Here is a 57671-nt window from a genome sequence, read left to right on the forward strand (position 1 = left end):
ACCTAAAAGCAAAGGAACTACGCTCAAACTCGGCGTTCGCCTCAAACACGTTCGCTTCGTTCCTTTAACGGTGCTTCTGACTCTCTAATTGTTTCTAACGGCATTCCACATTCACAATAATCCTTATCTATTGTGTCCTTCAAGTCGTGACTGACTGCGGATGTTAATAAATGAAATGCCCGGAAGTGTAACCCGGTGTAGGCCACTACGGTTACGCATTTGTCATTTCATTTGTAAGGCATTTGACACACACGCCCTTTTTGTATACCTGTAGATTCTATCTATTACTGAATTAACTCTTCCGCATGTTTAAGCGCGGCTGATATATTTGGACAGAAATTCTCACGTCCAACCAAATCTACGAATCCGGATTTTTTCATAACATTCAGAGGCTGTTTATTTACATGCGAGAATACCAGCGTAATTCCTTTATTTTCACATACCTTTGTAAGATTGAATAATGCGTTCATAGCAGTACTGTCAATTGCAGGAACACTTCGCATACGAAGAACCAGACAGCGTGTAAAGTCTTTGACAACAATGTGTTCGATTGCATCTGCAGCGCCGAAGAATAATGGTCCGGTGATTTCGTAGACACGGATCTGCAATGGCAGTTCCTTCAGTTGTTCATCAACATCCGGGGTGTCATCATCTACATAGACCCAGCTGTCTACATGAGTTTCTTCGCTCATACGTTTGATGAAGAGGAGACATGCAAGTACCATACCGATCTCAATCGCAACCACCAGATCAAACAGGATGGTCAGAAGGAATGTGGTGAACAATACAATGATGTCGCTCTTCGGAGCGGTGCGCACCAGATGGGTGAATGTACGCCACTGGCACATATTATAGGCAACGATGAACAGGATCGCTGCAATAGTCGGCATCGGGATCATTCCGGCAAATGGCATCAGGACAACAAGTACGATGACCAGTGTGACGGAGTGGACTATTCCGGCAACGGGTGTACGTCCGCCGTTTTTGATATTGGCAGCAGTTCTTGCAATTGCACCTGTGGCAGGGATTCCTCCAAATAAAGCAGAAGCAATATTACCTGCACCCTGTGCAACCAGTTCCATGTCGGAACGGTGCTTCCCGTTGATCATTCCGTCTGCAACAACGCAGGAAAGAAGTGATTCGATGGCAGCAAGTACAGCAATGGTAAATGCATTTGGAATCGCATTCTGGACAATCTGTACATTAACCTCCGGCAGATGGAATGAAGGAAGGGAATTGCTGATCGTGTAAAGATTCCCAATCGTGGAGACCTTAAGCGGCAGGAATTGTACCATCAGGCTTCCGGCAATAACGGCGATCAGCGATCCCGGAATTCTCTTTAAGAGCATCGGTGAGATGATCAGGATCGCGAGACTTACGATTCCGACGATTAAGGCATCTGTATTTATCGTAGAGATATTTTCTGCAAATGCTTTGAATTTTTCGGTCGTTTCGATTGGTTTTACTCCGTCGGGATAAGTTATGCCGAAGAAATCTTTCAATTGCCCAATCACGATCGTAACTGCAATTCCTGAAGTGAAGCCCGTTGTGATCGTATATGGAATGAATTTGATCAGGCTTCCAAAATGGCAGAATCCCATCAGGATCAGAAAGATACCTGCAAGGATGGTTGAAATCACAAGTCCGTCTAACCCGTCTTTTGCAACGATACCTGCAACGATAGTTGCAAATGCAGCAGTAGGTCCGGCAATCTGGACACTGCTTCCGCCAAGTGCAGAGATGACAAATCCTGCAACAATCGCAGTGAAGATTCCGGCTTCCGGTCCGACACCAGATGCAAGTGCAAGTGCTATGGACAGCGGAAGTGCAATGATTGCGACAATGATTCCTGAGGTCACATCTTTTACAAACTGGGAACGGTCGTAAGATTTCAGTGAAGTCAGTAACATTGGTTTTAATGAGTTCATATGTTGATTTTACCCTCTCTCTCTTTTTTATTCCTCTAATCTATAAAAACAACAATTCAGTATAACATAGGAAGCAATTTGCAAAAACCGGGAACTGAGATGTTTATATTTATGTACAATTCCGGAAAAGTAAAATCTCCGGAAACATTATGTTAGATTAAGGAAAAGTATCGGGGAAAAGCTTGAAATTCATATTCTGAGCGTTTATAATATGTTGCGGGCAGTTATATGCCGCACAAAATAGTTAGAAAATAAATAATAAAATTCAAAGAAAAAGGCAGGTGAACAGAATGGACGGTTGCGATAGTCATGGGCGAAGTAGCAGCATAGGATGGGAACAAAAAAGTTTATTAAGCAACAGTCGGTTCTGTTGGATGTAAGTATCGTTGCGATATACATTATAGATTTCTTTTATTTCTTATCCTATTTCCCAATGAGTATGACAAGTGAATAGTAGCAGTCGTTGATGGAGGATATGATCGTTACATATCCTGCAGTGTATTTGTGGTGAAGAAAACCGGGCAATCTGTGCCACGGTTATATTTCACGTGAGGAAAAAAGGGTAGGAGGTAAAGGTATGGAAAATAAAGATTACACAGTTGAAATACTGGAAATCATCAGAAGCAATATATCACCGGGGATTATGAGAAGCAGACTGGAAGATTATCATGCGAATGACCTTGCTGAAGTATTTCCGCAGCTGAAGATCTCCGAAAGAAGAAAAATCTGTAGAATTCTGGATCTGGACATGCTTTCAGACATCTTTGAGCATATTGATGAACAGGCAGCAGCCGAATATCTGGATGAGATGGATATCAAGAAAGCAGCAGCAATCCTGTCTGCGATGGAGACAGATGCTGTAGTAGATGTTCTGCAGATGATGCCAAAGGAGAAGAAGAATCTTCTGATAGAATTAATGGATGACGATGCCAGAAAGGATATGGCAATTATCGCTTCCTTTGATGAGGAGGAGATCGGAAGCAGAATGACAACAAACTGCATCATGATCCGTGAGAATCTGACGGTGAAGCAGGCAATGAGCAGTCTGGTTGATCAGGCGGCAAAGAATGATAACATTTCTACGTTATTTATGGTAACAGAAGATAATACATTTTACGGAGCAATGGATCTGAAAGATCTGATCATTGCGAGAAGAGAATCCCCGCTGGAGGATCTGATCGCAACATCGTATCCATATGTATATGGTAATGAGCTGATCGATGACTGTATTGAGAGACTGAAAGATTATTCCGAGGATTCGATTCCGGTACTGGATAATGACAACAAGCTCCTAGGAGTCATCACATCCCAGAGCATGGTAGATCTGGTCGATGACGAGATGGGTGAAGACTATGCGAAGTTCGCCGGTCTGACCGCAGAGGAAGATCTGAAGGAGCCGTTAAAGGAGAGTATCAAGAAGAGACTTCCATGGCTGCTGGTATTATTAGGTCTTGGAATGATCGTTTCATCTGTAGTCGGTCTATTTGAAGAAGTGGTAAGCCAGCTTACGATTATCATGTGCTTCCAGTCACTGATCCTGGATATGGCAGGTAACGTAGGTACCCAGTCACTGGCTGTAACAATCCGCGTACTGATGGATGAATCGCTGACCGGAAAGCAGAAGGCAGAGCTGGTATTTAAGGAAATGAAGATTGCATTCTCGAACGGTTCGATCCTGGGAATTCTGTCGTTTGCACTGATCGGACTTTACATTGCATTATTCAAAGGAAAGACGTTTGTATTCGCATATGCGGTATCTGGATGTATCGGAGTCTCACTGCTGTTGGCAATGGTAATCTCGGGAGCGGTCGGAACATTGATCCCGCTGTTCTTCAAGAAGATCCATGTAGATCCGGCGGTAGCGTCCGGACCACTTATCACAACGGTCAATGACCTTGTAGCGGTTATATCATATTATGGACTGAGCTGGATCTTCCTGATCAATATGATGCATCTGGTCGGATAAATATGGAATAAATATGGAAGAAGTCATATATCAGATTATAATGGCATGAATCTGATATATGACTTTTTGTATATGTATTTATGGATATAGAGAGACATGATAAGTAATGTGATATATATAAAATATCATTTTAACAAATAAGTTATATCTATATATAATAAAAACAGAAGTTTTTTGAAAATATTCAATAAAAGGAAAACAGGAGGAATTACTTATGAACATCGGAGTAACAGAAATCAGCCCAAGAGCGGTGCAGAGAGCAGCAGAGAAGAATTTTAAAAGCGGGTATTACTGTTGTGAGGCATTGATGTGCACCATCCGTGATGAATTTAAACTGGATGTACCAAAAGAAGTCATTGCAATGTCATCCGGTATGGCTGTCGGAGCAGGCAAATCGGGATGTGTCTGTGGCGCATTCAACGGAGGTCTGCTTGCACTTGGAATGTTCTTCGGAAGAACAGAGCAGGACGGGCCAACCAATCCAAAGAGCGTAAAATGTATGGAACTGGTTCACGAACTGCATGACTGGTTCAAGAAAGCTAATGGGAAGAATGCAATCTGCTGCAGAGTTCTGACAAAAGAATTCAACATGGGACAGGGTGAGCACAAAGAACAATGTATCTTTTTCACAGGACTGTGTGCATGGAAAGTAGCACAGATTGTCTGTCGTGAACTGGGAATCAAGAATCTGGACGAAATTGATGAACCGGCAGAACGTCGTGCAATTGCAGATATCTAGAATACATAGATACAGACTAGAAAGGAAGACAAGATATTATGAAAGATGTAATCAAAAAAATACCGATTCCAATCTGCGGAGTCATGCTTGGAGCGGCAGCTTTAGGTAACCTGCTTCAGAGCTATTCAGAAGGAATCCGTTATGTGTGTGGAGTGTTCGCAGCATTTCTGCTGATCCTGGCACTTCTGAAGCTAATTATGTTTCCGGGAGCTGTGAAGGAAGATATGAAGAATCCGATCATGGCAAGCGTATCAGGAACATTTCCGATGGCACTTATGATCTTAAGTACCTATGTAAAACCATTCATCGGACAGGCGGCTTATTATATCTGGCTGTTTGCGATCGCATTACATATCGTGCTGATTATTTATTTTACGGTGAAATTTGTATTTAAATTGCAGATGCCAAAGGTATTCGCAAGTTATTATATCGTATATGTTGGAATTGTCGTTGCATCAGTCACGGCACCTGCTTATGAGAAACTTGCAATCGGAAGTGCAGCATTCTGGTTTGGATTTGTGACACTGATCCTGTTACTGATCCTGATTACATACCGCTATGTGACGGTGAGAGAAGTACCGGATCCGGCAAAACCACTGATCTGTATCTATGCGGCACCGACAAGCCTCTGTATCGCAGGATATGTACAGTCTGTCATGCCGAAATCTTACGGATTCCTGATGGGAATGTTTGTAGTTGCAACGGTGATCTGCATTTTTGCACTTGTAAAAGCAATCGGCTATCTGAAGATGCCATTCTTCCCAAGCTATGCGGCATTCACCTTCCCATTTGTCATCAGTGCGATCGCTTCAAAACAGACGATGGCATGTGCAATGAATATGGGACATCCGATGCCGTTCCTGAAATATGTGGTATTGATCGAGACGATTATTGCGGTTGTTCTGGTTGTGTATACTTATATCCGATTTATGGGATTTATCTTTGGTGGAAAGAAATAAATAAAATAATAAAAAATAATAAAGAGTGGCTGCTTGTTGTAGGGCAGCCGCTCTTTGTGTTCTTGCATAGCCTTGAAAAAAAGGTTATACTTTATGATATGTTTTTTTATTTGACATGACAGTTAATAATAAGATGTATATGGAAGCATCGCTAAACCGGAATTAGGGAATTGCAATTTGCAGGAAAGAAAATATTCGAGGTAGCAGGGTGAAATGGTAAAGATAGATCTGATCACAGGATTCTTAGGATCCGGAAAGACAACATTTATAAAAAAATATGCAAAATATCTGATCGACAGTGGGGCAAATATCGGAATACTGGAAAATGATTACGGTGCAGTCAACGTAGATATGATGCTGTTAAAAGATCTGGAAGGCGAGAACTGTGAACTGGAGATGATTGCCGGAGGATGTGATGCGGAATGCCACAGAAGACGTTTCCGTACAAAACTGATTGCAATGGGAATGTGCGGCTATGACCGTGTGATCGTAGAGCCGTCGGGTATCTATGATGTGGATGAATTTTTCGATGTATTACGGGATGATCCGATCGACAGATGGTATGAGATTGGGAATGTGATCACGGTCGTTGACGCAAAACTGGAGGAGAAACTGTCGGATGAAGCAGACTATCTGCTGGCATCCGAGGCTGCGAATGCAGGATGCATCGTACTCAGTAGAAGCCAGGAAGCGTCGGAGAAAGAGATTGAAAATACAGTCTCACACCTGAATGCTGCAATGGAGAAAGTACAGTGCAAAAGAAGATTTAAGGATGAGATTGTGGTAAAAGACTGGACGGCATTTGATGAGGCAGATTATGAGACATTTTTATCCTGTGGATATGTACCGGAGAATTACCGGAAGATGCATATCGAAGAGGGAGAGGCATTTAAATCCCTGTATTTTATGAATCTGGATAAGACGACAGACGAGATCATAGAAGCAGCAAAGAACATTCTGGAGGATAAAGAATGTGGACGAGTATTCCGTGTCAAAGGATTCTTGAAAGATGAAGCTGGCGAGTGGCTGGAATTAAATGCCACACATCAGGAGATGAGAATTTGTCCAATTCCGGAAGGACAGGAAGTTGTGATCGTGATCGGAGAAGAACTGAATGAGGAGAGGATACAGCAGTATTTTTGATCTCCGACAGACTTCCATTGGGTGAGATCAATGAAGTATTCAAAATCCGTGGCAAAAATGGTAAAATGATGATATTCCCAAACGAATAAAATATGACAATCAAAAGGAGGAAGAACAACATGAAAAATTACGCAACAGGAATCCAGCACATCGGAATTCCAACAAAGGACATGGAAGCAACAAAAGCATTTTTTGCAAAACTTGGTTTTGAACCGGCATTTGAGACGGTGAATGAGGGTGCAAAAGTAGCATTCTTAAAATTAGAAAACCTGGTGATCGAGACATATGAATCAGATGAGGCAACGATGAAAGCCGGAGCCATTGATCATGTCGCAATTGATGTAAAAGATATCGAAGAGACATATAAAGAAGTCTGTGCAATGGATCTGAATACGACAAATGACGAGATTCATTTCCTGCCATTCTGGGACAATGGAGTAAAATTTTTTACGATTAAAGGACCTAATGAAGAGAAGGTAGAGTTTAGTCAGTTTCTGTAATTCTTTGTGAAATATAGAGTTTATTAGAAATGCATCAGGCATGTTAATGAAATAACTAAAAATATTTGTTGAAAAGGCAAAAAAAATTGATGCATTTCAACAAAAGGAACTGGAAAGAGAATTGTATATAATAGATGAAAAACAAAAAAATGACAAATGTCATTGAGAAAAATTGTGCACTGTGATATAGTAAACGCAGTTGAACAAAAGAGTTGAGATAGGAGAGCGGATACAAGTAATCAAACGATTGCTTTTAGTCGCGCTCCTTTTTTTGAAAAATAATACAAAATGTAATAGAATAAATTGAAAATATAAAAGTTTGACAAAAGGATGAGAGATGGAAAAATGGATCAGATATTTTATGATGCAGTCGGGAGTAATCCGATCATTGCGGCTGTGAAAAGTATGGAAGATATAGAAAAATGTTGTGCAATAGAAGAGATACAGGTGATTTTTATATTATTTGGAGATGTCTGTTCGATAGACAGGATTGTAAAACGGGTGAAAGATGCCGGAAAGGTTGCGATGGTACATGTAGATCTGATCAGCGGACTCAGCCCGAAAGAAATTTCGGTAGAATATCTGCAAGAACATACAGAAGCAGATGGAATCATATCAACAAAGCCGTCACTGATCAAGAAAGCGAAAGAACTTGGAATGTATACGGTTCTCAGATATTTTCTGTTGGACTCCATGGCATTTGAAAATATCAGACAGCAACAACATATGGTGAGACCGGATTTTATAGAAGTACTTCCGGGTGTGATGCCAAGAGTGATCAAACGGATCTGTGCTTCAGTGAGGACACCGATCATAGCAGGAGGATTGATCACAGATAAGGAAGATGTGATGGCTGCATTATCAGCCGGAGCAATTGCAGTATCATCAACCAATCATCAGGTATGGAAGATGTAATAACTGTATAAGAGAAAACAGAGTATTTAATTGCTTGAGGGAGCAATTTAAATAGAACGCATGCGAAAAAGTAACAAGCAAAATGAAACGAAAAATCAGGAGGAAATGAATATGGCAAAATATGTAATGGCATTGGATGCAGGAACTACCAGTAACAGATGTATTCTGTTTAATGAGAAAGGTGAGATGTGCAGTGTGGCACAGAGAGAATTCACACAGTATTTCCCAAAACCGGGCTGGGTAGAGCATGATGCAGATGAGATCTGGGCAAGTATGCTTGGTGTTGCGGTAGAAGCAATGAATATGATCAATGCAGAGGCAGAAGATATTGCAGCGATCGGTATCACAAATCAGCGTGAAACAACAATCGTCTGGGATAAAGAAACAGGAGAACCGGTACATCATGCGATCGTATGGCAGTGCCGCAGAACATCAGAATATTGTGATTCCTTAAAAGAAAAAGGATTAACAGATAAATTCCGTGAAAAAACCGGACTGGTCATCGATGCATATTTCTCTGGAACAAAGGTAAAATGGATCCTTGATAATGTGCCGGGAGCAAGAGAAAGAGCAGAAAGAGGAGAATTATTATTTGGAACCGTTGAGACATGGCTGATCTGGAAACTGACGAAAGGTGCAGCACATGTGACAGACTATTCGAATGCATCACGTACGATGTTATTTAACATTAATACACTGGAGTGGGATGACGAGATTCTGGAAGAACTGGATATTCCAAAATGTATGTTACCGGAACCAAAACCATCAAGCTGCATCTACGGAGAGGCAGATCCATCTTATCTCGGAGGTCCGATCCCAATCGCAGGAGCAGCAGGAGATCAGCAGTCAGCTTTATTCGGCCAGACATGTTTCAATGCCGGAGAAGCAAAGAATACATACGGAACAGGATGTTTCCTTCTGATGAATACAGGAGAAAAGCCGGTATTTTCTAAAAATGGTCTGGTTACGACCGTTGCATGGGGATTAGACGGCAAAGTAAATTATGCGCTGGAAGGTTCGATCTTTGTAGCAGGAGCAGCGATCCAGTGGTTGAGAGATGAACTTCGTATTATTGATTCTGCACCGGATTCTGAATATATGGCAAAGAAAGTTAAAGATACGAATGGATGTTATGTAGTACCTGCATTTACAGGACTTGGAGCACCACACTGGGATCAGTATGCAAGAGGAACCATTGTAGGAATTACACGTGGAGTGAACAAATATCACATTATCCGCGCAACACTGGAATCACTGGCATATCAGGTAAATGATGTTCTTGTTGCAATGAAAGCAGATTCCGGAATCGATCTTGCTGCACTGAAGGTTGACGGCGGCGCAAGTGCCAACGATTTCCTGATGCAGACACAGGCGAATATCATTAACGCACCGGTAAACCGTCCGCAGTGTGTAGAGACAACGGCAATGGGAGCTGCTTATCTTGCAGGTCTTGCAGTCGGATACTGGGAAAGCAAAGAAGATGTGATCAAGAACTGGGCAATTGATCAGACATTCGAGCCTAAGATTGATGACGAGCAGAGAAGCAAGATGATCAAAGGCTGGAACAAAGCTGTAAAATATGCTTACGGCTGGGCAAAAGAAGATTAAAAACTGAATAAAGACAGGTAATAGGAGCTGTTGCAGCGGTATTGCTTTTTGGTGCTATTCCGTGGTAAAATGACAAAGAAAATAGAACAAGAGGCGTGAGAGAAGAGAGCCTGACAGGATAACCGCATATTCGTGATGCGTTTACTTGTCAGGCTTTTTTTAAAAAAATCATACAGGTATTAGATAAGGAGAGATAAAAATATGTATGATGTGATAATAATTGGAAGCGGAGTCTCAGGCTCGGCAGCAGCAAGGGAGTTGTCCCGTTATAAAGCAAAGGTATGTGTATTAGAAAAAGAAGAAGATGTCTGCTGTGGAACGTCAAAAGCCAACAGTGGAATTGTACATGCAGGATATGATGCAAAAGAAGGATCATTGATGGCAAAGTTAAATGTCCGCGGAAATGCAATGATGGAACAGTTGTCGAAAGAACTGGATTTCCCATTTCAGAGAGTTGGTTCGCTGGTAATTTGTCTGAGAGAAGAAGATATGGATAAATTGCAGGCATTATACGACAGAGGAGTGGCAAATGGCGTGCCGGGACTTCAGATCCTGAACAGAGAAGAAGTGCTCGAAATGGAGCCGAATATTGTAGATAATGTATATGCAGCACTTTATGCACCATCAGCCGGAATCGTATGTCCATTTGGATTGAATATTGCGATGGCAGAAAATGCCTGTGAAAATGGTGTGGAATTCAAATTTGATACAAAAGTACAGAGATTGGAAAAAAAGGATGATATCTGGGAAATTCACACGAATCAGGGTGTATTCAAGACGAAATATGTGGTGAATGCGGCCGGTGTTTATGCAGACAAATTCCACAATATGGTCAGTGAAAAGAAGATACACATCACACCAAGAAGAGGTGATTATTGTCTGTTGGATAAAACAGCAGGCGCACATGTGAGCAAGACAATATTTACTCTGCCAAATGAATTCGGAAAAGGAATTCTGGTTACACCGACTGCACACGGCAATCTCCTTCTTGGACCGACAGCGATCGATATAGAAGAAAAAGAAGGAACGAATACGACAAGAGAAGGACTGGATCAGGTACTTACAAAAGCAGGACAGAATGTAAAAGATATACCGATGCGTCAGGTAATTACTTCATTTGCAGGACTTCGTGCACATGAAGAAGGACATGAATTTATCATAGAAGAAGTAGAAAATGCGAAAGGATTTATTGACTGTGCAGGAATTGAATCTCCGGGACTTACCAGTAGTCCGGCAATCGGTGAGATGGTTGCGGGGATTTTGAAAGAAAAGCTTCATTTGGAAGAAAAAGAAAATTTCATTGCAACAAGAAAAGGAATCCTGGATCCAAATACTCTGACTAAAGAAGAAAGAGTGACATTGATCAAAGAGAAACCGGCATACGGTAATATTATCTGCCGATGTGAGATGATCACAGAAGGTGAGATTATCGATGCAATCCATAGACCACTTGGAGCAAAGTCATTAGACGGCGTAAAGCGCAGAACCAGAGCAGGTATGGGGCGGTGCCAGGCCGGTTTCTGTTCCCCTAGAACGATGGAGATACTGGCAAGAGAACTGAATATTCCGATGTCAGAGATCACGAAATCCGGCGGAAAATCCCAAATTATCACAGGAACGAATAAGGATCAGCTGTAATAGAAAAAGGAAGATAGATTATGAAAACATACGATATAGTAATTATTGGCGGAGGCCCGGCAGGACTTGCGGCGGCCGTATCAGCAAGAGAAAATGGGATTCAGGATATTCTGATCCTGGAAAGAGATAAAGAACTGGGTGGAATTCTGAATCAGTGTATTCATAATGGTTTCGGTCTTCATACATTTAAAGAGGAACTGACAGGACCGGAATATGCCGGAAGATTCATCAAACAGGTAACGGATCTTGGAATCGAATACAAATTACATACGATGGTTATGGACATCAGCCCAGATAAAATTGTAACAGCGATGAACCGGGAAGAAGGATTATTTGAAATACAGGCAGGTGCAGTCATCCTGGCTATGGGATGCCGTGAGCGTTCCAGAGGTGCATTGAACATTCCAGGATATCGTCCAGCAGGCATTTATTCAGCAGGAACAGCGCAGCGGCTGGTCAATATGGAAGGATATATGCCGGGAAGAGAAGTTGTAATCTTAGGCTCTGGCGATATCGGGCTGATCATGGCAAGACGTATGACACTGGAAGGTGCAAAGGTCAAAGTTGTAGCAGAACTGATGCCGTATTCCGGTGGTTTAAAGCGTAATATTGTACAGTGTCTGAATGACTATGATATTCCTTTGAAATTAAGCCACACGGTTGTAGATATCAAAGGAAAAGAAAGAGTTGAAGGAATCACACTGGCAGAAGTGGACGGTAAAGGAAAGCCGATTCCGGGAACAGAAGAAGAATACACTTGTGATACGTTATTACTTTCCTGCGGACTGATTCCGGAAAATGAGATATCCAGAGGTATGGGCGTAGATATGAATCCTGTGACATCCGGACCGAAAGTCAATGAAAGCCTGGAGACTAATATCGAAGGTGTATTTGCATGTGGAAATGTACTGCATGTACATGACTTGGTGGATTTTGTGTCGGAAGAAGCGAAGACTGCGGGAAGAAATGCAGCGGAATATGTGAAGAACTTACAGGCAGATACCGACGATAGAGATAAGCATAGCAGGGAAGAGGCAGCGGAGATTGTATTGAATCCGGTAGAAGGCGTGCGTTATACAGTTCCAAGTACCATTAATCCGGTTCATATGGATGAGAATCTTACGGTGCGCTTCCGTGTGGGCGGTGTATACAAGAACTGTTATGTAAGTGTATATTTTGATGAAGAACGTGTGATACATAAGAAACGTCCGGTTGTTGCACCGGGAGAGATGGAGCAGATTAAACTTACGAAAGAACAGCTTATGAAGTATCCGGGTCTGAAGACAATTACAGTAAAGATAGAGGAGGCGTAGAGGATGGGAACAGTAACAACGAGAGAACTGACATGTATCGGCTGTCCGATGGGCTGCCCTCTGATCGTGACAATGGAAGCCGGTGAAGTGATCAGTGTAACAGGAAATACCTGCAAACGAGGAGACGTATATGCAAGAAAAGAAGTGACTAATCCAACCAGAATCGTAACTTCTACGGTAAGAGTATCCGGCGGTGATGCGGATATGGTATCGGTGAAGACAAAGGAAGATATTCCGAAAGGAAAAATCTTTGAATGTGTGAAAGCACTGAAGAGTGTGGAAGTTCCGGCACCGGTACATATCGGAGATGTACTGGTGAAGGATGTGGCCGGTACCGGTGTGGATATTGTGGCGACGAAAAATGTAGAATCTATATAAAATTTACAACCGCTACAAAATACATAATGGATATGAAATATACAAAATATGTGAAAATTTGCTATAATGGGTTCAGATTTAAAAAGATAAAAATGGAGAGATGATCGTGGAACCATATTATTATAGCAAGATGAACAAAGTACAGCAGGCAGCCTATCATGCAATTCGGCAGGGACTGCTTGAAATCTCAGATTCAATACAGATTCCAGGAATGGAGGCGGAGGAACTTTATAATGTATTCTTCCGCCTGCGTCTGGATCATCCGGAAATTTTCTGGGCAACCGGGTATAAGTACAAGTATTATCCGGATTCGCCCAATTTCATTTTTATCCCGGAATATTTATTTGATAAAAACAAAATAAAGGAACATCAGAAAGCACTGAAGTCCAGAGTAGAAAAGCTCGTAAGACCGGTAAAAGATAAATCCGAATGGGAAAAGGAAAAATATGTACATGATTTCATCTGTGCAAATGTACACTATGATAAATTAAAAAAGTCATATTCCCATGAGATCATCGGACCGCTCGGACAGGGTGTCGGGGTCTGTGAAGGGATTGCAAAATCAGTGAAAGTGCTGTGCGACGCACTCGGGATCTGGTGTATGATCGCAGTCTGCGGTAACAATCCGGAGAAAGGGATCAAATACCGTCATACTTGGAACATTGTGAGAATTGGTGGAAATTATTATCATCTGGATGCGACATTTGACAATACACTCGGAAATGACAAAAAAGAAATCCGCTACGACTATTTCAACCTGGATGATAAAAGCATTTTCAGAGATCATGAGCCGCTGATCGCTCCGGCACCAAAGTGCGAAGAAGGGGACCATTTCTATTATAAAGAGAAGAAACTGTCGTTTACAAAGACAGAAGATGTATATAGAAGAGCATTACAGACCGCAAAAAAAGGAAGAGTATTTACGTTTCACTGGCGGGGCGGTTATCTGACGAAAGCTGTTTTGGAAGAACTTCTGGAGCTGATTCAGAAAGCCGGAAAAGAAAAGCAGAAGAATGCAAGGATCAGTTTGAACTGGCCGCAGGCGGTATTGCGATTTGATTATGTAGAGGATCATGGGGAAGTGGAACCGGAAGTTGTGGTTGAAGAGGCAAATGAAGGAGAGAAAGAATAGTGGATGCATTTGTAATGTTGCAAGAGCTTCTGGAACAGGAACAGTTTGAGCTGATTTTTCCGGAGCGATCAATTTCAGGGCAACCGGATATCCGGCTGGTATATCTGATGAATGATGCGGTGGAAAGCTTTCTTGTATTTCACAATGCCAGAATGACAGGGGAATACAGACCGGACTATGAAGGAGAGATATCGGCATCGATGAGTTTTGAAGATAAGGAGTACATTCTTGTGGTCCATCAGGGAGATTCAGTCGTCACGATATTTTTCGAAGATCTGCTGACAGATGTCCATCTGTATAATTATGGGGAAATCGGACATTTCTGGATGAAGGATTATGAATATCTGCGGCAGCTGGAATACCGTCTGGCAATCATGAGAGACAAGTATGATTATCTGGGAGAGGAATACTGTACACCAGAGGAACGAAAGCTTGCGATGCTGGTGGATTTTCCGCCGCTTAATTACTGCTGTTATCCTGCAGTGCCGGAACAATACATCGTCCCAAGAGTAGAGCCATGGGTGCCGACAGAAGAAGCAATTGCAGTGATGGAGAAACTGGCCGCAGAGGCGGATGATAAAGGATTGCTGAAGATATTAAAGAACTACCGGAAACATCCAAAGCCATATATTGCAAAGAAAATTGCAGCAATGCTTCACCGGAATGCGCATGCAAAAGTGGTCGATCTGTTGGATGAAAAGTTGAGAAAAACAGTTTCAGGCTACAAGAAACGTTCATTTGGAGAAGAGATGGATGTAAGATGTCAGCAACTGATGCACAAGGTGGAAGAAAGAAGACAGCAATTGCAAAAGGAAGGAAAAGATTCTGTTATTTTAAGAGAAGAACCATTCGAGATTGCAAAAGACAGTATCGGTTATCAGATTCATCTGATGATCTGGGAGAAGGGAATCTTAAACAGGAAAGTGAAAATAGAGAGTTATTCGCTGGAAAAGAAAAAAGAATAGCAGATGCTTGTCCGCATGCCAGTATTAAAAATGGGCATCCACACCGGATGCCCAAAAGGAAAAAAGTTATGAAAAAGAAAAATGATATATATAAACTCGGTTGTTAGCTTTTATTAAATAACCGAAGGATTTTTTAGGCGAAGCCAGATCAGATAAAAGTTGCTTCATATTTCTGATACCTGAGTGACTTCTTTGTTGTTGATGATTATATAATACATGGCAAATGTTTCTAATTTGTGTTATAGAGCTAAAGAAAATATGAAAAATCTTAAGATAATCTGTAGGAAATCTAAAGTGAGTAATAAGACTTCCGATAGAAGAGGTTGAGAAAGTGTTAGCACAGTAAAAGCCCAAAAATTATCCCTGTGTAACTGCTGCTCTGCTGAGTTTATTCAGCTTTCTGATAGATCAGGCGGCTATCACCGCTTTTCAATGTAGTATGCCCACAGCATGTGAAGCCTAATTTGGCGAGCAGATGCTGCATCGGGATATTATCATCGTGTGTATCAATCTTAATATTCGGAAACTGTTCATAAGCCCAGTTCAGGCAGAAGGTGGCAATGCCTTTCGTGTCCGGTGCTGTGGCAACTCTGTGAACAACGGCATAAGGGCAGGAATTCAACCAGGAACCGTCAATGTTCAGATAATCGGGATCTTCTTCCGGATGAAAATAGAATACACCGCCAATCCGTTCCCGGTCATTTGCCCGGATGATACAGACATGTAAGCAGCCGGAACGGATGTCCTGTGTAGTCAGTTCTAACGGAGGATAGTTGTCCTTCCACTGGTCAGGGTTTCCATGTTCTTTCATATATTCCCGGGCATAGGCATAGATTGCAAGGATATCCGGGAGGTCATTCATTGTCGCTTTTCTGATCTGCATAAAAATCTCCTTTATATATAAAGCGTTCGTTTATTTTCGTAATTGTGGGAATATCTCGATACTCCGTTCCAGAATTCCCTTCATGTATGCAATCGCAGTGCCATAATTTGTGATCGGGATATCTGCATCATCGGCACATTTCAGGCGGTATTTCATCTCACGCTCGTTCAGCATACATCCACCACAATGGATGATCATCTTATATCGGGTCAGATCCAGAGGAAATTCGGTTCCGCTGGTAAATTCAAAGGATACGTCTTTTCCGGTATATTCGCATACCCAGCGAGGCAGTTTGACAGTACCGATATCGTCACACTGACGATGGTGGGTGCAGCCTTCGCTGATCAGAATGGTATCTCCGTCTTCCAGTGTGTCTAATGCACGTGCGCCTCTGACAACGGTTTCCAGATTCCCCTTGTATCTTGCAAAAAGGATAGAAAATGAAGTTAAAAGGATATCAGAAGGTGTATCTTTGTCAACTTCTTTAAATGCCTGACTGTCGGTGATCACAAGCGCAGGTTTTTTGCCCAGTGAGTCCAGAGTGCTCTTAAGTTCCGTCTCTTTTACCACAATGGCAGTTGTACCGGCATCGAGAAGATCACGGATCGTCTGCTGTTGCGGAAGAATCAGTCTTCCCTTTGGTGCCGCCGAGTCGATCGGAACCACCAGCACGACAAAATCCCCGGGTTTTACAAGATCACGCACAATGAATCTGGAAGAATCCTCAGAAGGAACCAGAGATCCGAGCCGTTCCTTCAGTTCATGAATATGAAGATGTTCGGTGGTATTGGTCCACAGAATATTTTCCAGAGGAATCTTATATTTCAGGTGTGTGGATACGATCATTTCCTGGTGTACATGTTCGGATACCAGATCAGCTTTATTGAGGACGAGCAGGAGAGGAATTTTTTTATCCTGTATACGTGTAAGAATTGCATTGTCCTGTGGGGTGATTCCGGTGGTTCCATCAACTACAAGTACAGCAATATCTGTCTTGTTCAAGACCTGATAGGCTTTCTGGATACGAAGTTTTCCGAGTTCTCCTGTGTCATCGAGACCTGGAGTGTCAATCATGACAACCGGACCAAGCGGAAGTAGTTCCATGGCTTTGAACACCGGATCGGTCGTGGTTCCGCGTACATCGGATACGATTGCCAGATTCTGTCCGGTAAGTGCATTGATCAGGCTTGATTTTCCGGCATTACGCCTGCCAAAGATTCCGATATGTGTACGTTCTGAAGAGGGTGTGCTGTTTAAACTCATGATGTATTCCTCGCTTTCTGACAGCTATGTGTAAAGCTGACCATATAAAAATGTTAAAACTGTATGAATCTGCGGTATTGTTCAATGATTAAATATTCAGGGAATCTCCACGGTCTGTTACAACCTGATATCCAACGGATTTCATCCGCATTTCCAGACAATGTCTGCACTGGGCGGATTCATCTCCGGTACAGATCTTATTATCATATAGAAGATAATCTTTCCGGACTTCCGTCGGTGAGAGATTTGGCATTACAACATTGGCTCCGGCAAGGATTCCGAGTTCACGTCCTTTCGGATGGATGGTTCCAAGTGCAGTTGTGGCCGGAAGCAGAACCTTTGGAATCATCAGACGAATCAGACCAAGCATATATAAGGTAAGCTCCAGTGTTCCCGCAGCTTCTCCGGCAAATGGGGTATCATGGTGTGGGATGAACGGACCGATTCCAATCATGTGTGGATTCAGTTCTTTCATGAAAAGCATATCTTCTGCCAGATATTCCGGTGTCTGATAAGGCGATCCCACCATGAATCCGCAGCCGACCTGATAACCGATGTCCTTTAAGTTACGCAGACACTGCTGTCTGTGTCTGGGACTAAGATTTGATGGATGAAGCTGTCTGTAATGTTCGTGATTATAAGTTTCATGACGCAGAAGATAACGGTCGGCGCCTGCATCGAAGTAAGCCTGGTAACTTTCTTTTGATTTTTCACCGATGGAGAGGGTGATGGCGCAGTCGGGATATTGCTCTTTGATCATTCGGATCAGATGGATGATGCGTTCATCTGTATAATAGCCGTCTTCTCCACCTTGCAAGACAAAGGTACGGAAGCCAAGGTCATATCCTTCTTTACAACAATTCAGGATGTCTTCTTCTGACAGACGATACCGGTGTGCGTTTCCATTGCTTTTCCGTATGCCGCAGTAGAGACAGTCATTTTTACAATAGTTGGTAAATTCGATCAGTCCGCGCACGTAGACGTCGTGTCCGTAATAGCGGTGGCGCTCTTTGCGTGCCAGGGAAAAGAGATATTCGGAAAGTTCCGGAGTGCGTCCCTCGATCAGTGTGATCCATTCTTCTTTGGTAAGTGTATGTTCCTTGTGTAATTTATCAATGAAACTTTTTTGATTTTGGTTATCTGTATTCATTTATAGTTGTCCTTTAATTGCTGGTTGTTGATAATCATCTCCATATAGTATATCATACTAATTAATAAGAGTAGACAATAAATTCATTGGAAACTTTGGAATGTAGTGTGGCAGCATAAATAAAAAGGAAAGGAAACAAATTATGGGAATCGGCAAAAGAATATTAAATGTACTGATCGGACTGTTGTTTATCATAAGTGTAACGGTATTGGGATCAAGTTTTCTGGCGAAAAAGGTATTGGTGGATGCAATCAGTCAGGCAGGAGTCGATACTGCAATTTCACACCGGATGATGGATGCTGTATTCGGTTATGCAGGAGCGGATGATACGGAATGGATCGCAAAGATACAGAACAAGATCGAGAAAAACGGAGAAGTACAGGCAATTACACAAAAGGTCATGAACGAGATAACAGAGGATCTTTCCAGCGGAAAAGCGTACAAAGACGTAGATGTAACAAAAGAACTGAATCGGATTCTGGATGACAGTATGCAGGAAATTAAGGATACGAATCCGGAATTAAATGACGATATGCTGGCAATGATGAAACAGCAGTTGAAAGAAGAACTGGTTGATGTGCAGGATGTGCTGAACAGCTATGCTTCAAACCTGTATGATAATATGAACGATACCAGTACGGTGCAGGGAAAAGTTGCAAAGCTTTATACCATATTATTGTCTATGCCGTGCCGTGTGGCAGCGGGAGCAGCAATCCTGATTCTTGCGGTTCTGACGATTCTACTGGGCTATCCAAGATACAGAGGTCTCTTTTCACTTGGTGTAGAAGGTCTGATCTGCGGTGCTATCTTTGCGCCGGGAATCGGACTTATGGGAAATAAGGTACTCAGCTTACTGACGGACAGAATACTTGGACGTACGATTGATGTGAATTTGAAGGCATTCCTTTGGATGGGATGTATCTCTGCCGGAGCAGGAGTGGTATTCCTGCTTGCAGGGCTGATCGTGAGCTGGAAAGATGACAGATAAAAATCCAAAATTTTGAAATATGGAATTGCATGTTATAAAAAGACATGTAAAGCTGCATTAAAGATTGAAGAATAGGAGCTGATTCAAACATGGAAACACAACATATCATCCACAATTTCGAACCAATCTACAATGAACATTCCAAAATCCTGATGCTCGGAACCATGCCGTCTCCGAAATCCCGTGAAGTCGGCTTCTACTACGGCCATCCAAGAAACAGATTCTGGAAAGTTGTATCGGATGTCTGTGGAGAAGCGTATCCGGAGACAAGAGAAGATAAGATTACATTTGCATTAAGAAATGGTATTGCAGTATGGGATGTGTTGGCGGGATGTGATATCAAAGGAGCAGATGACAGCAGTATCCGCAATCCACAGCCGAATGATATGAGCAGGATACTTGAATGTGCTGATATCAAAGCAATCTTTACGACGGGAACGAAAGCGTTCCAATTATATAAGAAGTTCTGTTATCCGAAGACTGGGATTATGGCAATCGGGTTACCATCCACCAGTCCGGCAAACTGCAGAACATCGTATGAGCAGCTCTATGAAGCGTATTTTGAAATCAGAAAATATCTGGAATAAGGAGTCAGATATTTTCTGATATCAAAGCAAGAGAGGATATAGTATAATGGATAATCTGGTGTTTAGTTTAAATGCAACAGTTCCCATTTTCTTAATGATGGTATTGGGACTGTTTTTCAATAAGATCGGGTGGATGGACGAAGAGTTTGCCAATAAGATGAACAAATTCGTCTTCCGGATACCACTGCCGGTATTATTATTCGGCGATCTGGCGGTCGTAGATATCAAGGAAGCGTGGGATACGAAATTCGTAATTTTCTGTTTTATTATTACATTGATCAGTATCACGATCGCAATTGGAATCTCCTGCCTGTTGAAAGACAGAAGCATCCAGGGAGAATTTATCCAGGCGGCTTACCGGAGCAGTGCGGCGCTTCTGGGAATCGCATTTATCCAGAATATCTATGGTAATTCCGGACAGGCACCATTGATGATCATAGGAAGTGTACCGCTTTATAATATTATGGCGGTGGTTGTGCTGTCATTTTTCAAGCCGGGACAAAAAAGCATGGACAAAGCACTGGTTAAGAAGACACTGATCGGTATCATTACGAATCCAATCATCATCGGTATTGCAGCAGGTCTGTTATGGTCGGCGCTGAAACTTCCGCTGCCGGTGATCTTACATAAAGCGGTCAGCAGTATCGGCGGCGTAGCAACACCGATGGGACTGATGGCAATGGGAGCAACCTTTGATATTAAGAAAGCGTTTGGCAAGATCAAACCGACCGTGATCGCCGCATTTATCAAATTAGTGGGATTTGTAGCAGTGTTCATGCCGCTTGCAGTAGTAATCGGATTCCGAAGAGAGAAACTGATCGCAATCTTAGTCATGCTTGGTTCAGCAACCACGGTCAGCAGTTATGTCATGGCTAAGAATATGGGACATGAAGGTGTCGTGTCATCAAGTGTAGTTATGCTGACGACGATGTGCAGTGCATTTACGTTAACGGGATGGCTTTTCATCATGAAATGTTTCGGTCTGGTGTAACTCCTTAAGAGTTTCTGAAAAATCCCTAAAATCCTTGACAAATGGGGATTCGATGGCTATCATATTCAGTAGTTTATACGTAAAGGCATTGATGAAGAGGAGTACACGTAAGTTCGTCCATACCAGAGAGAGTGATCCATCGGCTGAGAGACACTTAAGGAATACGAGACGTAGGAAGGTAGCTTCGGAGCCGGATGAGTGAACCTGAGACATATGATAAGACGGTAGTAGTTCATCCCGGAGTCGTTCCCGTTAAAGAATAAGATGAGATATATGGGGAAGAGTTTTCCTGTATAATGAAGGTGGTACCGCGACTACAATCGCCCTTTACGTAATGTAAAGGGTTTTTTCATGTAATAAAAAAATGTGAAAAAAGTGTGAAATGAGGAGGAAACTATGAGCGAAAACCTGGAAAAGACTTACAATCCCAAAGCGATTGAAGCAAAGTTATATGAAAAATGGTGTGATAACAAATATTTCCACGCCGAAGTTGACAGAAGTAAGAAACCATTTACCACAGTAATGCCGCCACCGAACATTACAGGTAAGCTTCACATGGGACATGCCCTTGATAATACACTGCAGGATATTCTGATCCGTTATAAGAGAATGCAGGGATACAATGCACTCTGGATTCCGGGAACAGACCATGCAGCTATCTCGACAGAAGTTAAGGTTACAAACCAGTTAAAAGAAGAAGGAATTGACAAGAAAGAATTAGGAAGAGAGAAATTCCTGGAAAGAACATGGCAGTGGAAAGAAGAATATGCCGGAACGATCGAGGGACAGCTTAAAAAATTAGGTGTATCCTGCGACTGGGACAGAGAGCGTTTTACAATGGACGAAGGATGTTCCAAGGCGGTAGAAGAAGTATTCATCAAATTATATAACGAAGGATATATTTACAAAGGTTCCAGAATCATCAACTGGTGTCCGGTATGTAAGACTTCTCTTTCTGATGCAGAGGTTGAACATGAGGAGCAGGACGGATTCTTCTGGCATATCAAGTATCCAATCGTTGGAACAGACGACTATTTGGAGATCGCAACGACACGTCCGGAGACATTACTTGGAGATACTGCGATCGCAGTTCATCCGGATGATGAAAGATACAAAGACATCGTAGGAAAGATGTGTAAACTGCCTCTGACAGACAGAGAAATCCCAATCGTTGCCGATTACTATGTAGACAAAGAGTTCGGAACAGGTGCGGTTAAGATCACACCGGCACATGATCCGAACGACTTCGAAGTTGGAAAACGCCACAACCTGCCAGAGATTAACATCATGAACGATGATGCAACGATCAACGAGCAGTACGGTGGAAAATACGCCGGAATGGACCGCTACGAAGCAAGAAAAGCGATGGTAGCTGATCTGGAAGAGCAGGGATATCTGGTAAAAGTGGTTCCACATTCTCATAATGTAGGAACACATGACCGCTGTCACACAACCGTAGAGCCAATGATCAAGCAGCAGTGGTTCGTTAAGATGGAAGACCTTGCAAAACCAGCGATTGAAGCGATCAAGAACGGCGACTTAAGATTCGTTCCGGAACGTTTCAATAAGATCTATCTGCACTGGCTTGAGAATATCCGTGACTGGTGTATTTCCCGTCAGATCTGGTGGGGACACAGAATTCCGGCTTATTACTGCGACGAGTGTGGTGAAGTAGTAGTTGGACACGGCGCACCGGAGAAATGCCCGAAATGCGGATGCACACATTTTACACAGGATGAAGATACACTGGATACATGGTTCAGTTCAGCACTGTGGCCATTCTCAACACTCGGATGGCCGGATAAGACAGAGGATCTGGATTACTTCTATCCGACAGATGTTCTGGTAACAGGCTATGATATTATCTTCTTCTGGGTAATCCGTATGGTATTCTCAGGATATGCACATACTGGAAAAGCACCGTTCCATACAGTATTTATCCATGGTCTGGTCCGTGACTCACAGGGACGCAAGATGAGTAAATCCCTTGGAAATGGTATCGATCCGCTGGAGATCATCGATCAGTATGGTGCAGATGCACTTCGTATGACATTAATGACAGGTAATGCACCTGGTAATGATATGCGTTTCTACAATGAACGTGTAGAAGCAAGCCGTAACTTTGCAAATAAAGTATGGAATGCTTCCAGATTTATCATGATGAATCTGGGCGATAAAGAACTGAAAAAACCGGCTGATTTTACTGTACGTCCGGCTGACAGATGGATCATGTCCAAGTGCAACAATCTTGTAAAAGATGTAACAGAAAATATGGACAAGTTTGAACTTGGTATCGCACTTTCCAAGATATACGACTTCTTATGGGATGAATTCTGTGACTGGTATATTGAGATTGCAAAATACCGTATCTACCATGCAGAGGAAGATCCACAGGGAGCAAACGATGCATTATGGACACTGAAAGAAGTACTGAAGAAATCTCTGAAACTGCTTCATCCATATATGCCGTTCGTTACAGAAGAGATCTACAGCAAGTTAGTACCGGAAGAAGAGTCACTGATGATGTCTGACTGGCCGGTATATGAAAAAGACTGGAACTTCCCGATCGCAGAGAACATTGTAGAGCACTACAAAGAGATCATCCGTGGTATCCGTAACGTACGTGCAGAGATGAATGTTCCAAATTCAAGAAAAGCAACTGCTTATGTTGTATGTGAAGATGAACAGCTCGGATCAGGTCTTGCAATGTTAAGTAATGCAGCTCAGAATATGGCAGCACTTAATAAACTGGTACTTCAGAAGACGACAGAAGGCATTGCGGAAGACGCAGTATCTATTGTAGTTCCGGATGCAACGGTATATCTTCCACTGGAAGAGCTGATCGACTTTGAACAGGAGATCGAACGTCTGACAAAAGAAGAGGAAAGACTGACAAAAGAGATCGCACGTTCAAACGGAATGCTGAACAACGAAAAATTTGTAAGTAAAGCACCGGCTGCAAAGGTTCAGGAAGAAAGAGAAAAACTGGAAACTTATCAGCAGATGATGGCTCAGGTAAAAGAAAGGCTGGAAGGATTAAAAGCAAAACAGTCTTAAGAGAAGAAAGTTATAAATATTAAAACCTATAGACAACCATATATTTCCGCAGTTATCAGTAACAGGATAGCTGCGGATTAGATATCAAAGGGGATTATATGAAAAAATTTCAGTTAAAGAAACCGGATATCAAGGGAAAAATCCGCAAAATAAGAAATTTGAAGAAAGAGGATGTCATTGCATACTGGAAAGGCAGACATGAACGACGCGAGAGAATACTGGAAGCAAGACGTAACAGTGCATTTGCAAAGAAGATGCAGCCGGTCTATGCATTCATGAACCGATTCTCTTTGATATTTCATGCACTGCTTGCGTGCATCATTAACTTTGCAATAGAAGCAATTTCCAGACATTCGCTCGCTGCTGCCTGGAACTATATGACAGGAACACCGTTGGTATTTTTGTACAATGCGTTTATGATCTTCGTAACCTTCTCTATTGTATATCTGTTCAAGCGGAGGATCTTCGTCCGTATCATCATCAGTGCGTTGTGGATTATCCTCGGAATTGCCAATGGATATATCCTGCTAAAGAGGGTTACACCGTTTAATGCACAGGATCTTAAAATCGCAGGAGACGGAATCGCACTGATCAATAACTATTGTAATGGCTTTGAAGTCGTTGTGATCGCTATCGGAGCAGCTGCGCTTGTGGTCTGGCTGGTCTCGATGTGGAGACGCGGCGGACAGTATACAGGAAAGCTACACCACGTAGCATCGCTGCTGGGAATTGTTGTGTGCTGCATACTTTACACATTTGTCACGAATGCAGCAATAGACAAAAGAGTAGTATCTACGTATTTTGGAAATATTGCATTTGCCTATGAAGATTACGGTCTTCCATATTGTTTTTCGGCGAGTCTGTTCAATACCGGAATCAGTGAGCCAAACGGGTACACAAAGAAAAAAATGGCAAAGATCAATAAAAACGGAGAGCTGAATAAGAGCACAACAAGCCGTTCTTCCGATGAACTTCCGAATATTATTGTAGTACAGCTGGAGTCATATTTTGATGTGGCAAATGCAGAGTTCTTTACCACATCTGAAGATGCGTGTCCAAACCTGCATAATTTATACCAGAATTATTCATCCGGATATTTCAAGGTACCGTCGGTGGGAGCCGGTACGGCAAATACAGAGTTTGAAGTACTGACAGGAATGAATCTCCGTTACTTCGGACCGGGAGAATATCCATATAAGACATACTCGAAGAAACATCCGACAGAGAGTGCTGCAACCGCACTTGCCGCACTTGGATACGGGACACATGCATTGCATGATAATACAGGTAACTTCTATAGCCGTGCCAATGTCTTTAACAATATGGGATTTGATACATTTACCAGTAAGGAGTTCATGAATGTCCTTCAGACGACAGAGAACGGCTGGGCGAAGGATGAGATCCTGACACAGCATATCATGGAAGCCATGGATACATCAGATCAAGAAGACTTTGTATTCACTGTCAGTGTTCAGGGACATGGAAACTATCCGGAGACGCAGTTGATCGAAAATCCAAAGATCAAGGTTGAAGGAATTGAAGATGAAGCACTAAAAAATAAATGGGAATATTATGTGAATCAGGTCTATGAGATGGATCAGTTTGTTGGTGATCTGATCAAGGCAGTGGAAGCAAGAAAGGAACCGTCTGTAGTTGTATTTTATGGGGATCATCTTCCAACCATGGGACTGAAAGCAGAAGACTTAAAGAGCCGTTATTTATATAATACAAATTATGTGATCTGGGATAATGTCGGACTTCAGAAACAGGACAAGAATATTCCTGCTTACCAGCTGATGTCAGAGATCCTGAACAGACTGGATATTCATTCCGGTACAGTGTTCAATTACCATCAGCAGAGAAAAGGAACGAAGAATTATCTTTCAGACCTGGAACTTCTGCAGTATGATATCCTGTATGGAAAGCAGTATGTTTATAACAATCATCCTCCGATCACGGAAGGGCATATGGTAATGGGAATCCGTGATGTGTCATTGAGCAGTATTGTTCCGCAGCTCAGCAGCGGATATAGTCTGTACGGCGAGAACTTTACAAAATACAGCCGCGTATATGTGAATGGAGAAAAGCAGAAGAGCAGTTTCCTGAATAATACACGTATTAATCTATCAGAGACAGAATTGCAAGACGGAGATGTAATACAGGTCGGACAGGTTGGCTCCAGTGATACAATCTTCCGGATGTCCGATAAATATATTTATCAGAACGGACAGCTTGTAAAACAGGAAGGTACAGCAACCGATAAGAACAAATCTTGGGTGGATCAGGAATATGATGTTAAATAAAAAAGAACCAGAAGTGTTCACATATGAAGAGGCAGCCGCATATATCGAAGAAATTCCGAAATTTACAAAAAAACATACGCTGGAGCACACAAAATTATTTTTAAAAAGATTAGGAAATCCGGCAGTGGACAGGAAAATCGTCCACGTTGCCGGAACCAATGGAAAAGGGTCTGTATGTGCATACTTACAGGCCATACTTATGGCAGAGGGGAAGAGAACCGGGTTCTTTACATCCCCTCATCTTGTATCTGTAAATGAAAGGATACGGATGGATAATGTACAGATAGATAATAAGACATTTCTTGAAGTATTCCGCAAGGTTTTAAAAACAGTCCGCCGGATGGTGGAAGATGGAATCGAACATCCGTCTTATTTTGAATTTTTATTCGGAATGGGGATGACTGCATTTGCAGAAACAGATGTAGAATATATTATCCTGGAGACCGGACTGGGAGGAAGACTGGATGCAACAAATGCGGTTGAGAAGCCGGCACTGTCCATCATTACGTCTATCAGTCTGGATCATACGGCGATTCTTGGTGATACGATCAGGAAGATCGCAGTTGAAAAAGCCGGAATCATTAAACCAAAAGTTCCGGTATTCTTTGACGGAAGTAATAAAGAAGCGGCAGAAGTAATCCGGACAAAGGGAGAAGAACTGGGCGTATATTGTAGAGAAGTCACGAATCATGCGTATGAAATCCGGGAAGTTCACCGGAAATATATTGCATTTTCCAGACGGAGTGCGTATGATAAAGATGTTATCTTTCAGGTGCCGATGTGCGGATGCTATCAGGCGATGAATGCAGAACTTGCACTGGAAGCGTCGGAATATCTGCTTGCGGGAGAAGAGATACATATGGACCGGTGGAAACAGGTACTTGCACAGCTTCACTGGGAAGGACGTATGGAACGGATCGGAGCACATATCACGGTAGACGGTGCGCATAATCCGGGTGCAATGCAGGCGTTTGTAGAAAGCGTAAAGGCACTGGATGAGTCTGAACGCGGTGAGATGATATTATTATTTTCCGCAGTATCGGATAAGAAGTACGATGAGATGATAGAATACCTGTGCGGGAATCTGGATGTGAAAGCATATATCGTCACACAGATCGAAGACGAGAGAGGTGTTCCGGTTGAGGAACTTGCAGATATCTTCCGCCGGTATACAGACAGACCGGTGTATTGTAAAGAACGATTGGAAGATGCCGTCAGAACGGCACTGGATAAACGGGGGGAGTCAGGAGAGATATACTGTCTTGGCTCATTATACCTTGTAGGGATGATAAAAAAGTTACTGGCAGGAGGTGCCATAGATGCTTGATTTTGAAGAAGAATTAAAGAAATTCCAGCCTAGTCTGGAAGTAGAGGAACTGGGAGATGCGATTTACCAGGATGATCTGACAGATATGACAGATCTTTTAAGAGAAGTGATCGAACAGACGAAGCAGGACGATCCACAGTAAACTGCGGCAAAGAAAAGCGGTTACAGTTCACAGGGAAGAATTCCGGAATGGAAAGTCTCAGCGCTGTATGAACAGTAACGGAAATATAGAGGGAAGTATATGGATTATACAACAAAATTGGCGTATCAGTCGAACTACTGGTATAATGACGGGCTTAAAAGAGCGAACATCCGGGATCTGACCGGAGCAATCACATCGCTGAAAAAGAGTTTACAATATAACAGAGATAACATCGCATCGAGAAATCTTCTGGGACTTGTCTATTACGGAAGAGGTGATGTGGTAGAAGCACTGACGGAATGGGTGTTAAGCAAGAATCTCCAGCCGAAAGAGAACATTGCCAATTATTATATTATAAAGATAAAAGAGAAAAAAGACGAGTTGGATCAGATCAATCAGGCGATCAAAAGATACAATCAGGCACTGGATTACTGTTACCAGCGTTGTGAGGATTTGGCTGTACTCCAGCTTAAGAAAGCAATTGAGATGCATCCGACATATGTGAAAGCATATCAGCTTCTGGCACTGCTTTACATTATGGATGAACAGTATTCCGAGGCGAGAAAGAATATCCGGATCGCACACAAGCTGGACAAGACAGATGATATCACCATGCGTTACATGCATGAACTGAATCAGGTGCGGAAGTCAAGGAATGTGCGCCTGGTCGATGATAAAGATACGGGAACGAAGAAAAAAAGAAGACAGACGGTAACTTATAATATCGGAAATGAAACGATCATCCAGCCTGTCGCATCCGGTCTTAAGGATAATGTCGGATTGCACACAATGATAAATATTGCAATTGGTGTAGCTGTCGGAGTTGCGGTTATGGCTTTCCTGGTCATGCCGGCAGTATCTGCATCCAGACAGAGCAAGGTGAACAAGCAGACGGTGAAGTTCAGTGATCAGATTGCGACGCAGAAGTCACAGATCAGTGCACTGAAAAAAGAACTGGAAACATACCGTACAGATACCAAAGCTGCAGAGGAACAGAAACAGACTGCGGAGGTGACAAAGTCAAGTTATGAGTCACTGATGACGATTGTATCGCATTATTCAACCGGAGATATGAGTAATTCTGCGCTGGCAGAAGAACTGCTGAAGATTAATGCAGATACACTTGGCACATCCGGAAAAGAAGAATATGACAGTCTGACAGAGAAGATTTATCCAAGAGTCTGTGAAAGCCTGTATGCAACATCCCAGAAGAATTATCAAGTGGCAAATTATGACACGGCGGTAACAAATCTGGAGCAGGTGGTACAGATGGATGAGGGATACCAGAACGGAGAGGCCATGCTTTTGCTTGCGCAGTCTTATGAAAAACAGGGTGAGCAGGATAAGGCGAATGCGTATTATCAGAAGATTATAGAAGAGCATGAGGGAACACAGGCTGCGACCGATGCACAGGAAGCACTTGATACGCAGAATGCACAGAAGAGTAAGAAGAATAATAACTAGGATATGCGTTGTCCTGGTATAGAAATGGCAGAAATACAAAAAGAGAAGGATATACACGTAAGAGGTGTATGTCCTTTTTTGTTTATGCACTATGCAAAATAATAGAAAGATGTAAATGGGGAGTTATAACATGAAGTATCAGGTACAGGAGAATTATCTGACTATATTTTTACCGGGGGAACTGGATCATCACAATGCGGAAGAGATAAGAAAGGAATCCGATCATCTGATTGAACATAATCATATCCGGTATGTGATCTTTGATTTTGCAGATACGAAATTCTGTGACAGTTCGGGAATCGGAGTGATCATGGGACGTTACCGTAAAATCTATATGCTGGGCGGCGAAGTCTGTGCGGTACATACCAGCGAACGGATCCGTAAGATCCTGACTATGTCAGGGGTAACAAAAATCATGCAGATATATGAGGAGGAGAAATAAAATGGAAAATACCAATGAAATGCAGATTATTTTTGACAGTTATTCCTCGAATGAATCATTTGCCAGAGTTGCCGTTGCAGCATTTATGACATCACTGAATCCGACAGTTGAGGAAGTTGCAGATGTAAAAACGGCTGTGTCGGAGGCTGTGACGAATGCGGTGATTCATGGCTATGAATGCCGGGTGGAGAAGATATTCCTCCGATGTGCAACCTGTGAAGACACATTGGAGATAGAAGTGGAAGATCATGGAAAAGGAATCGAAGATGTGACAAAAGCGATGGAGCCGTTATTTACCACCAGGCCGGAACTTGACCGGTCAGGAATGGGATTTTCTTTTATGACAGCATTCATGGATCAGGTTGAAGTGAGTTCCGAACCGGGAAAAGGAACCATTGTGAAAATGAAAAAGACAATCGGAAAAGGACGAAAGATATGGACCACACAATCGCTTTAATTCAGAAATCTCACGAAGGGGATGACGAAGCAAGAGCACAGATTGTGGAGGAAAATACGGGACTGGTCTGGTGTATCGTAAGACGCTTTGCAGGGCGCGGAACAGAAATGGAAGACCTGTTCCAGATCGGAACGATCGGACTGCTGAAAGCAATTGACAAGTTCGATCTGAGTTTTGAAGTGAAATTCTCAACTTATGCAGTCCCGCTGATCAGCGGTGAAATTAAGCGGTTCCTGAGAGATGACGGAATGATCAAGGTCAGTCGTTCACTGAAAGAACTGTCATACAAAGCGTATCAGACGCAGGAAAGGCTCGGAAAAGAGTTGGGAAGAGAGCCGTCGGTTGCAGAGATTGCAGAAGATTTAAAGGTCGCACCGGAAGAACTGACGATGGCAATGGATGCATGTACGGATGTGGAATCACTGCACAGACCTGTCTGTAAAAAAGAAGGACAGGAAATGTCATTGATGGAGAAAGTCGGTCAGGCTGATGCGGCAGAAGAAAGAGTTGTAGATCATCTGCTATTGAAAGAACTGCTGAAAAATCTGGATAAGGACGAGAGAAAGCTGATCTATCTACGATATTTTTCGGAAAAGACACAGACACAGGTGGGAAAAGAACTTGGAATTTCACAGGTTCAGGTATCCAGAATGGAAAAGAAGATATTAAAAAATTTAAGAGAGAAGTTATAACAGGCACGTCAGGGATCGATTCTATGTATGGAATCCATGCATAGAATTGTCAGAATCCGGCATACTAACTCATGAGATCCGGTAAAAGAAAGCATGGGAAGAAAGGGTGAGAATGTTGGAAGAAGGCAGAAAGAAGATCAGGATGTGCCTGATCTTTGTTATTACAGCAGCAGTGATCATAGGATTTATTTATTATTTTCATGATGTAAAAGGCAGTCACGGAGTAAATGAAGGAACGTTGGTAAAGAAGACGGTATACTATCAGGATGAAAAAACGGAGGTGAAGAAAGATGGCAGGGAAGGCAGGCACTGTATATATAAAGGCAGACCGGAATGTTGAGGTGGCAAAGACATCCGTGATGATCGGTGATGTGCTGAAGATAGAGTGTACAGACCCGGCAATGCTTGCCAGGATCCGGAGCATTCATCTGCTGACCTTTCATCATCCGGATGATAAGAGACAGCGTAGAACAGTGGTATCACTTCTGAAAGTGATACAGAAGATTCATGAGATCTATCCGGATGCAGCAGTAGAAAATATCGGAGAAACGGATTTTATCGTGACGTATGAGGAACAGGATGGAAAAGGCGGGATCATCCATGTCGTTAAGATTGTGGCTGTAGTACTGATCAGTTTCTTTGGCGCAGCATTTTCAACAATGGCATTCAATAATGATGTAGGTGTGACCAGAATGTTTGGACAGGTATATGAACTTTTAACCGGTACAAAGTCAGATGGATTTACAATCCTGGAGTTCACATACTGTATTGGTATTGTGATAGGAATTCTGACATTCTTCAATCATTTCGGAAAAAAACGATTGTCGGTAGATCCGACACCGATGGAGGTGGAGATGCGTCTTTACGAGAATGATATACAGACAACGCTGGTAGAGACATATTCCAGAAAGGAGAAAGAACTGGATGTTGGCGAAAAACATATGTCTGGCACTACTGGGATTTAGTGCAGGGATTACGGCGGCAGGCGGACTTTTTTCTTTTATCATAGGCCTGGGTGTGATATCGGACTTTGCCGACCGGACACATACAGGAGAACAGGTTATGTTATATGAAGATGCGGTTGCAGCCGGAGGAAGTCTGGGCGCCGTTATTTCTGTGTATCATCCGGCGGTTCCGTTCGCAGGCTGTCTGCTTCCGGTTATGGGACTGTTCGGAGGAATCTTTGTGGGCTGCTGGGCAATGGCTTTGACGGAAATGCTGGATCTGTTTCCGATCTTTATCAGGAGAATCCGTATGGTAAGAGGGATTGCAGCGGTGATGATTGGAATCGCATTTGGAAAAGGTCTGGGCGCATTATTGTTTTTCTGGAAGAGGTGGTGATGATATGGAGAAGAAAAAACAACAACAGTCATATGAAAATTATGTCAGGCAGAAAACACCGGTGCATAATCTGCCGGTAAATATGGCGAAAGCATTCGTTACAGGCGGTGTCATCTGTGTGATCGGGCAAGGCATTCTGAATATCTGCGAGAAAGCGGGACTGGGCAGGGATATGAGTGGAAGCTGGTGTTCGATGCTTCTGGTGCTTCTGAGTGCAGTGCTTACCGGATGCAATCTGTATCCACAGATCGCAAAGTGGGGCGGTGCAGGAGCGCTGGTACCGATTACGGGATTTGCCAATTCAGTGGCAGCACCGGCGATTGAATACAAGAAAGAAGGACAGGTTATAGGAATCGGGTGCAAGATATTTACCATTGCCGGACCGGTGATCCTGTATGGGATATTTACAAGCTGGCTGCTTGGACTGTTCTATTGGCTGCTAAAAGCGGCAGGAGTTGCGGGATAATCTGTATGGAAATATAGCAGGAGGATATAAGAATATGATAAAAGGAAAGCAGAGTATAGCATTTAAGGCATCTCCGTATATTGAGGAAAGTGCATCTGTCGTCGGTAAGAAAGAAGGGGAAGGACCACTTGGCAGCAGGTTTGATATGGTGGGTCAGGATGATATGTTCGGGGAGGACACCTGGGAAAAAGCGGAAAGCAGTATGCAGAAAGAAGCCTGTCAGCTGGCACTTGGTAAAGCACATCTGACGGCAGGAGCCATCCGGTATCTGTTCGGAGGCGATCTGCTAAGGCAGGGAGTAGCAACATCACTTGGAGTTGAACAGCTGCAGATACCGATGTTTGGTCTGTACGGTGCATGTTCAACGTCAGGGGAAGCACTCGCCCTGGCATCGATGTGTGTGGCGGCAGGATACGGAGAGCGGATGCTCGTAGTGACATCCAGCCATTTCGGAAGTGCAGAAAAGGAATTCCGTTTTCCGCTCAGTTATGCGAATCAGAGACCGCTGTCTGCACAATGGACGGTGACCGGAAGTGGAGCATTTATTGTTGGAAAGAACAGGAGTCATGTGAGGATCACCGGAGTGACGGTCGGTAAGATTGTGGATTATGGCTTGAAGGATTCGCAGAATATGGGCGCATGTATGGCTCCGGCAGCCTGCGATACGATCATCCGGAATCTGGAAGATTTTGAAAGAAAAGAAGAAGATTATGACCGGATCATTACCGGAGATCTCGGATATGTGGGACAGAGTATATTATTTGATCTTATGCGGGAAAAAGAATACGATATCAAAGAAAGACATATGGATTGTGGGATGACAATATTTGATCAGAGCAGGCAGGATACCCATGCGGGAGGAAGTGGCTGCGGATGTGCTGCAGCAACGTTATCGGCGTATATCCTGCCTGCCATTGCAAGCGGTGAGTGGAAGAGGGTACTGTTCGTTCCGACAGGAGCACTGATGTCGACGGTCAGTTACAATGAGGGAGCAAGTGTTCCGGGAATTGCACATGGAATCGTGCTGGAACACTGTTAGACAAAAACATACAGGGAGGAAACATAATATGGATTATATCAATGCATTCTGGGTGGGAGGTCTGATCTGTGCACTGACACAGATATTGCTGGACCGGACAAAGCTGATGCCGGGAAGAATTATGGTGCTTTTGGTGTGCAGCGGCTCTGTATTAGGAGCACTGAAGATATATCCGGTGATTCAGGAATATGCAGGAGCCGGTGCCAGTGTACCATTATTGGGATTCGGTAATCTTTTGTGGAAAGGTGTCAAAGAAGCTGTAGATAAAGAAGGATTCATCGGGATATTTATGGGCGGATTTAAGGCAAGTGCCGTTGGAATATCTGCAGCACTTATCTTTGGCTATCTGGCATCGCTTGTCTTTGAGCCGAAGATGAAGAAATAATGTTCAAAGGTAGTTCATGTATTATAATAAAACTCCCGCAGAAGCTGTCAGAGTGGCAGTCCCGGCGGGAGTATTTATACTAAAATATGCAAGAGAAACTGCCGGTGGCAGATCCTCTGCATTGCTACCTGATCAGATGATCGAGAAAACGGCAAGGAGTTCATTATCTCTGAATACAGGGGAATTAAGCAAGTTCTTCACCTGTGATCATCTTGTAGCACTGAAGATATTTGTCAATTGTTTTCTGGACAATATCATCCGGAAGGTTCCAGTCATTATCCGGGTGAGAAGTCAGCCAGTCACGTGCAAACTGTTTGTCGAACGACGGCTGTCCGTGTCCCGGTTCATAACCTTCTACAGGCCAGAAACGAGAGCTGTCCGGTGTCAGCATCTCATCACCGATAACCATATTACCATTTTCATCAAGACCAAATTCGAATTTGGTATCTGCGATAATGATACCACGGCTTAATGCATAGTCTGCACATTTTTTATAGAGAGCGATCGTACAGTCACGAAGCTTGGCTGCATATTCTTCGCCTTTACCAGGGAAATATTTCTCAAGGTGGGCAATGCTCTGCTCGTAAGAAATATTTTCATCATGATCTCCGATCTCAGCTTTTGTGGATGGTGTATAGATTGGCTCTGGAAGCTTATCTGATTCTTTTAATCCTTCCGGAAGCTTGATGCCGCATACAGTACCATTCTCCTGATAACTCTTCCATCCGCTTCCTGTGATGTAACCACGTACGATACATTCGATTGGAAGCATCTCAAGCTTTTTGCACATCATGCTGTTACCGTCATATTCTGGTTTCTGGAAGAATTCAGGCATATCTTTCACATCAGTAGAGATCATGTGGTTTGGAAGAATGTCTTTTGTCAGGTCGAACCAGAATTTAGACATCTGCGTCAGAACAGTTCCTTTCTTGGAAACAATATTCTTAAGAATTACGTCAAAACAACTGATACGATCAGTGGCAACCATAATCAGGCTGTCTCCGTTATCATAAATTTCACGGACTTTACCTTCTTTTATTGGTTTCATAACAATACCTCGCTTATTTATTATTTTTTTTAATATGTCCTCACTAATAGTCAAACAGATTTTTCAGGAAAAAACAATAGTAAATTGCAAAATTATGAAAAAAAGTACAAAATATAAATTATGATGTATAATAAGAATATCGTAAAAAAGAATACTGATAAGTAATGGTAATAGTGACTGATAACGACAGATAATAAGGGAAGAAATTATGAAACATATTACAATTGGAATCCTGGCTCACGTAGATGCCGGGAAAACAACATTATCGGAATGCATGCTTTACTTAAGTGGGCAGATCAGAAAACTTGGACGGGTAGATCATAAAGATGCATTTTTAGATACATACGAGCTGGAACGGGAAAGAGGAATCACGATCTTTTCCAAGCAGGCAGAATTAAAGATGGGAAATCTGGGGATAACGCTCCTGGATACACCGGGGCATGTGGATTTTTCTGCAGAAATGGAACGTACCTTACAGGTACTGGATTATGCGATCCTGGTGATCAATGGTGCCGATGGGGTTCAGGGACACACGCGTACGCTTTGGAGACTGCTCAAAAGATATCAGATACCGACGTTCATATTCATCAATAAGATGGATCAGATGGGAACGGATAAGGCAAAGGTACTGGCAGATCTGCAGAACAGACTGGATGAAGGATGTATCGATTTTTCGGAGATAACGGAAGAAACGTATGACAGTCTTGCCATGTGTGATGAGAAAGCGATGGAAGAGTATCTGGAGTCGGAGAAAATAGAAGAGGATACAATTGCTGAGATAATCGGTAACAGGAAAGTATATCCGTGTTATTTTGGTTCGGCGCTGAAGATGGAAGGCGTACAGGAATTCATGGATGGGATGACTGCTTATGTTGAAAAGAATGAACAGATAAATAGCACAGATACTAATACAAGTAATTTTGGCGCGAAAGTTTTCAAGATATCCAGAGATCCAGTTGGCAGCCGGTTGACGTATCTGAAAGTGACATCCGGAACTTTGAAGGTAAAAGATACATTGACCGGAATAGCAGGAAAGCAGCAGAGTAAGAAGGAATCCGACCTTGCACAAGATAGATCGGAGACAGTTATGAACAGCTGGGAAGAAAAGGTCAATCAGATCCGCATTTATTCCGGTGAAAAATATGAGATGGTACAGGAAGCGAAAAGCGGTATGGTATGTGCAGTAACTGGATTGAATTATACTTATCCAGGTGAAGGCCTTGGCATAGAATGCGATTCCGAAGCACCGGCACTGGAGCCTGTCTTAAGCTACAAGATCGAACTCCCGGAGGGGTGTGACGTCCACAAAATGCTCGGAAATTTACGTATACTCGAAGAAGAGGACCCAATGCTTAAGATCGTATGGAATGAAGAACTGGGAGAGATTCATGCAAAACTTATGGGAGCAGTCCAGATCGAGATATTAAAAAGTCTGATCAAAGACAGGTTTGGTGTAGATGTGGAATTCGATACGGGAAATATCGTATATAAAGAGACCATCCAGAATACAGTGGAAGGTGTGGGGCATTTCGAACCGCTCCGGCATTATGCGGAAGTACATCTGAAGATGGAACCGGGAGAAAGAGGCAGCGGTATTGTGATCGGAACGGATTGTAGTGAGGATATGTTAGACAAGAACTGGCAGCGTCTGATCCTTACCCATCTTCTGGAAAAAGAACACAGGGGTGTGCTGACAGGTTCTGTGATCACGGATATGAAGATCACACTGACGGCAGGACGGGCACATCTGAAACATACCGAAGGCGGGGATTTCCGGCAGGCGACCTACCGTGCGGTGCGCCAAGGACTGATGCAGGCCGAAAGTATGCTGCTGGAACCGTATTATGATTTTCAGCTGGAAATTCCATCGGGAATGATCGGACGGGCACTTACAGATATTCAGCGGATGAATGGGGAGACCGGTACACCGCAGACAGAAGGAGAGATGACGACGATCGAGGGATATGCACCGGTTACAGGTATGCGGGATTATCAGATGGAAGTGAATTCCTATACAAGAGGACAGGGACATCTGACCTGTACGTTCCGCGGCTATGAACCTTGCCGGAACGCAGAGGCAGTGATCGAAGAGATTGGTTATGATCCGGAGCGCGATATCGAGAATCCGACAGGATCCGTCTTCTGTTCCCATGGTGCAGGATTTAACGTTCCATGGAATCAAGTGCCAGAGTACATGCATTTGGAGAATCAGCTTGAAAAAGAACAGGCATTAGAAGAAGCAAAGAGGCAGTCCGAGCAGGCAGCAAGACAGGTACCGAGAGCGGCCAGAACACCGGGAGTCTATTCTAAAGCAGCAGAAAAAGAACTGGAAGAAATCTTTATCCGCACATATGGAAAAGTAGAAAGAAAAGGTGGACTGACACCAAAAACTTACGAAAGTGAGTATGCGAAAAAGCAGCGCAAAAAAGAAAAGGCTATGCAGGAATACCTGCTGGTTGACGGATACAATGTTATTTTCGCATGGGAAGAGCTGAAAGAACTGGCAAAAGTCAGCATCGAGGCTGCCAGAGACAAACTGATGGATATCCTGTGTAATTATCAGGGGTATAAGAAATGTGTCCTGATTCTGGTATTTGATGCATACAAGGTAGAAGGCTATGCACTGGAGATCCAGAAGTATCATAATATCCATGTCGTATATACCAAAGAAGCCGAAACTGCCGATCAGTACATTGAAAAGGTCGTTCATCATATCGGAAGAAAGTATCATGTGACGGTCGTGACTTCCGATGGGGTAGAGCAGGTAATCACGATGGGGCAGGGTGGAACCCGTATTTCGTCGAGAGATTTTCTGGAGGAGATTGAGTATACGAAGAAATTGATTGAAGAAGATAATGAAAAACAACGGGTCAGTGACAGGAACTATCTGTTTGATCATGCGGATGATGAATTTGTGAAGAAAATGGAAAAAATCAGGCTTGGAAGAGAAAGTGAATAAGGATAAGTAAAAAATAAGCACATAGAAAAATCTTAAAGATCCGATTTTTCTGTGTGCTTTGTATTGTTATCCGGTAAAAGCGGGGATTTGATGAAAGTATACATATATAGAAATAATATATAAATGATGAAAACATATCAATAAACACAATTAGACAGATAGATTATTTATTGGTAAAATAATATTTAATGATAGCATGCAAGTCATGAATGAAGGGGGAATATATGAAAAAGAAAAATGATTGGATAAAAAAGGGAACCCTGATTATAGTTTTACTGGTATGTATTGCCTCATATTTATGGGTACCGGAGATACATAAGACAATGAACCAGATATTTAAGATGTTTGCAAGCGGAGACTTTACAGTTGTAAGAGATTTTGTTGCGTCATATGGGGTATATGCGGCACTGATGTCTTTCTTGTTGATGATTTTTCAGTCAATCGCAGCACCGCTTCCGGCATTTTTAATTACATTTGCCAATGCCAGCCTGTTTGGATGGTGGAAAGGTGCGATCCTTTCATGGAGCAGTGCAATGGCGGGAGCAGCAGTATGCTTTTATATTGCAAAAATATTAGGACGTGACGTGGCGGAAAAATTAACAAGTAAAACAGGTCTTGAACAAATTGATACATTTTTTGAACGTTATGGAAAGAATACGATTTTAATCTGTCGTCTTCTTCCGTTTGTATCATTTGACATTGTTAGTTATGCGGCAGGCCTTACTTCGATGTCATTTGTTTCATTCTTTGTTGCTACGGGAATCGGACAGTTACCGGCAACCATCGTCTATTCTTATGTGGGCGGTATGCTGACTGGCGGAGCGAAACTTCTTGTAACAGCACTATTGATTTTGTTTTCTCTTTCGGCATTAATTTTTATGCTGAGAAAGATATATATGGACAGACAGTCCGGAAAATAAAAAAAAGGGAGGAAAAAGAATATGGAAACATATTACAATCCGGAGGATCTTGCAAAGTTTGGGACAATCGGGGAAAAAGCATCAGAGTTGGCAGAAAAATTCTTTGCTTATTACAATGCGGTATTCGAAGAGGGTGCGCTGACTGCAAGAGAGAAATCATTGATCGCACTTGCAGTGGCACATACCGTACAGTGCCCATATTGTATTGATGCTTACACGAACGACTGCCTGGATAAAGGTGTCAGCGAAGAACAGATGACAGAGGCGGTACATGTAGCAGCGGCGATCCGCGGCGGAGCAAGTCTTGTACACGGGGTACAGATGAAAAATATTGTAAAGAAACTTGAGTTTTAATTAAAAAAGAAGAAAAGAGGAAAAATAAGATGAAAAAGAAAATTGTGACATTATTACTGGTAGCTGCAATGACAGGAACAATGGTTGTTGGATGTGGATCCAAGGCTGATAATAAGACATCCGATACGAAGACAGAACAGACGGATGATAAAAAGGATACAGAGGAAAAGAAAGAGCTGGCAGATGATGAATACCAGTATGTATCCGCAGCAGATACAGTAATTGCAGACGGAGTTCACGTGTTAGATGTAAGAGAATGGGAAAATTATTCCAAAGGAAGAGTTGCAAATTCAGAGTGGTGCCCAATCTTCCCATTGGAGGACGATTCCCTGGTAGATGAGATGACAACTTATGCCAAAGATCATCTGAATGACGGAAAAGATATCTATGTTATCTGCAACAGTGGAAAACGTGGAGCTGAAAAAGCAACAGCTGTATTAAGAGATGCAGGAATTGAACCAACATCCATCTATACAGTAGAAGGTGGAGCAGAAGCACTTGGTAAAGAAAATGGGGCATTGACCACAGACCGTACAGAAGAAAATATCGATTGGAAATATGTATCAGGAAAGGATGCCGTTGACAAGGTAGGAGATAAAGATGTACAATTTTTAGATGTTCGTGATGATGATACCTATAAAGCAGGTCATCTGAAAGGAACACTTCAGTGCAGCCTGAAGGAATTTGATACACCGGAAGCACAGACAGAGATGTACAATCTTGCAAAAGACAAGATGGACAAGGATGAGCCTGTATATATTCTCTGCTACAGTGGTAATAAATGTGCAAAAACAGCAATTTCAGTAATGAAAGATGCAGGATTTGATACAGATAATTTGTTTATCATTGAGAATGGAGCAAAAGACGGTGATGTATCCGCAGCTTTTGTAACAGAGTAAAGATAGGTGTTCGAAAGAATCTGTTATGGTTTACAAATGATGATGGAACAGTAAAGAACCTGGACGGATTCAAAGAAGTATGGAAAGACTGTGATTTCACATTAGACAATCATCTTGCATTCTACTGTGGAACAGGCTGGAGAGCAACAGTACCATTCCTTGTACTTTATGAAAATGGATATGATAACATTTCTGTGTATGATGGTGGATGGTATGAATGGCTAATGCATGATGACTATCCGGTACAGGTTGGTGATCCGGCAAGTGATGATTGTGTTCACACAACAGTTGGAGAACTTCCTACAGGAAAAGCTGCAAAATAAAACATAGCAGAAAGTGTAGAGAATTTCTGCGAAAATATAATACAAAGGTTATGGGCGCTGTCACTGGATATCGGTGACAGCGTTTGGTAGTATTAAGGAGAAAAATGAAAAAAATTATTTATATATGTTTAGATTTATTAACCATAGCGTTTTTGATCGGAGGATATGCGTTCCAATATTTTACAAGAAAAAAACTGGGGATGCTCCGGTGGGTGAATTATCAGAATATGCAGATCCAGAAGAACCCGGTTTATGATATACTAAAATATATTACAGTTGCTGCTGCTATTGTACTTATCGTATTAATTATTGTGGGATATAGGAAGAAAAAAGAATTGTTGGGAAAGATAGATTTTGTAATGATTGTGATCATGCAGATATTAGGAATTAGTTATTTGGGAATTACAGTGTTGAAATCTATAGAATCGTTTCCGGCATATTACTTTTTAATGCCGTTTCTTGGGGCAGCGACACTGATGCAGATTATCAGAAATGGAATTGCAGTGGGGACAAAAAAGAATGAAAAATAAAAAATTGTGGATATTTATCGGAATTATTGTTCTGATTTTGATATTAAATCACATATTTGGCTGGTCTTCTTATCTGGGAAATACAGAGAATCTGAAATTCCTGGAAAACATGGTACAGGAAAATTTAGTGTTGGCGATTGGCATCTATACCATACTTACCATCATAAGCTGTGTGGTACTTGCACTTCCGGGGGTGACATTTGCAATCGTTGCAGGTCTGGTATTTGGACCGGTACTTGGAACCATCTGTTGTTCCGTAGCGACTACACTTGGGGCTATGGTAGCATTTGTTGCAGGAAGATTTTTCTTACAGGACATTATTAAGCCGATGGCGATGAAGAACAAATATTTAAAAAAATGGTTATTTGATGAGTCTGGAAATAATGAAGTATTTATTCTAATGATCACAAGACTGGTTCCATTATTTCCGTATAATCTGCAGAATTTTGCTTATGGTGTGACAGATATTAAATTTTCAACATATTCCATTTGTTCTTTGATCTTCATGCTTCCGGGAACAGCTATGTATACGGTTGGAATGGCAGGACTTGCAGACAAAGAGAACCGTATTCTTTATATCGGGATAGCAATTGTTCTGGCAGGGATTGTAATAGGGCTTGGTGCGTTTCTTAAGAAGCACTATGTGCAGGAGGAAAAAAATGAAGAATAACAATACAGTAGAAGCATGTACCCATTGTCACGTCTGCCAGAATCAGTGTGAATTTCTAAAAAAGTACGGAATAGATATCGGAGATACAGAGAAGTTAAAAGAGCTTTCTTATCATTGTTTCCTGTGTGGAAAGTGCACAGAGGTATGCCCTGAGAATATTGATGGAAGAGAGTATATTCTAAATCTCCGGAGAGAAAAAGTAGAAAAATCCGGTGGAACTTTGGAAGAAAAAGGATATGGGATGCTGTTAAAAGAAAAAAAAGATTATATATACCGGAATTACAGACATGCACAAGGGGAAAGTATTCTGTTTCCGGGATGTAATTTTCCTTCTTTTTATCCAAAGACGACCAAGAGGCTGGTAAATGAACTGAAAAAATATGGCATAGGAGTGGCATATGACTGCTGTGGAAAGCCGATTGTAGAACTTGGCATGAAAGAGGATGAAAAAAGGATTATAGGTCAGATACAATCAGAATTGCATAAAAGAAAAATCAAAGAAGTAATCATGCTTTGTCCGAACTGCTATGCATATTTAAAACCAAGAATGGAAGAAGTAAAGGTTGTAAGCATCTATGAAAAGCTTGAGGAATTCGGAATCGGAAAGAAGAATCTGTTTCCGGCAAAGGTGTTCCTTCCATGTCCTGACAGGGAAAAGAAAGAACTGTTAGGAGAGATAGAGCGATACATAGAAGGAAAGCTGATTCCAATCGAAGAGGTACAGTGCTGTGGTTTAGGTGGCTGTGCCCCTGTAAAAGAGCCAGAACTTGCAAAAAATATGGGAGCAGCGTTAAAAAATAGTGGCGGGCAGAAGATTTACAGCTATTGTGCGTCCTGTGCAGGCAATCTAAATCGGAACGGATCTAAGAATGTCACTCATATTTTGACAGAAATATTAGAAACAGATGAAAAAGCCGATACAGGGAAATCGATGTTGAATAGAATGAAAACAAAATTTATATAAGGGGATAACGACGGAAATGAAGAGGGCAGTGATCGTATTTACCAGAGTTCCCATTCCGGGACAGACAAAGACAAGAATGATGCCATATTTTTCGCCGGAAGAATGTGCAAAACTTCATGAGAATTTTCTGAAAGATATTGCACAGGAATGCGAAAAAGTAAATGCTGACATATTCGTATGCTACACACCGAAAAAAGGGAAAGCATATCTGGAAAAATTATTCAGGAAAGCAAAAGAATATATTCCCCAGACAGGGGAAGGTCTGGGAGAAAGGATGTATCAGGCAATCGAATATGTACTGGAAAAAGGGTATGATTCCTGTGTATTAATAGGAACGGATATACCGGAACTGAAATGTTCGGATTTGGAGTATGCGTTCAGGCTTTTGGATGTAAATGATGTAGTCTTTGGTCCCACCGTAGACGAAGGGTATTATCTGGTCGGAATGAAAAGACCGGTATGTGAAGTGTTTGAAAAGAAGACATATGGAACAGGAAATGTACTGGAGCAGACCGTGCAGCCATTACAGGAAATGGGACTGACAATCGGATATGTAAGAAGATTGCAGGATATGGATGACAGAGATGATATTACGGCGTATCGGAGCCGGATGAGGACGCAGAAGTTACTTCAGAACACACATACTGGACGTTACCTGCTAAAAAAACAGAAGATTTCTATCATTGTGCCGATCTATAATGAAGAGACAACGATAGAGAAACTGTTGGAGCAATTAGAAAACTTACAGGGAAAGTGTGAGATCATTCTAGTCGATGGTGGGAGTACAGACGCAACATTGTCGATGATCAGACCGGGATTTAAAGTACTGCATTCGGAAAAAGGCAGGGCGAACCAGATGAATCTTGGCGCAAAAGAAAGTACCGGAGATATTCTTTTCTTTCTTCATAGTGACAGTGAACTTCCGAAAAGACCGCTGGAAGAAATCAAAGCAGTGATAAAAGATCATGAAGCAGGATGCTTTGGCATTGCATTTCATTCCAGACAGTTTTTTATGTGGACATGCAGAGTTATTTCAAATCATAGGATAAAAGACAGAAAAGTGATGTTTGGAGATCAGGGGATTTTTATCACAAGAGAACTGTTCTTCAAAGCGGGGATGTTTCCGGCTCTTCCGATTATGGAAGATTACCAGTTTTCGCTTACGTTAAAGGAAATGGGAGTAAAGCTTGGCATTGCTAGGCACAGAATCTATACGTCAGACCGGAGATTCCCTAAAAAGGTGATTCCGCAGTTAAAGGTGATGTGGAAGATGAACCGGCTAAGAAAAATGTACCGGGATGGTGTGCCGATAGAGACGATATCGAAGTTATATAAAGATGTAAGATAAAATGTCAGGAAACAATATAGCCAATAGGGGATCGGGATTATGGAACGTATAAAAGGATTAAATGAATATGTGAAAAATAAAAAGTATAGGAAAGCATTAAATCTTCCGAATGAACAGGAAGAAGAATATACAATGCTTGCACAGGGAGAGTATAATATTAATTACAGCTTCACGCATCCAAAGACAGGGAAAAAACTTCTGTTACGTGTCAATTGTGGGAGTCAGATGCATCTGGAAAATCAGATTGGGTATGAATGTCATGCACTGCAATTGCTGGAAGCATCGGGAAGAACGCCAAAAGTGCTTTATGTAGACGGGAGCAGGAAATTTTTAGATCACGGAGTACTGGTAATGGAATATCTGCCGGGAAAAGCATTAGACTATCATACGGATTTAAAATATGCGGCAGAGTGTCTGGCTGATATACATAGTGTCAGAATACCGGAATCAGAATCGGGTTTGATTCGGCCAGAGAATCCACTGACCGCAATATTGGAAGAGTGCGAAGAGATGGTGAAGATATATATGGATTCACCGCTTGGAAAAGACAGGATGAAAAGGAAGATCCGAGATTTGCTTGATAAGGCATGGAAAAAGGCAAAAGAATTCCATATGGAAGATTCACCGTATCAATGCTGCATTAATACAGAACTGAATTCCACGAATTTCTTGATTGGAGGAGAAGGAAAGCCGAACTATCTCATTGATTGGGAAAAGCCGTTATTTGGAGATCCGGCACAGGATCTGGGACATTTCCTTGCACCGACAACGACGTTTTGGAAAACGGATGTGATATTGAGGGAAGAAGGGATAGAAAATTTTCTGAATGAATATCTGAAATGTGTGGGGGCGCGTTTTGATATAACGGGATTAAAAGAACGAACAAAAGTATTTATGGAGATTACATGCTTAAGAGGAATCACCTGGTGCGCAATGGCATGGGTGCAGTATCAGCAGCCGGATAAACTGATCATAAATGAATCTACATATCGGAAGCTGGAGGATTATCTGAGTGATGTATTTTTAGAAAAAATAGAAATATTTTTGGAACAATAATATAAGTGAGAATAAGGAGAAAAGAGATGGAAAAAGAAAAAATTGCGGAACTTTTTATGAAAGGGATTGACTGTTCTCAGGTTGTAGCAGGGGCATTTGCAGAAGAACTGGGGATCACACAGGAAGAAGCATATAAGATGGCTGCAGGATTTGGTGGTGGAATGGGAATCGGTGAAACCTGCGGTGCAGTAGTTGGTGCAATGATCGTACTGGGACTGAAATTTGGACATTGTGATACAGAGCATATGGAACAGAAAGATATCATGAATGCCAAAAGAGCAGAGTTCCTGACAAAATTTCAGGAAAAATATGGTGTCTGTAGCTGTAAAGGATTATTAAAACATGATATTGCAGATCCAGAGGGCATGCAGAAGATACTGGAAGAGGGACTTTTGTTTGATTTCTGCCCGGAAATAGTAAGAGATACCATCGAAATATTGAATGAGGTTGTGTAATGAATGATATCATCAAAGATTTTCATGAGCTGACAGAGATTCCGGTATTCCAGGAGATGGTGCCGGATAAGAAGTATATGGATACAGAAGAGCATCTGGATGTATTGCAGATGAATATCGGACGGAAATGTAATCTACTTTGCAAACACTGCCATGTGAATGCCGGACCTGCAAGAACAGAAGAAATGTCAAAAGAAGTGATGGATGCCTGTCTTACATTTGCAAAGGAACAGAATATTGCAACGATAGATATTACCGGAGGTGCACCAGAGATGAATCCACATCTGGAATATCTGATAGAAGAAAGCAGTAGAATCTGTAACCATGTAATCATCAGAACGAATCTGGTCATATTATTGGAGGAAGAATATGAACAGCTAATGGAAGTGTATGCAAAGAATAAAGTAGAAATTGTGTGTTCTCTTCCGTATTATCGTGCGGCAGAGATGGATAAGGTGCGCGGAGAAGGATCATTTGATAAGGCTATTGAAGTAATCAAACACCTGAATGCGATAGGATATGGAAGAAATCCAGAACTGGTATTGAATATGGTCTATAATCCGGCAGGTGCTTTCTTCCCACCTGATCAGGAAGCAATGGAAAAAGAATATAAGCAGAAATTGTCGCAGGATTTTGGCATTGAATTTAACAGCCTTTATACATTGTATAATAATCCAATGGGAAGATTCGGTGCATTTCTTCAAAGATCGGGAAATTTAAAGCGTTATATGAAAAAATTATTCGATGCATTCAATGCAGATACAGTGGGGGCATTGATGTGCAGGACGCAGATTTCCGTGGATTATGATGGACAGTTGTATGATTGTGATTTTAATCTTGCGGCAGGAATTCCGGTTGTTGGAAATCAGAAAATTTTTGATGTGACAGGAAAGCCATATCAGGTTCGTAAAATACGGATGGATAAGCATTGTTATGCATGCACGGCGGGAGCCGGTTCCAGCTGAGGCGGCGCAACGAGTTAGGCAGGCTGCCTGACAAATACTTCTGGAAGAAGAGCGTGTATTATGTTACACTAATGCAGTATGAACAATAATTATGCATGGAAATGTAAGAATATACAAAAGGAGAAAAGAATATGCCAGTTTTTGATTTTAATGCAACACCGGACGAGAAGAAACCAGCGGAATGTACATATACGGTAATCCGCTCTAATGAAAATGAAGCAACTATAGAAAAACCAATGATGATCCTGGATAATAAGCAATGTAAATGGGAACATCATTCCTGCGGCGTATTTACCAATCCGATCAAGAGGACATCATTCGAATTTCAGCAGGAAGACGGAACCGTAAGTGCAGACATCTTAAAGATCGATGCAAGGTTTGTAAGTCTGTTAAAATGGCTCGGAGAGAATCATATTAATGTGCGTCTCTCAGGAGAGAATACAGAAGAAGGATATGCAGTATACAAGATCCGCGAGATTGCATTTGGCGGCGGTACAAAGTTATCTGCAGAAGATGGATTCCTGCAATTTATGATCGAGCGTCTTCTGGCAAGTAATGCACCGGCAGAAGAGGAGAATGATGAAGATGAAGACGAAGCAGGAGATGATATGAAGCTTACCAGTCTTCAGAGTATCACAGACTTCATGAACTGTGCGGGAAGAACCCTTCCGGATAATATCCGCCTTTGGGCAAGACGTAATCTTGCCGTGGCACGTTCTCATGAAGTATCACCGGAAGAAAGACGCCATGCACAGAGAGCGCTTTCTATTATGATGAATGTACAGTGGAAGAGCAATTATTTTGAAGCGATCGATCCGGATGAAGCGCGCAGAATTCTTGATGAAGAACTTTACGGAATGGAGCGCGTAAAGCAGAGAATCATCGAGACCATAATCCAGATCAACCGTACACATACATTGCCGGCATATGGACTTCTGTTAGTGGGACCGGCAGGAACCGGTAAATCACAGATTGCCTATGCGGTGGCACGTATCCTGAAGCTTCCATGGACGACTCTGGATATGAGTTCGATCAATGATCCTGAGCAGCTGACAGGAAGTTCTCGTATCTATGCCAATGCAAAGACAGGTATCATCATGGATGCATTTGCCATGGCAGGAGAATCAAATCTGGTATTCATCATTAATGAGCTGGATAAAGCAGCATCCGGAAAAGGAAATGGCAATCCGGCCGATGTACTTCTGACATTACTGGATAATCTTGGATTTACAGATAACTATATCGAGTGTATGATTCCGACCGTAGGAGTATATCCGATTGCGACTGCGAATGACAAGTCTCAGATCAGTGCACCGCTGATGTCACGATTTGCCGTGATCGATATTCCTGATTACACACCGGAAGAGAAGAAAGTGATCTTCTCCAAATTCGCACTTCCGAAGGTATTAAAGAGAATGAGCCTTAAGGAAGACGAGTGTATCATGAGTGAGGAAGGACTGGATGAATTGATCGAGTTATATTCTAATACATCCGGAATCCGTGATCTGGAGCAGGCGGCTGAACACATTGCGGCGAATGCCCTGTATCAGATTGAGGTAGATCATGTGAAATCTGTTACATTTGATGCAGAAATGGTAAGAAATCTGTTAAGATAATGAAAACTACAAGAACAACATTTTTTACAAGAGATAAAAATTTTTATAAGACATTTTTCCGGTTGATGCTGGTTGTGGCACTTCAGAATCTGGTGGCTTACAGTGTGAATATGCTTGATAATATCATGCTTGGAAGTTACAGCCAAGATGCATTGTCCGGTGCGGCAACGGTGAACCAGATATTCTTTATTGTGAACCAGCTGGCATTGTCTATTGGAAATGCACTGGTAGCAATCTGTTCTCAGTACTGGGGAAAGCAGGAGACTGAGGAAATCCGGAAGCTGACAGGAGCAGCACTGGCACTCAGTATTCTGATCGCAGCAGTGGTCGTGACAGCCTGTACGTGCATGCCGGAGCGGCTCCTGGGAATATTTACGACGTCACCTGAGATTATTGCGGAAGGAAAGGCATATCTGGGACTCCTGAAGTGGACATTTTTACTTTTCATGATAAGTAATCTGCTGATTGCTATGCTTAGAAGTGTAGAGGTAGTGAAGATTTCATTTGTCATATCAGTAGTGTCATTGATCACAAACGGTTGTATCAATTACACATTGATTTTTGGACATTTTGGATTTCCGGAGATGGGGATCAAGGGAGCAGCAGTGGGAACGTTAACTGCAAGAATGCTGGAACTATTGATCATTGTGGTGTATGTGTGGAAGATAGATACGAAAGTCCGGTTATTTGACGTTAATTTGATCAGAATCATATTTGCGCCGGAGAATAGAAAGATATGGAGAGCATTCTTAAAAGTTGCATTTCCAATCATGTGCTCAGGGATGATCTGGGCAATCTCAGTACCGATGCAGACGGCAATTCTCGGACATTTGTCTGCAGATGCAATTGCTGCAAATTCTGTATCCAGCACATTCTTCCAGTATCTGAAGGTGATCGTAATCGCCATATCATCTGCATCTGCAGTTGTGATCGGGAAAGATATCGGAGAGGGAGATATAGAAAGAGTAAAATCTGATGGAAGAACGCTTTCTGTGATGGATCTTCTGATCGGTGTAGTGCTTGCTTCTCTGCTATTTGTATTGAGAGGACCGCTGTTATCCATGTATAAACTGACAGATACGGCAGCAGTTCTGGCAGATCATTTCATTATGATCATGAGCATAGTTATGGTAGGAATGTCATATCAGATGCCGGTATCGGTAGGTGTCATTCAAGGCGGGGGAGATACAAAGTTCTCTATGTACATGAATCTGATCTCTACATGGGGGATCGTGATGCCGCTGTCATTTTTGGCGGCATTCGTGTGGAAACTCCCGGTGGAACTGGTCGTGGCTGCAGTGCAGTCGGACCAGTTGTTCAAAGGGATTCCGGTATTTTTACGATTTAGGAGCTATAAGTGGATTCACAAATTAACATAAAAAGAAGTATGGAATGGAAAGAATTTGAAACAACATTTTCGGTAAAATTAAATCAACAGCAAAAAGAAGCAGTACAGAGCACAAAAGGGCCGGTACTGCTTCTTGCCGTACCCGGATCAGGAAAGACCACGGTACTGGTGACACGTCTTGGTTATATGATCTACTGTAGGAATATTCCTCCGGAGAGCATACTTACGGTTACATATACGGTGGCAGCGACAAAAGATATGTCCGAAAGATTTGCAGTCCGTTTTGGCGAGGATATGGCAAAGAGACTGGAATTTAGGACGATCAACGGAATCTGTGCGAGGATTATCCAGTATTACGGAAGACGGATTGGAAAGACACCATTCGAACTGGTGAAGGATGAAAAGACAACGATAGGGATGCTGATCAGAATCTGTCAGGATCATGGCATGGGATATCCGACGGAGAGTGATCTTAATAATGTAAGAACGTTGATCACATATATAAAAAATATGATGCTGACCGAAGAAGAACTTCAGAAGTTAGAAGAAGAGTCGGATATCCGGATTGCAGGAATCTACCGTGAATACTGTAGTCAGATGCGTGCGCAGAATCTGATGGATTATGATGATCAGATGTTGTATGCATATAAGATGCTGAGAATGGATCCTGGACTTCTGGCGTATTTTCAGAAATTGTATCCGTATATCTGTGTAGATGAAGCACAGGATACATCAAAAATTCAGCATGCGATCATTGCTTTGCTGGCGACAGAATCGGGAAATCTGTTTATGGTCGGAGATGAGGATCAGAGTATCTATGGATTCCGGGCGGCTTATCCGGAAGCGTTGTTGTCGTTCGAAAAGAATCATAAAGGTGCAAAGGTACTTCTGATGGAAGAAAATTTCCGATCGAATGCGAAGATTGTGGAGGCAGCGGATAAATTCATCCAGAAAAATACGCTTCGTCATGAAAAACATATGAAGCCTGCAAGAGAGGCAGGGACGGATATCAGAGAAATTTCTTTAAAATCCAGAAAGGCAGAGTATGTATATCTGATGAGGGTAGCACAGGAATGTATGACCCGGGAAAGCAGCCTGCAAAAGAACGGTATGGATGCACGGAAAGCGGAGACGGCGGTTCTATACCGGGATAACGAGTGTGCTATTCCGTTGATAGATCTTTTGGAGAGGAAGAATATTCCGTACAGGATGCGGAATGCAGAGCTGTCTTTTTTCACACACCGTACGGTTCTGGATGTAGAGAATATCATACGGTTTGCAATGAATCCGAAAGATACTGACAGATTCATGCAGATATATTACAGATTGAAATTGTTCTTCCGTAAGGAAGATGCTTTAAGATATGTTAACTTGAGCAAGGAGAAAGATATGGCGGTTCTGGATGCGGTACTTAAGTATGATAATCTGGAAAAGTATCAGGAGGATAATATCCGTAATCTGAGACGGCAGATGGAACGCATCTTAAAGATGACAGGGGATGAGGCGGTTGATCAGATACTGACATATATGGGTTATCAGGATTATCTGAAGAAAATGGGCATGAATGCAAATAAATTAGAGATTGTCAAGATGATTGGAAGCAGGGTAGACTCTCCGGAAAAATTACTGGAACGTCTGGAAGAGCTTAGAAAGGTCATCCGGGAAAAGAAGACGGAAAGCGACTGTCCATTTATTCTGTCTACCATGCATGCGAGTAAAGGACTGGAATATGATACCGTCTATCTTCTGGATGTTATGGATGGGATACTGCCGGAAAAAGTTCTGGTAAATCCGCGGACGGCATCGAAAGAAGAACTTGAAACTTACGAGGAAGAAAGAAGACTTTTCTATGTAGGTGTGACCAGGGCAAAGAATCAGCTGAATGTATTTACGACGAATAAGCCGTCTAAATTCTGCAGTGAGCTGCTGGGAAAGAGGAATCTGAGAGAGAATCGGCAAAAAGAATATGCAGGAATAAAGAAATGGGGAGATTATAGTCCGGCGGAAACATATGGCGTAAAGGAAAATGGAATGTATCATGGCTCTCAGAAGCAACCGGGAAAAAGCTATCAGGAACTCGCAGATGCACTTGGAGAAGGCATGATTGTAAAGCATAAGAAATTCGGTGAGGGTGTCGTGGTAGACATGGAGGATGATCACATCCGGATACAGTTTGGAGACAATGTAAAGAACATGGATCTGAAGGTTCTGGCAAGACTTGGAATGCTGGAAATATAGGAAAATGTCAATCCGAAAATGCAGCGATACAATCTGAGAAAATTGTATAAGAATAAAAATGACCAATAGTCAAAAACTGTATTGACTGTTGGTCTTTTTTGATGTATATTGCAATTAGGTACAAAAAAATGACCAATAGTCATAAAGGAGGGGCGGTTATGAATATGGTCGCATTTGGCAAAAAGGTAGTAAAGTTCAGAATTCCGATACTGATCATCAGTATCTTACTCCTGATTCCGGCAGGGCTTGGATATGTGAATACAAGAGTCAATTATGATGTGCTGACGTATTTGCCGGAAGATATAGAGACGATGCAGGGACAGGATATTCTGGTAAAAGACTTCGGAACCGGTGCATTTTCCATGTTTATTGTGGATGGAATGGAAGATAAAGAGGTATCGGCCCTGAAAGCAAAGATTGAGAACGTGGAACATGTTCAGAAAGTTTTATGGTATGATTCGCTGGCAGATATCAGTATGCCAAAGAGCATGATCCCAAAGGATGTCTATGAGGTGTTCAATTCTGATACAGGAACGATGATGGCGATTTTTTTTGACGAGGGTACTTCATCTGACGGAACGATGGAAGCCATTGGGGAGATCCGTAAACTGGCAGGAAAACAGTGCTTTTTAAGTGGTATGTCAGCAATTGTTACGGATACGAAGAATCTGGCTGAGAAGGAGACACCGTTATATGTACTGATCGCAGTCGTATTGGCAGTGATCGTATTAGGTCTTACGATGGATTCCTATTTTATTCCTTTACTTTTTATGCTGAGTATCGGAATGGCAATCGTGTATAATTTGGGAAGCAACTACTTCTTTGGAGAGATCTCGTATATTACGAAGGCACTGGCAGCAGTACTTCAGCTCGGAGTGACACTGGATTATTCGATCTTTCTGATGCACAGCTATGAAGAACAGCAGGTCCGTTACAACGGTGATAAAGAACGGGCAATGGCACATGCGATATCGCAGACATTCTCATCTGTAATCGGGAGCTCGGTTACGACAGTGGCAGGATTTATTGCTCTGTGTTTTATGACATTTACACTGGGTATGGATATCGGTGTAGTTATGGTAAAAGGTGTCATCCTCGGAGTGATTGCCTGTGTGACAATCCTGCCATCTATGATCCTGTGCTGTGACAAATGGATCATGAAGACGATGCATAAGCCTTTCCTTCCGGATATTGGAAAGATATCAGATAAAGTTACGAAGCGGTATATGATCTATGTAATCCTTTTCCTTGTACTTTTGTTCCCTGCAATCTATGGAAATAACCATACAGCCGTATATTACAATCTGGATGAGACACTGCCAAAAGACCTTCCAAGTATTATTGCAAATGAGAAGCTGAAAAAAGATTATGACATGAATACGACGCATATGATTCTTGTGGACAGTTCCGTAGAATCGGCAGATGTTGCAAAAATGATTGATAAGATGGATGATGTCGATGGCGTTAAATGGGCACTTGGACTGGATGCACTGATCGGACCGGCAATTCCGCAGGACATGATCCCGAATTCTGTAACAGATATGTTGAAGAATGATAAGTATCAGCTGCTATTGGTCAATTCTGAGTATAAGGTTGCATCGGATGAACTGAATGCCCAGATCAAAGATCTGAATAAAATATTACATAAATATGACAAAGGTGGCATGTTGATCGGTGAGGGTCCGTTGACAGCAGATCTGATCGATATTACAGATACGGATTTCAAGACAGTCAGTATGGTATCGATTGGTATCATTTTCGTGATCATATTGATATTATTTAAATCCATTTCGCTTCCGGTTATTCTGGTTGGTGTTATTGAATTTGCCATCTTTGTAAATATGGGAATTCCGTATTATACAGGAACGAAACTGCCATTCGTCGCATCGATTGTCATCGGCACGATCCAGCTTGGATCAACGGTGGATTATGCGATCCTTATGACAACGAGATATAAGAGAGAACGCAATCACGGAGCGGAGAAATACGATGCAATCACTACTGCACACCGTGCATCAGCACAGTCGATCATGGTAAGTGCGCTGAGTTTCTTTGCAGCAACAATCGGTGTCGGATTGTATTCAAATATTGATATGATCAGCTCATTGTGTATATTGATGGCGAGAGGTGCAATCATCAGTATGATCGTAGTCATCTTTGTATTACCGTCGATGTTCATGGTATTTGATAAGGTGATTGTGAAGACAAGTAAGGGATTCTTACCTGCGAAATAAAGCATATAAGGATTGATTTATATAACCAGAATAAAAGCAAGCCCCGTATTTTTGTGGGGCTTGCTTTTACTCGATAATTTTCCCGTCGATACTTATCGTTACAACCTGCCATGGAATGAATTTTCCGCTATTCTGAAGTGCTTTTTTTGCTGCCATCTCAAGACCGCCGCAGCATGGAACTTCCATTCTTACAATTGTCACACTTTGAATATTGTTATTTTGGATTATCGCAGTTAGTTTTTCACTATAATCTACCTGATCTAATTTAGGACAGCCGATTAATGTTACCTTATTCCGAATAAAATCCTGATGAAAGCTTGCATATGCATAAGCAGTACAATCGGCTGCGATTAATAGTTTTGCGCCGTCAAAATATGGTGCACTTACAGGTGCCAGTTTAATCTGTACTGGCCAGTTCTGAAGTTTTGATAGCTGCTCTACGCTTGGAGTTGATTTTATGGTTTCAGGTGTTTCGGATCGCTGAATCTGCATACTTCTAGAACCAGGACAGCCGGTGTGTGTAGACATTGCCTGATTTTTGGCAAATACTTTTTTCTGCGCTTCTTTTACGGCTTCTTCATCATATGCAGGAGCCTCTCTTTCTTCAAAAGAAATGGCACCTGTAGGACATTCCGGGAGACAATCGCCAAGCCCGTCACAGAAATGTTCTCTTACCAATTCTGCTTTTCCGTTAATGATGTCAATGGCACCTTCATGACAGGCATCGGCGCAGGCACCGCATCCATTACATTTTTCTTTATCAATTCGAATAATCTTTCTTATCATTTTTAACCTCCATCAATAGCATTTAACTTTTGTTTCTGTCAAAATTGTAGTATGATAAATACAACTTGTATGTTTGATTTCCAACAGGAGGAATGATTTTGGAAAAATATTTACCGATTTTAAGAAACAGTTCATTTTTTAAAGGTCTTACTGATGAAGAGATATTATCTATATTGCACTGTGTGGAGGCAACAACAGTTTCAAAAGAGAGGGATTCTTATATTTTCAGAGCTGCAGATTCTACAGAAGTAATGGGACTTGTGGTGTCAGGCTGTGTTCTGGTTATTCAGGAAGACCTGTGGGGACATCGAAATATTTTATCAAAATGTCATGTCGGTGATTTCTTTGGAGAACCGTATGCAGCAAGCCCGGGAGCTGTTCTAAATATCAGTGTGGTAGCAGACGAGGATTGTGAGATTATTTTGTTAAATATCCAGAGGCTTCTGGTTACTTGTCCAACTGCATGCGAGCATCATCAGAAGCTGATCCGTAACCTGGTCAGTGTCCTGGCAAATAAGATACTGATCTTGAACGATAAAATTACACATGTTGGCAAGCGAACGACCAGGGATAAACTGTTGTCGTATCTGTCTGCTGAATCTATCAGACATTCATCGCTATCCTTTGATATTCCTTTTGACCGGCAGCAGTTAGCAGATTATCTTTGTATTGACCGTGCAGCAATGTCTACGGAGATATCAAAGTTACAAAAAGAAGGTTTTATAAAAACAAATCGAAAGCATTTTGAATTAATGGTTTCTAATGATGTGGATTCAGCAAGGAAAATGTAGATAAGAAATGTTTGTTTACCATTGAAGCAGCGGCTTTGACACATGATATTGGAATTCATTTCTGTGAAGAAAAATATGGTGATTGCAATGGAAAACTACAAGAAAAAGAAGGTCCTGCAATAGCAGAAAAGCTGCTTAGAAAATTAGGATTTGAACAAGAGGTATCGGAGCGGGTGCAGTATTTGATTGCACATCATCATACGTATAATAATATTGATGGTATAGATTATCAGATATTGGTAGAGGCTGATTTCCTGGTGAATATTATGGAAGATGGTTTATCGAAAGAAGCGGCTTTAAAAGCCTATCATAATATTTTCAAAACATCATGTGGAAAAATGATTTGCAGGGAAATGTTTGATATAACAAGATAGAGCGTGATAAACAAACAGTAGATAAATGTTTTGCAGAAGAATGAGAATGGATGGAGGTAAAAATGATTATCAGAAAAGCGAAAGAAAAAGATATTCCGAGAATTTTAGAGTTATTAGAGCAAGTGTTACAAATTCATGCAGATATAAGGCCTGATATTTTTATTCCGGGCACGACCAAATATACGATAGACGAATTGAGAGAGCTTTTGAAACATAAAGAAAAGCCAATATATGTTGCGGTGGATGAGGATGATGTTTGTGTAGGGTATGCATTTTGTCAATTACAAGAGCAGCCTTTTTCAAACAACATGGTTCCGTTTAAGACGTTTTTTATTGATGATCTTTGTGTCAGTCAAGAGGTTCGAGGTCAGCATGTTGGCGAAAGTCTGTTTGAATATGTAAAAAATGAAGCGAAACAGATAGGGTGCTATGAAGTGACATTGAATGTATGGGCAGGAAATACTTCAGCAGAGAAATTTTATGAAAAAATGGGAATGCGAACGAAAGAAAGACAAATGGAATATATATTGGTAGAAAAATAATATGCAGAAATAGAAAACATTGATGAAATATGTAAATTTTCAGTTAGATTTTGAGTATTCTATGGTACACTGATATAGCATATCAAAAATGGGAGGATACTCAAAAATGAGCAAAAAAGAAGGAAAAGGGTTAAAGTCTTTTAACAAGGGATTTCAAGTGCCTGACACCTACATTATTATTTTTCTGGTAGTTGTTGTCGCAGCACTTGTTGTTGCTATGGCTCAGGGTATCATGCAGGTTCTTGGAGGATCTGATCCGACAACACCTACAGTTATCAATACAATTATGTATAATATTTCAAATGCACTGTCTGGAGTTTCCGGAGCAGTTGCAGCAGTACTTATGTATCTGTTCCAGTCCATATTCAACTTCTTCGTTGTATCCGGAACAGGACAGGCTGCGATCACAATGCCAATCATGGCTCCGCTGTCAGATCTGTTAGGTGTTTCACGTCAGACAGCGGTAGTTGCATTCCAGCTAGGTGATGCATTTACAAATCTGATCGTTCCTACATCCGGATGTCTGATCGGATCTCTTGCAATTGCAAAGATTGAGTGGTCTAACTGGGTTAAATTTATGTGGAAATTCCTTGGCGTCTTAATGATTGGTGCAATCATTACAATTCTTATTGCAGTTGGAATTGGATTCTAAAATATGCATTTGATAATTGGGAGTGATTTATGATGAAATTAATTCAGAATATTGATGTTTATGCCCCACAGCACCTGGGGAAAAAAGATGTACTTACAATCAATGATAAGATTGTCAAGATTAAAGATGCAGGTTCTATATCCGCAGACGGATTTCTTTCTGAGGCAGAAATGATCAATGGAGAGGGGTTGCTTTTAACTCCGGGATTCGTTGATAGTCATGTTCATGTACTTGGAGGCGGTGGAGAAGGTGGATTCGCCAATCGTACTCCGGAAGCAACTATGGAAGGACTTACGAAGTTTGGAGTAACGACAGTTGTTGGCTGTCTTGGAACAGATGGAATCGGTCGTGATATATGTGCACTGGTTGCGAAGACAAAAGGATTGAATGAACAGGGAATGTCTGCATACTGTTATACAGGCAGTTATCAGATTCCGG

Annotated in this window: 55 protein-coding genes, 1 pseudogene and 1 other annotated feature (1 of these 57 running past the window's edge); of the genes and pseudogenes, 50 read left to right on the forward strand and 6 right to left on the reverse strand. The window is 42.0% G+C overall.

Annotated elements, in window-relative coordinates; all coding sequences use genetic code 11:
- Positions 1-284: 284 nt before the first annotated feature.
- Positions 285-1928, reverse strand: a complete 1644-nt coding sequence (locus OCV72_RS07535; protein WP_055282859.1) for a SulP family inorganic anion transporter — start codon at positions 1926-1928, stop codon at positions 285-287.
- 577 nt (positions 1929-2505) lie between these two features.
- On the opposite strand from OCV72_RS07535, the gene mgtE reads away from it, so the two are divergent.
- The 12 genes from mgtE (at position 2506) to OCV72_RS07595 (ending at position 15184) form a co-directional block, all read left to right on the forward strand.
- The gene (gene mgtE, locus OCV72_RS07540; protein ID WP_055282861.1) at positions 2506-3894 is read left to right on the forward strand and encodes a magnesium transporter; all 1389 of its coding nucleotides are present in this window, start codon (positions 2506-2508) and stop codon (positions 3892-3894) included.
- Positions 3895-4108: 214 nt separating this feature from the next.
- Entirely contained in the window at positions 4109-4633 is a 525-nt protein-coding gene (locus tag OCV72_RS07545; RefSeq protein WP_006426142.1) for a C-GCAxxG-C-C family protein, read from the forward strand.
- 38 nt (positions 4634-4671) lie between these two features.
- On the forward strand, positions 4672-5592 hold the full coding sequence (locus tag OCV72_RS07550) for a TDT family transporter (protein WP_055282863.1): 921 nt from the start codon (positions 4672-4674) through the stop codon (positions 5590-5592).
- 213 nt (positions 5593-5805) lie between these two features.
- Positions 5806-6735: a GTP-binding protein gene (locus OCV72_RS07555; RefSeq protein ID WP_055282865.1), complete on the forward strand. Its 930-nt coding sequence runs from the start codon at positions 5806-5808 to the stop codon at positions 6733-6735.
- Positions 6736-6854: 119 nt separating this feature from the next.
- Positions 6855-7235 (forward strand): VOC family protein, encoded by a 381-nt coding sequence (locus OCV72_RS07560; RefSeq protein WP_055214853.1) that lies wholly within the window; start codon positions 6855-6857, stop codon positions 7233-7235.
- A gap of 345 nt (positions 7236-7580) precedes the next feature.
- Positions 7581-8150: a glycerol-3-phosphate responsive antiterminator gene (locus OCV72_RS07565; RefSeq protein ID WP_055282867.1), complete on the forward strand. Its 570-nt coding sequence runs from the start codon at positions 7581-7583 to the stop codon at positions 8148-8150.
- Positions 8151-8261: 111 nt separating this feature from the next.
- Entirely contained in the window at positions 8262-9758 is a 1497-nt protein-coding gene (gene glpK / locus OCV72_RS07570) for a glycerol kinase GlpK (RefSeq protein WP_055282869.1), read from the forward strand.
- A gap of 201 nt (positions 9759-9959) precedes the next feature.
- Positions 9960-11396 (forward strand): NAD(P)/FAD-dependent oxidoreductase, encoded by a 1437-nt coding sequence (locus OCV72_RS07575; RefSeq protein WP_055282871.1) that lies wholly within the window; start codon positions 9960-9962, stop codon positions 11394-11396.
- A 20-nt stretch (positions 11397-11416) separates the two neighbouring features.
- Entirely contained in the window at positions 11417-12709 is a 1293-nt protein-coding gene (locus OCV72_RS07580) for an NAD(P)/FAD-dependent oxidoreductase (RefSeq protein WP_055282873.1), read from the forward strand.
- A 3-nt stretch (positions 12710-12712) separates the two neighbouring features.
- On the forward strand, positions 12713-13087 hold the full coding sequence (locus tag OCV72_RS07585; protein WP_055282875.1) for a DUF1667 domain-containing protein: 375 nt from the start codon (positions 12713-12715) through the stop codon (positions 13085-13087).
- Between the two features lie 106 nt (positions 13088-13193).
- Positions 13194-14219: a transglutaminase domain-containing protein gene (locus OCV72_RS07590; protein ID WP_055282878.1), complete on the forward strand. Its 1026-nt coding sequence runs from the start codon at positions 13194-13196 to the stop codon at positions 14217-14219.
- On the forward strand, positions 14219-15184 hold the full coding sequence (locus tag OCV72_RS07595; protein WP_242859234.1) for a DUF3878 family protein: 966 nt from the start codon (positions 14219-14221) through the stop codon (positions 15182-15184). Before OCV72_RS07590 ends, OCV72_RS07595 begins: the two co-directional genes overlap by 1 nt.
- Before the next feature lie 388 nt (positions 15185-15572).
- Here OCV72_RS07595 and OCV72_RS07600 read toward each other — a convergent pair whose 3' ends face one another.
- From OCV72_RS07600 to hydE, 3 genes are all read right to left on the reverse strand, one after another.
- Positions 15573-16067, reverse strand: coding sequence for a GNAT family N-acetyltransferase (locus OCV72_RS07600; RefSeq protein WP_055282880.1), 495 nt, complete (start codon positions 16065-16067; stop codon positions 15573-15575).
- A 30-nt stretch (positions 16068-16097) separates the two neighbouring features.
- The gene (hydF, locus tag OCV72_RS07605) at positions 16098-17330 is read right to left on the reverse strand and encodes a [FeFe] hydrogenase H-cluster maturation GTPase HydF (protein ID WP_028088083.1); all 1233 of its coding nucleotides are present in this window, start codon (positions 17328-17330) and stop codon (positions 16098-16100) included.
- 88 nt (positions 17331-17418) lie between these two features.
- Positions 17419-18480, reverse strand: coding sequence for a [FeFe] hydrogenase H-cluster radical SAM maturase HydE (hydE, locus tag OCV72_RS07610; RefSeq protein WP_055282882.1), 1062 nt, complete (start codon positions 18478-18480; stop codon positions 17419-17421).
- A gap of 142 nt (positions 18481-18622) precedes the next feature.
- Here hydE and OCV72_RS07615 point away from each other — a divergent pair, with 142 nt between their 5' ends.
- The 17 genes from OCV72_RS07615 (at position 18623) to spoVAE (ending at position 34161) form a co-directional block, all read left to right on the forward strand.
- Positions 18623-19468 (forward strand): GAT domain-containing protein, encoded by an 846-nt coding sequence (locus OCV72_RS07615; protein WP_055282885.1) that lies wholly within the window; start codon positions 18623-18625, stop codon positions 19466-19468.
- Between the two features lie 89 nt (positions 19469-19557).
- Complete coding sequence (locus OCV72_RS07620; protein ID WP_028087124.1) at positions 19558-20055, forward strand: DNA-deoxyinosine glycosylase; 498 nt, start codon at positions 19558-19560, stop codon at positions 20053-20055.
- A 46-nt stretch (positions 20056-20101) separates the two neighbouring features.
- Entirely contained in the window at positions 20102-21046 is a 945-nt protein-coding gene (locus OCV72_RS07625) for an AEC family transporter (protein WP_055282888.1), read from the forward strand.
- Between the two features lie 79 nt (positions 21047-21125).
- Positions 21126-21377 (forward strand) — a binding site (T-box leader).
- Between the two features lie 65 nt (positions 21378-21442).
- Positions 21443-24103 (forward strand): valine--tRNA ligase, encoded by a 2661-nt coding sequence (locus OCV72_RS07630; protein WP_055282892.1) that lies wholly within the window; start codon positions 21443-21445, stop codon positions 24101-24103.
- Positions 24104-24201: 98 nt separating this feature from the next.
- Positions 24202-26406 (forward strand): LTA synthase family protein, encoded by a 2205-nt coding sequence (locus OCV72_RS07635; RefSeq protein WP_055282895.1) that lies wholly within the window; start codon positions 24202-24204, stop codon positions 26404-26406.
- Positions 26393-27733 (forward strand): bifunctional folylpolyglutamate synthase/dihydrofolate synthase, encoded by a 1341-nt coding sequence (locus OCV72_RS07640; RefSeq protein WP_055282897.1) that lies wholly within the window; start codon positions 26393-26395, stop codon positions 27731-27733. The genes OCV72_RS07635 and OCV72_RS07640 overlap by 14 nt, the downstream gene beginning before the upstream one ends.
- Positions 27726-27875: a hypothetical protein gene (locus OCV72_RS07645; RefSeq protein ID WP_006428236.1), complete on the forward strand. Its 150-nt coding sequence runs from the start codon at positions 27726-27728 to the stop codon at positions 27873-27875. Before OCV72_RS07640 ends, OCV72_RS07645 begins: the two co-directional genes overlap by 8 nt.
- A 99-nt stretch (positions 27876-27974) precedes the next feature.
- Positions 27975-29339 carry a tetratricopeptide repeat protein gene (locus tag OCV72_RS07650; RefSeq protein WP_055282899.1) on the forward strand — a complete coding sequence of 455 codons (1365 nt, stop codon included), beginning with the start codon at positions 27975-27977 and terminating at the stop codon, positions 29337-29339.
- Between the two features lie 130 nt (positions 29340-29469).
- Positions 29470-29781 (forward strand): anti-sigma F factor antagonist, encoded by a 312-nt coding sequence (gene spoIIAA / locus OCV72_RS07655; protein ID WP_055282902.1) that lies wholly within the window; start codon positions 29470-29472, stop codon positions 29779-29781.
- Position 29782: 1 nt separating this feature from the next.
- Positions 29783-30238, forward strand: a complete 456-nt coding sequence (spoIIAB, locus tag OCV72_RS07660; RefSeq protein ID WP_055282904.1) for an anti-sigma F factor — start codon at positions 29783-29785, stop codon at positions 30236-30238.
- Positions 30217-30930, forward strand: coding sequence for a SigF/SigG family RNA polymerase sporulation sigma factor (locus OCV72_RS07665; protein WP_055282906.1), 714 nt, complete (start codon positions 30217-30219; stop codon positions 30928-30930). The genes spoIIAB and OCV72_RS07665 overlap by 22 nt, the downstream gene beginning before the upstream one ends.
- A 112-nt stretch (positions 30931-31042) precedes the next feature.
- Positions 31043-31270 (forward strand): hypothetical protein, encoded by a 228-nt coding sequence (locus tag OCV72_RS07670; protein WP_044924819.1) that lies wholly within the window; start codon positions 31043-31045, stop codon positions 31268-31270.
- On the forward strand, positions 31221-31895 hold the full coding sequence (locus tag OCV72_RS07675; protein ID WP_055282908.1) for a stage V sporulation protein AA: 675 nt from the start codon (positions 31221-31223) through the stop codon (positions 31893-31895). The genes OCV72_RS07670 and OCV72_RS07675 overlap by 50 nt, the downstream gene beginning before the upstream one ends.
- Positions 31855-32271, forward strand: a complete 417-nt coding sequence (locus OCV72_RS07680; RefSeq protein WP_028087134.1) for a stage V sporulation protein AB — start codon at positions 31855-31857, stop codon at positions 32269-32271. The genes OCV72_RS07675 and OCV72_RS07680 overlap by 41 nt, the downstream gene beginning before the upstream one ends.
- Before the next feature lie 4 nt (positions 32272-32275).
- Positions 32276-32737 carry a SpoVA/SpoVAEb family sporulation membrane protein gene (locus OCV72_RS07685; protein ID WP_055282910.1) on the forward strand — a complete coding sequence of 154 codons (462 nt, stop codon included), beginning with the start codon at positions 32276-32278 and terminating at the stop codon, positions 32735-32737.
- A 34-nt stretch (positions 32738-32771) separates the two neighbouring features.
- The gene (locus OCV72_RS07690; protein WP_055282912.1) at positions 32772-33776 is read left to right on the forward strand and encodes a stage V sporulation protein AD; all 1005 of its coding nucleotides are present in this window, start codon (positions 32772-32774) and stop codon (positions 33774-33776) included.
- A gap of 28 nt (positions 33777-33804) precedes the next feature.
- On the forward strand, positions 33805-34161 hold the full coding sequence (gene spoVAE / locus OCV72_RS07695) for a stage V sporulation protein AE (protein ID WP_028087137.1): 357 nt from the start codon (positions 33805-33807) through the stop codon (positions 34159-34161).
- A gap of 184 nt (positions 34162-34345) precedes the next feature.
- On the opposite strand, the gene OCV72_RS07700 is transcribed toward spoVAE, so the two are convergent.
- Entirely contained in the window at positions 34346-35209 is an 864-nt protein-coding gene (locus tag OCV72_RS07700) for a phosphoribosylaminoimidazolesuccinocarboxamide synthase (RefSeq protein ID WP_022415882.1), read from the reverse strand.
- 208 nt (positions 35210-35417) lie between these two features.
- On the opposite strand from OCV72_RS07700, the gene OCV72_RS07705 reads away from it, so the two are divergent.
- The 16 genes from OCV72_RS07705 (at position 35418) to OCV72_RS07780 (ending at position 54088) form a co-directional block, all read left to right on the forward strand.
- On the forward strand, positions 35418-38168 hold the full coding sequence (locus OCV72_RS07705) for a translation factor GTPase family protein (RefSeq protein WP_055282914.1): 2751 nt from the start codon (positions 35418-35420) through the stop codon (positions 38166-38168).
- A 224-nt stretch (positions 38169-38392) separates the two neighbouring features.
- On the forward strand, positions 38393-39088 hold the full coding sequence (locus tag OCV72_RS07710) for a TVP38/TMEM64 family protein (protein WP_055282916.1): 696 nt from the start codon (positions 38393-38395) through the stop codon (positions 39086-39088).
- Between the two features lie 21 nt (positions 39089-39109).
- Complete coding sequence (locus tag OCV72_RS07715) at positions 39110-39442, forward strand: arsenosugar biosynthesis-associated peroxidase-like protein (RefSeq protein WP_022415879.1); 333 nt, start codon at positions 39110-39112, stop codon at positions 39440-39442.
- Positions 39443-39471: 29 nt separating this feature from the next.
- Positions 39472-40341 (forward strand): rhodanese-like domain-containing protein, encoded by an 870-nt coding sequence (locus OCV72_RS07720; RefSeq protein WP_055282918.1) that lies wholly within the window; start codon positions 39472-39474, stop codon positions 40339-40341.
- Between the two features lie 59 nt (positions 40342-40400).
- Positions 40401-40664 (forward strand): rhodanese-like domain-containing protein, encoded by a 264-nt coding sequence (locus OCV72_RS07725; RefSeq protein ID WP_330369016.1) that lies wholly within the window; start codon positions 40401-40403, stop codon positions 40662-40664.
- Between the two features lie 104 nt (positions 40665-40768).
- Positions 40769-41194 carry a hypothetical protein gene (locus OCV72_RS07730; RefSeq protein WP_055282920.1) on the forward strand — a complete coding sequence of 142 codons (426 nt, stop codon included), beginning with the start codon at positions 40769-40771 and terminating at the stop codon, positions 41192-41194.
- Positions 41184-41864 carry a TVP38/TMEM64 family protein gene (locus OCV72_RS07735; RefSeq protein ID WP_055282922.1) on the forward strand — a complete coding sequence of 227 codons (681 nt, stop codon included), beginning with the start codon at positions 41184-41186 and terminating at the stop codon, positions 41862-41864. Before OCV72_RS07730 ends, OCV72_RS07735 begins: the two co-directional genes overlap by 11 nt.
- Positions 41854-42828 (forward strand): heterodisulfide reductase-related iron-sulfur binding cluster, encoded by a 975-nt coding sequence (locus OCV72_RS07740; protein WP_055282924.1) that lies wholly within the window; start codon positions 41854-41856, stop codon positions 42826-42828. Before OCV72_RS07735 ends, OCV72_RS07740 begins: the two co-directional genes overlap by 11 nt.
- Before the next feature lie 16 nt (positions 42829-42844).
- Complete coding sequence (locus tag OCV72_RS07745) at positions 42845-44176, forward strand: TIGR04283 family arsenosugar biosynthesis glycosyltransferase (RefSeq protein ID WP_022415873.1); 1332 nt, start codon at positions 42845-42847, stop codon at positions 44174-44176.
- A 39-nt stretch (positions 44177-44215) separates the two neighbouring features.
- Complete coding sequence (locus tag OCV72_RS07750) at positions 44216-45232, forward strand: phosphotransferase family protein (protein ID WP_055282926.1); 1017 nt, start codon at positions 44216-44218, stop codon at positions 45230-45232.
- A gap of 26 nt (positions 45233-45258) precedes the next feature.
- Entirely contained in the window at positions 45259-45687 is a 429-nt protein-coding gene (locus OCV72_RS07755; RefSeq protein ID WP_055282928.1) for a C-GCAxxG-C-C family protein, read from the forward strand.
- Positions 45687-46652, forward strand: coding sequence for an arsenosugar biosynthesis radical SAM (seleno)protein ArsS (arsS, locus tag OCV72_RS07760; protein ID WP_055282931.1), 966 nt, complete (start codon positions 45687-45689; stop codon positions 46650-46652). Before OCV72_RS07755 ends, arsS begins: the two co-directional genes overlap by 1 nt.
- A gap of 131 nt (positions 46653-46783) precedes the next feature.
- Complete coding sequence (locus tag OCV72_RS07765; RefSeq protein WP_055282932.1) at positions 46784-48268, forward strand: AAA family ATPase; 1485 nt, start codon at positions 46784-46786, stop codon at positions 48266-48268.
- Positions 48268-49647, forward strand: a complete 1380-nt coding sequence (locus tag OCV72_RS07770) for an MATE family efflux transporter (RefSeq protein ID WP_055282934.1) — start codon at positions 48268-48270, stop codon at positions 49645-49647. The genes OCV72_RS07765 and OCV72_RS07770 overlap by 1 nt, the downstream gene beginning before the upstream one ends.
- Entirely contained in the window at positions 49626-51854 is a 2229-nt protein-coding gene (locus tag OCV72_RS07775) for an ATP-dependent helicase (RefSeq protein WP_242859235.1), read from the forward strand. Before OCV72_RS07770 ends, OCV72_RS07775 begins: the two co-directional genes overlap by 22 nt.
- A 164-nt stretch (positions 51855-52018) precedes the next feature.
- Positions 52019-54088 carry an efflux RND transporter permease subunit gene (locus OCV72_RS07780; RefSeq protein ID WP_055283046.1) on the forward strand — a complete coding sequence of 690 codons (2070 nt, stop codon included), beginning with the start codon at positions 52019-52021 and terminating at the stop codon, positions 54086-54088.
- 66 nt (positions 54089-54154) lie between these two features.
- On the opposite strand, the gene OCV72_RS07785 is transcribed toward OCV72_RS07780, so the two are convergent.
- Complete coding sequence (locus tag OCV72_RS07785) at positions 54155-54874, reverse strand: 4Fe-4S binding protein (RefSeq protein ID WP_055282936.1); 720 nt, start codon at positions 54872-54874, stop codon at positions 54155-54157.
- 98 nt (positions 54875-54972) lie between these two features.
- Here OCV72_RS07785 and OCV72_RS07790 point away from each other — a divergent pair, with 98 nt between their 5' ends.
- From OCV72_RS07790 to iadA, 5 genes and pseudogenes are all read left to right on the forward strand, one after another.
- Entirely contained in the window at positions 54973-55665 is a 693-nt protein-coding gene (locus OCV72_RS07790; protein ID WP_081021029.1) for a Crp/Fnr family transcriptional regulator, read from the forward strand.
- Positions 55656-56039, forward strand: a pseudogene (locus tag OCV72_RS07795) (HD domain-containing protein); the annotation flags it as partial. The gene OCV72_RS07790 and the pseudogene OCV72_RS07795, both read left to right, overlap by 10 nt.
- Before the next feature lie 62 nt (positions 56040-56101).
- Positions 56102-56581: a GNAT family N-acetyltransferase gene (locus OCV72_RS07800; protein ID WP_022279769.1), complete on the forward strand. Its 480-nt coding sequence runs from the start codon at positions 56102-56104 to the stop codon at positions 56579-56581.
- 106 nt (positions 56582-56687) lie between these two features.
- Positions 56688-57233: a TIGR00366 family protein gene (locus OCV72_RS07805; RefSeq protein ID WP_055282940.1), complete on the forward strand. Its 546-nt coding sequence runs from the start codon at positions 56688-56690 to the stop codon at positions 57231-57233.
- A 32-nt stretch (positions 57234-57265) separates the two neighbouring features.
- A protein-coding gene (gene iadA, locus OCV72_RS07810; RefSeq protein ID WP_055282942.1) for a beta-aspartyl-peptidase crosses the window boundary here: on the forward strand, positions 57266-57671 show its beginning. The gene runs 743 nt beyond the window's last position; 406 of the gene's 1149 nt are visible here — the first part of the coding sequence; its start codon is at positions 57266-57268; the stop codon falls past the right edge of the window.

The sequence above is a fragment of the Dorea amylophila genome, assembly GCF_025567265.1.
GTDB classification, from domain to species: domain Bacteria; phylum Bacillota; class Clostridia; order Lachnospirales; family Lachnospiraceae; genus Dorea_A; species Dorea_A amylophila.

Bases quoted from the DNA above. Each gene is read 5' to 3' on its own strand.
- OCV72_RS07770 (WP_055282934.1), top strand. From the start codon at position 48,268: ATGAAAACTACAAGAACAACATTTTTTACAAGAGATAAAAATTTTTAT.
- OCV72_RS07700 (WP_022415882.1), bottom strand. From the start codon at position 35,209: ATGAAACCAATAAAAGAAGGTAAAGTCCGTGAAATTTATGATAACGGA.
- OCV72_RS07780 (WP_055283046.1), top strand. From the start codon at position 52,019: ATGGTCGCATTTGGCAAAAAGGTAGTAAAGTTCAGAATTCCGATACTG.
- OCV72_RS07690 (WP_055282912.1), top strand. From the start codon at position 32,772: ATGATAAAAGGAAAGCAGAGTATAGCATTTAAGGCATCTCCGTATATT.
- OCV72_RS07720 (WP_055282918.1), top strand. From the start codon at position 39,472: ATGAAAAAGAAAATTGTGACATTATTACTGGTAGCTGCAATGACAGGA.
- OCV72_RS07745 (WP_022415873.1), top strand. From the start codon at position 42,845: ATGAAGAGGGCAGTGATCGTATTTACCAGAGTTCCCATTCCGGGACAG.
- spoIIAB (WP_055282904.1), top strand. From the start codon at position 29,783: ATGGAAAATACCAATGAAATGCAGATTATTTTTGACAGTTATTCCTCG.
- OCV72_RS07635 (WP_055282895.1), top strand. From the start codon at position 24,202: ATGAAAAAATTTCAGTTAAAGAAACCGGATATCAAGGGAAAAATCCGC.
- OCV72_RS07665 (WP_055282906.1), top strand. From the start codon at position 30,217: ATGGACCACACAATCGCTTTAATTCAGAAATCTCACGAAGGGGATGAC.
- OCV72_RS07750 (WP_055282926.1), top strand. From the start codon at position 44,216: ATGGAACGTATAAAAGGATTAAATGAATATGTGAAAAATAAAAAGTAT.
- OCV72_RS07755 (WP_055282928.1), top strand. From the start codon at position 45,259: ATGGAAAAAGAAAAAATTGCGGAACTTTTTATGAAAGGGATTGACTGT.
- OCV72_RS07785 (WP_055282936.1), bottom strand. From the start codon at position 54,874: ATGATAAGAAAGATTATTCGAATTGATAAAGAAAAATGTAATGGATGC.
- OCV72_RS07580 (WP_055282873.1), top strand. From the start codon at position 11,417: ATGAAAACATACGATATAGTAATTATTGGCGGAGGCCCGGCAGGACTT.
- OCV72_RS07565 (WP_055282867.1), top strand. From the start codon at position 7,581: ATGGATCAGATATTTTATGATGCAGTCGGGAGTAATCCGATCATTGCG.
- OCV72_RS07550 (WP_055282863.1), top strand. From the start codon at position 4,672: ATGAAAGATGTAATCAAAAAAATACCGATTCCAATCTGCGGAGTCATG.
- OCV72_RS07545 (WP_006426142.1), top strand. From the start codon at position 4,109: ATGAACATCGGAGTAACAGAAATCAGCCCAAGAGCGGTGCAGAGAGCA.
- OCV72_RS07630 (WP_055282892.1), top strand. From the start codon at position 21,443: ATGAGCGAAAACCTGGAAAAGACTTACAATCCCAAAGCGATTGAAGCA.
- OCV72_RS07560 (WP_055214853.1), top strand. From the start codon at position 6,855: ATGAAAAATTACGCAACAGGAATCCAGCACATCGGAATTCCAACAAAG.
- OCV72_RS07685 (WP_055282910.1), top strand. From the start codon at position 32,276: ATGGAGAAGAAAAAACAACAACAGTCATATGAAAATTATGTCAGGCAG.
- hydE (WP_055282882.1), bottom strand. From the start codon at position 18,480: ATGAATACAGATAACCAAAATCAAAAAAGTTTCATTGATAAATTACAC.
- OCV72_RS07640 (WP_055282897.1), top strand. From the start codon at position 26,393: ATGATGTTAAATAAAAAAGAACCAGAAGTGTTCACATATGAAGAGGCA.
- arsS (WP_055282931.1), top strand. From the start codon at position 45,687: ATGAATGATATCATCAAAGATTTTCATGAGCTGACAGAGATTCCGGTA.
- OCV72_RS07705 (WP_055282914.1), top strand. From the start codon at position 35,418: ATGAAACATATTACAATTGGAATCCTGGCTCACGTAGATGCCGGGAAA.
- OCV72_RS07585 (WP_055282875.1), top strand. From the start codon at position 12,713: ATGGGAACAGTAACAACGAGAGAACTGACATGTATCGGCTGTCCGATG.
- OCV72_RS07735 (WP_055282922.1), top strand. From the start codon at position 41,184: ATGAAAAATAAAAAATTGTGGATATTTATCGGAATTATTGTTCTGATT.
- spoIIAA (WP_055282902.1), top strand. From the start codon at position 29,470: ATGAAGTATCAGGTACAGGAGAATTATCTGACTATATTTTTACCGGGG.
- OCV72_RS07675 (WP_055282908.1), top strand. From the start codon at position 31,221: ATGGCAGGGAAGGCAGGCACTGTATATATAAAGGCAGACCGGAATGTT.
- OCV72_RS07600 (WP_055282880.1), bottom strand. From the start codon at position 16,067: ATGCAGATCAGAAAAGCGACAATGAATGACCTCCCGGATATCCTTGCA.
- OCV72_RS07680 (WP_028087134.1), top strand. From the start codon at position 31,855: ATGTTGGCGAAAAACATATGTCTGGCACTACTGGGATTTAGTGCAGGG.
- OCV72_RS07710 (WP_055282916.1), top strand. From the start codon at position 38,393: ATGAAAAAGAAAAATGATTGGATAAAAAAGGGAACCCTGATTATAGTT.
- OCV72_RS07800 (WP_022279769.1), top strand. From the start codon at position 56,102: ATGATTATCAGAAAAGCGAAAGAAAAAGATATTCCGAGAATTTTAGAG.
- glpK (WP_055282869.1), top strand. From the start codon at position 8,262: ATGGCAAAATATGTAATGGCATTGGATGCAGGAACTACCAGTAACAGA.
- OCV72_RS07645 (WP_006428236.1), top strand. From the start codon at position 27,726: ATGCTTGATTTTGAAGAAGAATTAAAGAAATTCCAGCCTAGTCTGGAA.
- OCV72_RS07805 (WP_055282940.1), top strand. From the start codon at position 56,688: ATGAGCAAAAAAGAAGGAAAAGGGTTAAAGTCTTTTAACAAGGGATTT.
- OCV72_RS07650 (WP_055282899.1), top strand. From the start codon at position 27,975: ATGGATTATACAACAAAATTGGCGTATCAGTCGAACTACTGGTATAAT.
- spoVAE (WP_028087137.1), top strand. From the start codon at position 33,805: ATGGATTATATCAATGCATTCTGGGTGGGAGGTCTGATCTGTGCACTG.
- OCV72_RS07740 (WP_055282924.1), top strand. From the start codon at position 41,854: ATGAAGAATAACAATACAGTAGAAGCATGTACCCATTGTCACGTCTGC.
- OCV72_RS07535 (WP_055282859.1), bottom strand. From the start codon at position 1,928: ATGAACTCATTAAAACCAATGTTACTGACTTCACTGAAATCTTACGAC.
- OCV72_RS07765 (WP_055282932.1), top strand. From the start codon at position 46,784: ATGCCAGTTTTTGATTTTAATGCAACACCGGACGAGAAGAAACCAGCG.
- OCV72_RS07670 (WP_044924819.1), top strand. From the start codon at position 31,043: ATGTTGGAAGAAGGCAGAAAGAAGATCAGGATGTGCCTGATCTTTGTT.
- OCV72_RS07625 (WP_055282888.1), top strand. From the start codon at position 20,102: ATGGATAATCTGGTGTTTAGTTTAAATGCAACAGTTCCCATTTTCTTA.
- OCV72_RS07715 (WP_022415879.1), top strand. From the start codon at position 39,110: ATGGAAACATATTACAATCCGGAGGATCTTGCAAAGTTTGGGACAATC.
- OCV72_RS07615 (WP_055282885.1), top strand. From the start codon at position 18,623: ATGGGAATCGGCAAAAGAATATTAAATGTACTGATCGGACTGTTGTTT.
- OCV72_RS07620 (WP_028087124.1), top strand. From the start codon at position 19,558: ATGGAAACACAACATATCATCCACAATTTCGAACCAATCTACAATGAA.
- OCV72_RS07555 (WP_055282865.1), top strand. From the start codon at position 5,806: ATGGTAAAGATAGATCTGATCACAGGATTCTTAGGATCCGGAAAGACA.
- mgtE (WP_055282861.1), top strand. From the start codon at position 2,506: ATGGAAAATAAAGATTACACAGTTGAAATACTGGAAATCATCAGAAGC.
- hydF (WP_028088083.1), bottom strand. From the start codon at position 17,330: ATGAGTTTAAACAGCACACCCTCTTCAGAACGTACACATATCGGAATC.
- OCV72_RS07730 (WP_055282920.1), top strand. From the start codon at position 40,769: ATGAAAAAAATTATTTATATATGTTTAGATTTATTAACCATAGCGTTT.
- OCV72_RS07575 (WP_055282871.1), top strand. From the start codon at position 9,960: ATGTATGATGTGATAATAATTGGAAGCGGAGTCTCAGGCTCGGCAGCA.